This window comes from Rathayibacter sp. YIM 133350, from assembly GCF_037404875.1.
Taxonomy (GTDB): domain Bacteria; phylum Actinomycetota; class Actinomycetes; order Actinomycetales; family Microbacteriaceae; genus Orlajensenia.
In genome coordinates this window covers 56,208-112,916 of sequence record NZ_JBBELO010000011.1, presented here as the reverse complement: position 1 = coordinate 112,916, position 56,709 = coordinate 56,208, and the positions used below count along the sequence as shown (strand labels likewise).

Sequence of the window (56,709 nt, the reverse complement as noted above, 5' to 3'; positions counted from 1 at the left end):
GGCGCGGACCGGCCGGTGGTGCTGCGCGACGTACCGCGGGCCGGCCTCATCCAGCGAGCACTGCACGACCTGACGGATGCCGCGCACGGCACGACGACGCAGGTGCACTGGCAGAACGCGCCGTCAGCTCTCACCGACCAGACGGTCGCCTGGGGCGGGCGCTAGCGGCTTCGCGGGCTCATCCTCGTCGATGCTCGGCCCGGCGAAGACCCCGTAGCGGTAGGCGATGAACCGGAATGCGGTTCCCAGGGCCAGGCCGATCACGTTCGAGGAGATGTTGTCGGCGAGTACCGAGGTCATCCCGAGCAGGTAGTGCGAGACCCACAGGCAGAGCAGGCCGATCAGCATGCCGACGACGCTCGCAGTGAAGAACTGGACGCCCTCACGCAGGGTGCGGTTGGAGCGCTTGTCGCCGAAGGTCCAGTAACGATTGCCCATCCAGTTGACGATGATGGCGGCCGTTGTGGAGATGACCTTGGCGATCAACGGGCCGGTGTGCAACTGCTCGGGAGAGAGCACCGTCGTGCGCAGCAGGTTGAACAGGCCGATGTCGACGATGAAGCCCACGGCGCCGACCGCGCCGAAGCGCAGCAGCTGACCCGCCAGGGCACGCCAAGCCGGCGTCGAGGTCGTCGTCACGGAGTGCCTTCCCGATAGGGCGGATGGGCGAAGATAGAGAGCGTGCTCGGCAGTCTAATGACGGCGGGCGAACGCATCCTGAACAGAGCCTGCGCATCGCGGGCCCGAGCTGAGAGTCTCACCATGATCGTTGGCGTGATCGGCGCAGGGCAGCTTGCCCGCATGATGATTCCCCCCGCCGTCGAGCTCGGAATCGAGCTGCGCGTACTGGCCGAGGCCGACGGAATGGCCGCGGCGCTCGCCGCGACCGCGGTCGGCGACTACCGCGAGCGAGAGCGCGTGCTCGAGTTCGCCGAGGGTGTCGACGTCGTCACGTTCGACCATGAGCACGTGCCGCAGGACATCCTGCGCGAACTGGTCGAGCGGGGCGTCGCGGTGCATCCCGGCCCGGATGCGCTGCTCTATGCCCAGGACAAGCTGCTCATGCGGCAGAAGCTCTCAGAGTTGGGACTGCCCGTTCCCGACTGGGCGCGGGTCGAGAGCCCGGATGACCTGGCCGCGTTCTTGGACGCGCACGGCGGCCGCGCTGTCGTCAAGACGCCCCGTGGCGGCTACGACGGCAAGGGAGTGCGCGTGGTGAGCGCGCCCCACGAGGTCGACGACTGGTTCACCGCGCTCGCTGAAGACGGCCAGGGTGGCGGCCTGCTTGCAGAGGAACTCGTCGACTTCTCGCGCGAGCTCGCCCAGCAGGTCGCCCGGAGTTCTTCGGGCGAGGTGGTCGCCTGGCCCCTGGTGGAGACGGTTCAGCAGGGCGGCGTGTGCGCGGAGGTCATCGCGCCTGCTCCGCACTCGGCCGGACGGATCGCCGATCTCGCCGCCGACATCGCGATCGCGGTGGCCGAGGGCATCGGCGTGACCGGAGTGCTTGCCGTCGAACTCTTCCAGACGGTGGATGGCCGGGTGCTCGTGAACGAACTCGCCATGCGGCCGCACAACAGCGGGCACTGGTCGATCGACGGCTCCACGACGAGCCAGTTCGAGCAGCATCTGCGTGCCGTGCTCGACCTGCCGCTGGGAGCCACCGGCACCCACGAGCCGTGGGCGGTGATGGTGAACCTTCTGGGCGGGCCGGAACGTGGCTCGCTCGCCGACCGCTTCCCGGCGGCGATGGCGGCGCATCCGACGGCCAAGATCCACACGTATGGCAAGGACTCGCGCCCCGGCCGCAAGGTCGGCCACGTCACCGTCATCGGAGCGGACCTCGACGACGTGACCTACGAGTCGCGCGCCGTGGCGGCGATCTTGCTCGATTGAGGCTCGCTGCCGAGCGGGCCATGGGTGGGCATCGCGAGAGCAACTTCGTCGCAGCATCCGCCGGTTTGCGTGTGCCCTCCGGGGTTTCCCAGCAGCCGGGCCCTACGATCGACGGGTGACTGAGAGCAACCCGACGGTCGGCATCGTCATGGGCAGCGACTCCGACTGGCCCGTGATGAGCGACGCAGCGCAGACCCTCCGCGACTTCGGCATCCCCTTCGAGGTGGAGGTCGTCTCGGCGCACCGGACTCCGCGCAAGATGATCGACTACGGTACCGACGCCCGCGACCGCGGCCTGAAGGTCATCATCGCCGGCGCCGGCGGCGCCGCCCACCTCCCGGGAATGCTCGCATCGGTGACCACCCTGCCCGTGATCGGCGTGCCCGTGCCGCTCGGCAAGCTCGACGGCCTGGACTCGCTCCTTTCCATCGTGCAGATGCCGGCCGGCATTCCGGTTGCCACGGTCGCCATCGGGAACTCGAAGAACGCCGCCTTGCTCGCCCTGCGCATCCTCGGTGCCGCAAATCCGGCGATCGGCGATCAGCTGGCCGCCTACGCCGCAGACCTCGAGCAGCTCGTCGAGAAGAAGAACACGGACCTGCAATCGCGCCTATGAGCTCCCTGACTGCCACCGCCAGCCCCATCCGCTATCCGGATGCCGGCTCCCGGACCTTGATGACCCGACGTGCCTGGTGGCTCGTCGTTCTGAACTTCCTCATCCCCGGCTCTCCCCAGGTCCTGGCGGGCAATCGACGCCTCGGCCGGTTCGGCCTCGGAACGACCCTCGTGCTGTGGGGCATGCTCGTTGTTCTCGCCGCGCTCTGGTTCTTCGCCAAGACGATGCTCTACTCGCTCTTCAGCACCTCCGCGAGTCTCTGGGCGATCGCGGCGATCCTGCTGTTCTACGGCATCGTCTGGGTCGTTCTCACGCTCGACACCCTGCGGCTGGTGCGCATCGTGCGCACTGCGCCGTCGGCACGGGTGTGGATCGCCGGGCTCACGACCGTCGTCATGGTGGTGCTCAGCGGATCGGCTGCGTACGGGGCGTATCTCGCGACGACCGCCAGCGGCTTCCTGTCGAGCGTGTTCCAAGCCGGCCCGAGCGTTCCGCCGATTGACGGGAAGTACAACATCCTGCTCCTGGGAGGCGATGCCGGTCCCGACCGGGACGGCCTGCGCCCCGACAGCATCTCCGTCGTCAGCGTCGACTCGACGACGGGCCGTTCGGTGGTCATCGGACTTCCCCGCGACCTCGAGAATGTGCCATTCTCGCCGGGACCGATGGCCGACAAGTACCCGAATGGCTACGGCTACGACGACGAGTGCGACGTGGACGTGTGCCAGCTGAACTCCATCTACACGGAGGTGGAGCTGAAGAGCCCGGAGATGTACCCGGATGCGCAGGCGAAGGGCTCGGAGCCGGGCATCGAGGCGATGCGCGACGCCGCGGAAGGCATCACCGGATTGCCCATCCAGTACTACGCCCTTATCGACATGCAGGGCTTCTCCGACCTCATCGATGCTCTGGGAGGCGTCACCGTCGACGTCAAGGACCGTGTGCCCATGGGCGCCGGTCACGACGAGGATGGGAATCCCGTTGAGATCACGGACTGGATCGAGGCTGGGGTGCAAAAGCTGGATGGTTTCCACGCGCTCTGGTATGCGCGATCACGGTATGGCACCAGCGATTATGACCGCATGCAGCGCCAGGGCCAATTGCAGGATGCGATCCTGCAGCAATTCAATCCGGCGAACGTGCTCACCAAATTCCAGTCGATCGCCGCGGCCGGCGCTCAAGTCGTGAAGACGGACATCCCCCAGTCGATGCTCGGCTACTTCGTAGACCTAGCGCCGAAGGCGAAAGGCCAGCCCGTCACCCGCTTGGCCATGGTTCCACCGGACGTGGATCCTACCGCTCCCGATTACGACTGGATCCACCAGACTGTGCACGCGGCGGTGTTCCCGCCGACCTCGTCTCCTACGCCGAAGGGCTGAGGCTCTCACAGTTCGGCGTGGAGCTGCCAGACACGATCCGCAGAATCTCGCCAGCTGTAAGCGCGCGCGCGATCTCGAGCGAGCACGCCCAATCGTGCTCTTCGTGCTTCGTCGCCGACGAGTTCCGTGATGGCAACCGACAACCGCTGAGCGTACGTCGCAGAGTCATCGCGTTCGACGACTGTCCCTGCTCCGCCAGCGACTTCCACCAGGGCTGGCGCATCGGAGTGCACGACCGGACGACCGAAGTACATCGCCTCGAGCAGCGGCAGCCCGAATCCTTCGGCCAGACTCGGCATGACGAAGAGGGTAGAGCGGGAGAGGACTACGGCCAGATCGGCATCGTCCAGGTATCCGAGTGCGCGCACTCGACCCTCTGGAAGGCCCACCTCTGCCGCCAGTGCGTCGATGTCGACGCCGCCCCAACCCTTCGGTCCTACGACGAGTAGCGGGAGATCCGTTGCCTCAGGTAAGGAAAGCGCCTTGATGAGTGAGCGGATGCCCTTCCGAGGTTCGAGGGTGCCGACGCTGAGAAGATAGCTGTCGGGCAACTGGAGGCGGACAGCACGAGCGTCTTCGTCGGCGGGCAAACTCAACCGTGGACTGACAGCACCGCCGACGACGCGCACCCGGTCGCCGAAGTCGACGTGCTCATTCAGCTCGAGCGCGACGGCGTGAGTGGGCACAATGATCGCGTCGGCATGGCGATGTGCCCGCTCAGCCATCGCTCGATGCCATGCGACGCCATGGGGAGTGAGTGTCTCGGGATGAGTCCACGGCACTGCATCGTGGATCGTCACCGCGACTTGCCCGTGCGACGAACGCTCGTGGCGACTGAGCGGCGCGAGGAGGCTCGGTGCATGCACAATCGACCCCTTGAGACCGGTCAAGACCCCATAACGCCAGGCGATCGCCAACTCACGTCTGCGCAGGGAAAGGGTCTCCACTGCGGCGAGGCCTGTCACTCGTCCACGGAGGCCGGCAATCGTGCCCTCGTCCACTGCTGACACGATTCCGACAACGTCGCAGCCTGGGGGAGCCTGCGCAATCAACGCTGTCGTGAGGTCGTCGGTGTATCGCCCGATGCCACCGGGAACGGGAGCGAGCAACTGCTCGAGGACAACTTTGAGCGTGGTCACTGTGGCCCTATCCGTATGGATCGAACGGCCCGCAACGGACGAGTGAGTCGCCACGACCAGGTGCTTCTCAGTCGTTGAAGTTCCGCCTCGGCTCTCTCCGTCCGCGCCGCTCGCGATGCGAGCGCTTCCACCTTGCGTTCGAGGTCGTGCTTGGAGCGCTCCAGCCCGGCGATACGCTCTTCTTCGCCGAGCCTTCCGACGGTAACGAATGAGTCGAACATTCCTGCCGGATAGCTCAGCGCTGCGCCTATGCTTTCGAACTGTTCCTCAGCGACGTAGAAGCGCGAGAGTCCGTCGAACATGCAGTAGCGGTAACCTCGGTCCATAACCAGATGCTCCCACTCACGATGGGTGGGCTCGGTCGTAAGAGGAGCGGTCGCTTCGATAACGAGTACCCATGGCCGATACTTGCTCAGATCGATCGACCTCAACACAGATCCTTCGGCGCCTTCTGTGTCGATCGTCATGAAGTGAATGGGTGTCTCCGCCAGGCCGGCTTCGACGATTATGTCGTCGAGCCGCCGTGCGGAGACCGTGAGCTCGTCGATCGACCAGCCGTTGCTCGCATGTCTGGCGCCGATTTCATCGACCAGTGTCGACAGGCCGGTGTCACCGATCGCGTGGAGTGTGACCACTTCCATTTCGGAGTCTGTCGCCGCCGCCTGAACGACGAGGTCCCTGGGTCTCTCCGCTCTGAAACGGTCCGCCAGAATCGGGTTCGGCTCGACCGCGATACCCCGCCAGCCGCGATCGTAGAACGCCCGCGTGATCGAGAATTCGGTCGGATCGTTGGCCCCGACATCGATGTAGACGCCTCGTTCGATAGACGATAACGCCCTGTTGAGGACGACGTCTTCGCCATTCTGCGCAAAGGAAATGAACCGCCCCAAGTTGTTCAAGACGCTGGTTCCCCGGCCGTCGCGATAACGCTATGCGCCGGCCCCGTTCGAGCGAACCTGCGCAGCCCAACCCGCCACGATGGCTCTGCGGTCCAGTGCAAGGCCGCGCTCGCGTTCAGGCGGTGGGCCGAGACCGGACCCGTGGGGATTGGATCTACCACGCTGACCGCATCGCCAGGATCGATGGTGCGTTCGACTCCTCGACTTCGGCGGGACTGAATACGACCAAGTTCACGGTGATCCTTGCTTCTCGAGATGGTGAGCGGCCCCGCCGTCACGACTGCGTGAGACGCGTCATCATCCTAACGAACTGAGTGAGGGCGAAGTCGTGAACGGCTGCGCGGAATTCAACCTCCAACGTCGCACTAGGGGATGAAACCGTGAGCCCTTCGGACCTTGTCAACGCTTGCGTGTACCACCGCATTCAGCTCGGTCTGGCCGGGAGTACCGGCATAGTCGTAGATCCGGTAGCCGCTGCATTCGGTGATGGAATTCGGCTCTCCCAACGGTTTGACGGAATCTTCGGTAACGAATCCCCAGGGATCTACAACAACGAAGGTGAACTCCTGATGGAGATAACTCGCCATATTGATCATGGCTGGGAACACTGTCAGATCACCATTCACTTGGAGGATTGGGTATCGGTGAGAACCGTACACCTCCCAATTTCGGGTGAGCCAGAAAGTGCCCACACCGGCCTTCGCGTCTGCCGGAAGTTTCGCAGTGCATTCGGCGCCTCCCCGGCTGGAGGAGGTCGCCATGTCGACGGCGTTCGGTGCCGCGATGGCGGCGCCGATCAAGATCGTGCAGGCGATCGCGCTCACGAGAGCTGTCCCGAAGCGAGAGAGACTCGCGCGAAGCTCGGCTCGCTGCACCGAGGACAAGAGGTATCGGAAGAAACGCACCGTCTCGTACGATGCGCTCAGGAGGGGAAAGACGAACAATGGCTCGAGATATCGGGTCGTCAGCGAGCCGGTGGCGATCGCACCTGATAGCAGGGAGACGACCGAGACCCACGAGAATACGGCGAGCACGAATTCCGCGTCGGTGACATGCCATCGAGCTAGAAACCTCTGTGAGCCCAGGAAGGAACGGACTATTGGAAGCAGCGTGATGAGGAGGACACCTACCGCGAGGATGAGCTTCAGCGTTCCGTATGGTGTGGAAACCGTGTCCCTGAGAACGTGTTTCAGGAATTGGAAGGCAACCGCCAGGTTGTCGAAATTCACGTACGAAGAAACCGAGAGTGAGGTGAACCGTCCCCACAGCTGGTGTAGGACGGCACCCGCCAGCGTCGCAGCGCCAATCGTTCCGACGGTGATGAGCAACCAACGCCAACGCAGACGCCGAGCGGCTCCGGCGATGACCAACGTGGCTATCAACGGTGCACTGACCTGGAAATTGAAGAGAGGATCCGAACCGGCACTGAGAGCGACGACCAGGCCGGTGAGTATGACATAGAACACGGTGCGCCATGTGCGCACCGGCGGATCCGTGAAAGCACGGGTGACCCAGAGCGTCAGCCCGACACAGGCGAGTCCGCAAATGATTACGCCGGAGTAGTAAGCGACCAGAAGGTAGAGGCTTGCCACAGCGGTGCCGTTGATGTCAGAAACGGGCTCCAGGAGGACATAAACCACGTACATCGCCGTAGCGCCGAGAGCGACCGAAACTTCGATGATCCTGTGCCGCGAGTGTCGAAAGAGCAGACGGCTGCACCAACGCAGAAGAACATAAAGAAGAATCAGGTTGAGTATCGCCACCCCGCACAGAGCGGCTCGCGGAGAAGGGACGAACAACGTCACGAAGAAATAGAGCGGTGCTTCGGGAAAGAAGAAGAGCTGCGATGAAAAGATCCACTCGAAGGGCTCCCGCGCAATGACAGATCCATGCAACAGAGGGAGCACGAGAGAGTCGCCGCTGTAGAGAAGATTTATCTCCCAGGCAGTGCCGTACCACTTGGAGAGAGTGATCACTCCCGCCGAGAAGACAATCAGCACGGCGACGAATTCAGCACCGAATCGCATCCACAGCGGTCGTGGAGAACGGATCGTCGTCACGCTTTGACCCGCGTCAAACCTCTCCACGACGCGCCTTGATGCGGGGAACCAGCACGAAGTTCCTCAACAGGGTGTTGCTCGGAATCTTCGACTCGCCGTTTGTCCTGTCGAAGAAGACGATAGGGAGTTCGATGACGCGGCCGGCCTTCAGAAGGGCCCGATACTTCAGAACGAGGATGAATCCGTATCCGGTCGCGGTGATGCTGGCAGGTGCAATGCTGCGAAGGAGCTCGGCGGAGAACATGTTGAACCCTCCCGTGTAGTCGCTGATCTCCCGGCTCAGAACGGTGCGGGCGTAGAGGTTCCCCCCACGGCTTAGGAACTTCCTGTTGAGGCTCCAATCTGGGGTGCCGCCGCCGGGGATGTAGCGCGACGCGACCACGAACGGCGTGCCTGCGAGCGCCTGGTGAATGAAGCCGGAAATATACTTGGGGTCGTGGGAGAGATCTGCGTCCATCTGGAGGACGTAGTCGAAGTCCTCTCGCAGGATGATCTCGAACCCATGAATGTATGCTGCTCCCAGTCCGTCCTTCGTCGGCTTGACGATGGTGCGGACCCTGAAGTTCTCGAGTTCGTACTGCGCAGCGATGTGCTCGACGAACGATGCGGTTCCGTCCGGCGACGAGTCGTCGAGAATGAACAGCTCCGTGTCCATGTCAGGATGCTGACCGCAGACAACAGAGATCGATTGAATCAGAGCTTCAACGTTCTTGACCTCGTTGTAGGTGGGCACGGCGATTGCAAGCTTGAGCATTTTTACGAAAGTCACCTCGAATAAGTGAAGAAACTCATCTCCAACGAGAAGATTCGTTTCCTGATAGCAGGATGCGCGAACACGGCACTGGACTTCATCCTACTGAACGTGCTCACGCTGGCCTTTTCTGCGCCGGTGCTCCTCGCGAACGTCTTCTCGGTGTCTGTTGGCATCTGTGTCTCGTACTTGCTGAATCACTTCTTCGTCTTTCGATATGAGGAGCCGATCTCCCTCAGACGGTTCGGCATCTTCTTCGGAGTAACAGGCTTCAGTTCCCTCATCATCCAGAACGTCGTCATCTACCTTTTCGAACTGCTTTTCGGGACGGCGTTCGGTCGGTCGCTGTTGTTCTTGCCAGGCGAGGATGGGAAGCAGTTCCTTGCGATAAATATCGCGAAGGCGTGCGCCGTCTTGCTCGGCTTGGTGTGGAATTTCATCATGTACAAGCTCGTCGTCTTCCGAGGATCTCGGAATCAGCAAAGTTCGACGGACATAGAAACCGCGGCCGAGGCGATTTCCGTCCGCGCGCCGCGCACACCCGTGAACGATTGACCGGCATGACATCCACCGAAACTGCAGTCGACCGCAGCCGCGGCGAAGCGGCGCCCTCTCTGCATCCCGCCGATGCTGAAGCTGGTTCCGCGAGAGAAGAGCGTCCGCGTCCTCGAGGGATATCGGCGCGCTCGCTGGGGGAGGCCGCATTCGCAGTTTTCACCGGCATCGCGGCTATGGCAGCGGCGTGGTGGGCGCTCGGGCTCAACGCCGACATGCTTCGGATGCGGTGGACGTCTGGAGCTACCGGCGACCAGATGTTGCACTACATGGTGAGCGCCAGTGCCACCGACTGGTCCCTCTTCACACCCAATGAGCGCTTGGGCTTTCCTTTCAACCAGAACCTGTTTTTCGCGCCAATGTATGATCCCGCCTCAGCAGTGGCGCTATCAGTGGGAGCAGTCTTCGTCCACGACCCGGTGCTACTCCTGAATCTGTACCAGCTCGTTGGCTTCTTCGTCACCGGCGTCGCCGGATACCTCCTTTTCCGTGGACTACGAACCGGGACCGCCGTGGCGGTTGTGTTCGGGCTCATCTTCGCTCTGGCCCCATATCACTTCCAACGGGTGGCTCTAGGCCACGCGTTCGTTGGCAACTATTGGGGAGTGGCCGTGCTGGTGCTTCTCCTGCTCGTCGTAGGCGGCGAGCGCACTGACCCATTCGCAAGATGGGCCGCGGGAGCCGCAACGTCCACCCGCGCCCGGGTGCGTCACGGCGGGGTCATCATTGGTCTGGCGCTGCTGCTGTCTCTTACGAACTCCTACTATTACGTCTTTGGAGCCCTCCTCATGGGGATACTCCTCGCCGTTCGCGGGGGTCTCGCCCTCGGTACCAGGAAGTGGCGACGGCTCATCTGGCCTGCGGTTGCATTCGTCGCCCTTGTCGCCTTCGTAGCCGCCCAGTTGGCGGTACTCTCTCTCAATTTCGGCGACCGATATGCCAAGTATTTCTCGGAAAGGTCCGCGGCGGAGTCGGAGTTTCATGCAGGAAAGATTGCAACTCTTCTCCTTCCGTGGCCTGGTTCGGGCCTGCCCAGACTGGGTGCCATCGCCGACCGTTATGCCGCGACGACGACCGTGTCGCCTTACGCAGAACCGACCGGGATGTCTGTCATCGCGATCATCGGCATCCTCCTTGCGATCCTTTTCTGGCTTGCACGCCTGGCATCGCCGCTCGAGGGGGCAACCGGATGGGTCAGTAGGGCGCTTCGTGACAGCCGGCTTGCTGTGCTCGCCTCCGCGATGCTCGCGGGCGTTCTTTTCTTCGTCGTCGGCGGCTTTGGGTATATCTTCGCCGCCGTCGTCACCGGTGAAATACGGTCGTGGGTGCGACTCTCGATCGTCTTGGCGACGCTTGGACTCGGGTTCGTGGCGGTGATCGTCAATGGCATCGCGAAAAAACGCGGGACAATCATTCTCGTCCTGACCATCGTCGCAGCAGTGGCGTTCGTCGACCAGCTCGCAGGCGTCCGGGCCCACGTGCAGCTTCTCCCGACGCGGGACTCAGATTTGCGCGCGCTCGTCCAGGAAGCCGATCAACGGTTGCCAAGCGGATGCGGAATCGCCGAGCTCCCGGTGAAGGCATTTCCGGAGTCTGGTCCCATCTTGGGTCTGGGCGACTACGAGGAGGCTCTGCCGTATGTCGTGGGCGGCGACTCCGCGCTGAAATGGAGTTACGGAGCGGTGAGCGGCACGCGTTCGGCGGACTTCTGGAAGGGCGTTTCCACGCCGAGCGGATTCGCCGCCGCCGTCAGAGACTCCGACGCCTGCGCGATCTATGTCGACCGTGCGGCGTACGACGACGACACTCAGTGGCAGAGTTACGTTTCCGCGGTTCTCGGATCTGATTGGCGCACTCATCAGCTGAAGTCTCCCGACACTCGTCAGTTGATCTTCACTATCGAGTAATCCTTCAGCGGTCGATTGCGCGGCGGTACGCGCTCACGTGGGCGTTCGCCGATCGAGCCCATGTGAACATACGAGATCGGACGAGCGCCCGTTCCCGCAAGAGCTGTCGCCGCTCGGGGTTGCCGAGGAGTTCCTCGATTCCGCGCGCGATAGCGGATGAAGAAGTACCTGAGTAGGCGACAGCGTCCCCTCCGACCTCCGGGATGGCAAGCTCTCTCGTTGTGAGGACGCACGCTCCGGTGGTCATCGCCTCGAGAACGGGCAGACCGAAGCCTTCACCGAGGCTCGGATACACGACCAAGGTCGCACCCCCGAGAAATGCCGGCAAGTCGTCCAACGGAAGATACCCAAGTCGCCGTACATCCCAGCCTGCGTGAGAAGCTTCAGCGACCGCGGGTTCGATGGATGGGCCCCAGCCGTCCCCGCCCGCGAGAAGGAGCGATGGACCCTCTTTCGTCCCCGCGACGCTGCGGTATGCCGCGATGAGGGCCGCCGTGTTCTTGCGCGGCTCGACCGTGCCGAGAAAAGCAATCCACCCCTCGGCGCGCGGGCTGTAGGAGGCGCGGAACGCGGTCACTTCCGCCTCTGACGGGACACGGAACACGCCAGGGTCAACGCCGTGCATCGCGATCATCACATCGTCGTCCCGACCACCAGCGAGCCGGACGAACTCCTTCGCCGTGGCCTCCGAAGGCACAACCACCTCCACCCGCCGGCGGGCCGCCAACTTTATCCACCTCCTGAAGAAGACCCTCTTGAGTTTCGAGTGAGCATCCGGATGCGAGAAGAAGGTGAGATCGTGAACACTCACGACCTGTGGGAGCGAATTGAATAGGGGGAAGGTGTAGTGGACTGAATGGATGATGTCCGCCCCAAGCCGGCGAGCAGCGCGCTGCACGCCGAACTGCTCCCAGAGCAACCGTAGGGGTCGAAAGCGAACAATTCGCGGCGCCGGGTGCACCCGAACTCCAAAAGAGGAGAATTCGTCTCGGTCGCGGCGTTGGCTGAGGACGATGACATCGAGCCCTGGGCGGGGGAGGGATTCGATGAGATGCTCCACGTAGCGCCCGACACCGCCTCGGTTGGAGGGGATCGACGTGGCATCGATCAGTACGCGGATGCTACGTTCCTCTGGCACTAGCGCTTCCGCTGCTCAAGTCCAGCGAGATCGGCGTCGACCATGGCGGCGACGATGTCCTTGAAGGTCTTCGTCGGTTTCCAATCCAAGGAGGTGCGGGCCTTCGTAGCATCGCCCCTCAATTCCAACGGGTCGGCCGGGCGGCTGAGCGAGGAGTCCACCGACACGCGGCTCCGCCAGTCAGAGATGCCAACGCGCGCGAAAGCGGCCTCGACAAAATCGGCGATGGAGTGGGTTTCGCCCGTTGCGATCACGAAGTCGTCGCCCGTTTGCCCCCGAGCGGTTCTGCGCAGTGCGTCAACGTAATCGGGAGCCCAGCCCCAGTCCCGTCGAGTCTCCAGAGTGCCGAGCGTGAGCGTTTCTTGTTCACCGTACGCGATCGCTGCCGCTGCCTGGGTGATCTTGCGCGTGACGAACGACGGCGGACGGCGCGTGGATTCGTGATTGTAGAGGATGCAGTTGGACGCGCGTACACCTTCCGCCCGAAAGACCTGGACCATCTGGTGTGCAAAAGCCTTCGCCGCACCGTAGGGCGAAACGGGCGCGATCGGCGTCGACTCGCTCTGAGGACTAGCGCTCGGGTTTCCGAAGATCTCCGCACTCGAGGCATGCACGAAGTGGGGGGACGATCCCGTCGCGCGCTGAAGCGCACGAATGGAACTGAGCAATTGGACCACGGTTAGACCGTTCACACGAGCCGTGTCCACGGGCGCCTGCCATGACTGAAAGACGGAACTAATCGAGGCCAAGCTGTAGACCTCGTCCGGTGCAACGTCTATCACCACGCCGTTGACTTCGTCGAGGTCGGTCAGGTCCACTTCATGCAGAATCGCACCGCGCTGCTTGAGCTCCTCCAAACTTCCCGCGTCGGCGGAGCGGACCAGCCCATGAACCTCATATCCGTCCGCGCGAAGGCTTTCGGAAAGAATCGAGCCGTCCTGGCCGGAGATCCCGGTGACGAGGGCGACGGCCATCCGTCAGAGTCCGGCCAGCTTCTTCTGCTCCGCCACGTCTGATTGAACCATCATGGCGACGAGCTGCGGGAAGTCTACCTGAGGGGCCCAGCCGAGCCGCTCACGAGCCTTCGAGGAGTCCCCGATCAGCAGATCTACTTCGGCGGGACGCATGAAGGCGGGATCCTGCTTGACATACCGTTGCCAGTCGGAGATACCGACCTCAGCAAAGGCGAGCTCAAGCAATTCGCGAATGGGATGGGTCTCATTCGTTGAGATGACGTAGTCGTCTGCTTCATCCTGCTGAAGCATCCTCCACATCGCCTCCACATAGTCGCCGGCGAAGCCCCAGTCACGCCGCGCGTCCAGATTCCCGAGGGTCAGGGAGTCCTGCAACCCGAGGGAGATACGGGCGACCGCTTGGCTGACCTTGCGAGTGACGAACTCCGGGCCCCGCCGGGGCGACTCGTGATTGAACAAGATGCCCGAAGAGGCATGCATACCATACGACTCGCGGTAGTTGATCGTCATGTAGTGACCGAAGACCTTGGCGACGCCATAGGGTGAACGCGGCCACAGCAGCGTGCTTTCCGACTGAGGAACCTGCTGAACCTTGCCGAACATCTCCGAACTCGACGCTTGGTAGAAGCGCACCTTCGCCGGGTCATCGTGGCTGTAAAGCCTGACTGCCTCGAGCGCGTTCAGGACGCCCCGGCCTGTGACGTCTGAGGTCAGAGCGGCATTTTCCCATGAGTACGCGACGAATGAAATCGCGCCGAGGTTGTAGAACTCGTCTGGCTGGGCGACGTCGAGGGCGCGAATCAAACTGGAGAGATCGGTGAGGTCACCGGTGAGGATCTTCACGCCGGGAACGATTGATTCCACGAGCTGGCGCTTCGGGTTGTTCTGCCCTCGCATGAGGCCGTAAACCTCGTACCCCTTTGAAAGCAGAAGTTCGGACAAATACAGTCCGTCCTGGCCAGTGACTCCTGTGATTAGTGCGCGCGCCATGTTCTCCGATGATCCTTTTCGTGGTCGATTGCAGTTGTCGAGTCTATCGGTTCGGTCCACTGCGGCTCGACACGCGCTACTTCGACCTCAATAGAGGTTGGCGCCGTCGAAGAACAGGGTGGAAGAAGGAGTATCGAGGTAAACCTCGAATCTCATCGTTCCGTGATCCGAGGTGGTGACCTGTACCGGCATCGTTATCTTCTTCCAGGTGCCGTCTGCGACAAAGGAGCTCGATGCCACCTCGGTCGTGCCGCCCAGGCCCCAGACCGCGAGCCGTCCAGTGAAGGGCCCCGCCCCGGATCGAACCCATAGCTCGGCCTGGTAGGTGTCACCGCCACGGGGCCGAATCGATACGTCTTGATAGATGGAAGCACCGGCCTTCGAGGCATTTGTGGCCCCGAACCACGTTCCAGCTGGGGGAACTATCCCGGAGGTCTGTGTGCTGTACACAGCGACATTCACGCCGGCCGCCGTAGCTGACCAAGGAAATGCGCCGCCTTCCATCGAGCCGGCGGTCAATACATTCCGTGCGAGTGTGCCTGCGTCGAGCCAGAGAGTACTTCCGACCGAATCCATGTAGATCTCGACCTTGATGGCGCTTGGGGCCAGGCTGCCGATATCGATGCTCACGCTGACCGTCGACCATGTGCCACCAGCTGTGAAGTCTGCGACGCTGTTCATCGGCGCTGACCGCCCCAGAGCCCAGATCGCAACCCGTCCCTTCATGGGTGCACTCGGAGTCTCCGATCGCAGAGCTATCGAGAAGTTGTAAACGTCTCCAGAACGTGGCGAAACAGGGAACTCCTGGGCGAAGGAACGGCCGGCCTGCGATGTGTTCGCGGCGGCCAACCAAGCACCGTCGTACGCGTTCTTGTCCTGCCAGACCTGCTGATTGATGGCGCCGTTCCCCGGCCCCCAACCGGCGAACGAGCCTTCGAACGACGGGTTGGAAAGGAGATTCCGCTTGGCAGGAGCTTTCCCGAACGACATGCTCACGTTGTCCACCCAGAGCGTGCCTAGCGTCTGCTGGAGGTAGAGATCCAGCCTGATTACGTCATGAGACGAGGCGTACACGGGTAGCTCGGTGGTGACTTGCTGCCATTTCGTGGTCGCGGTGAAATCGGTGCGGGACCCCTCTTGCGTCCCGCCCAATCCCCATACCGCAAGCGTCCCCTTGTACGGCGTTGAGTCTGCCGAGCGGACCCACATGGTGACTGTTGCAGATTCACCAATCGAGACGTTTCTCCGAGCATCCTGGGTGAGCGCGCGGCCCGCCGCCGGAGTGTTGGTGGCGAAGAACCATTCGCCGTCCTGCGAGATTGAACTGTCCCGGTACACCTGCGTATTGATGAACCCGTTGCTCGCGGTCCACCCAGCCACGGAGCCACCCTCGAAAGACGCCGATCGCACCCAGTTGGATGGATTGCCGAACCAATCGTTGTAGTAGCGCCAGAAGTTCCGGTTGCCGTAGGACGAACAGCCATCTCCAGTCCCATAGAGGTTACCCAGCGCGGCGGCGTTGGGCTGGTACGGCGTGTAGATGTAGAGGTTGGCGGTGGCCTGATTGACGATCCAGACTTGACTGGTCCCGCACGCCGCATTCGGATGCCATTGAATCGCGTTCCACCGCCCGGGCTGATAGCTCCACGAGGCACTCGTCTTGGTGTACCGCTGGAACTGATGGGCTGCGTTGTACACCTGGTTGTAGAAGCCGTAGTACTCGGTGTCGCATGCGGCCGTATCCGGGCAGCCGTAACCCATGGCACTGCGATACATCGTGGACGTCGGGGAGGGCGAGGTGATGAGCCCTTGCTCTTTCTGGAGCATGACGATCAACACTTGGGGGTTGATTCCGCAGGCAGCGCCGACTTTGGCGATGATCGACGCCGCTGTCTCGCTTCCAGCGCCCGAGTAGGCCTGGCAATACGCGTCAGCGCCTTGGGAATAGGTTGCCTGGCGGTAGTCCTTCAGACACGGCTGGCCGCTGGATGCAGCGCAGGTCACGACCCGAGCGTTGAGGAAGGATTGGACGTCATCGGCGTTCATCGTGCTCGAGTTGAAGAAGTTCTCGTCGCTGATGATGTTGCCGGCGTCGAACTGCGACCCGTCGAGTGCCTGCGCGGACTCGGGCGCGAGTTGCGCGAACGACAGCAGGCTGGCAACTGCGGCAATGCATAACGCAACTGCATGGATGCGCCTTAGTCGTCGCTGACGTGCGTGCAGGATCAATCCCATACCTCTCGCTGCGGTCGTCGGACAGTAGGGTGTCCTCGCCGCGGAGCCAGGAGTGTCGCGACGACCTCCTCGGAATCATATTGTCACGGAGGCGACCCTGGCGGTAGGCGCGACCGTAGATCGATCGTCCCGCCCACAAGCTGCGGGTGCCCTGAGGCCCTCCGTCGGGTGCCGAATCTGCCATCGGGGGCGCCGATAGGATGATCTGCATGCCTGTCCCACCGATCGAGGCGTCGCATTTATGAGTCACGTTCCCACGGTCGCCGTTGTCACGGTCAGTTTTCATTCGGAGGGAGTATTGCCCGCCTTTCTGGAATCGGTGACTGGAGCCTGCTCTCGTCCAGTGCTATCGATCGTTGTCGACAATTCCGGGGGCACATCCCCAACCATCGGCGAACTCTGCGCACGCTATGGGGCCCGACTTCTCGTCCCCGGCGAGAACCTCGGCTATGGCGGAGCGATCAATCACGCGGTCGCGACACTGCCTAGTGAGATCGAATGGATACTGGTCAGCAATCCGGACGTCGAACTCGCTCCTGCGTCGATGGACGTCCTCCTTGATGCGGTTGCCAGCAGGCCAACGATAGGCGCGGCTGGACCGACAGTGCTCAATCGCGACAATTCCGTCTATCCGTCCGCTCGGGCCTTGCCGTCGCTTGGTACCGGAATCGGTCACGCCCTTTTTGCGAATCTTTGGCCTCGAAACCCGTGGACGGAGCGGTACCACCGCGGGGTCGACAGTCAGGGGGTTACAGGGTGGCTCTCCGGGTCATGCTTTCTCGTGCGGCGCAGTGTATTCGACGAGGTAGCAGGATTCGATGAGGGCTACTTCATGTACTTCGAGGATGTCGACCTTGGATACCGGATCTCTCAAGCGGGGTACGAGAACATCTACGTTCCGGCGGCGAGCGTGCGCCATTCGGGTGCGCATTCGACTGCTTCACGGGCAGATGCGATGCGCCGCGCCCATCACACGAGCGCGCGGCGTTTCCTGGCCAAGCGATACGCCGGACCTCGCTACGCGTTGGTCAGGTGGACCTTGAACGCGGGATTATCCGCAAGGGCGGCGCTGACTCGGTCACGCCGCCTGGGCTGACGGGCTGGCGGCGCGGGCGGCCCGCTTATACTTGGGCAATGCCTGACAGCACTGAAAGCCCGGCAGTCGACGGAGGCGCCTCGGCCCAAACGTCCACCGAACAACATCTGCGTGCCGAGATCGTCCGCCTCCAATCCGAACTCGATCAGCGGGCAGGCGCGGAGCTCTCCACCTGGCTGAAGATCGTTCGCGACGAGAGTCGGCTCTTGCGCGATATTCGGAACACCTTATCGTGGCGGGTCACCAAGCCGCTTCGGGCTGCGCGCGTAGTGCAGTTGAAAGTCGCCGAGGTCGGTCTTGTGCGCACCTCGCAACTGGCCGTCGCCGATCTGCGCCGACGCTATCGTGGACGACGCCGGTGAGCTCCCTGGAGATCCGGCCGACTAGTCAGAACTCCAACGGACTGAACATCCACGGTAGTGAGGGACTACGGCAGCGTTTGCTGGCGGTCGCCCCGCACCTGGCTCCCGAAGTTGACGCAACGCGGCTAGCCGAGGCTCGAGGAATCGGAGCGCTACTGGACCGCATTGTACGAGCCGTCAAGAGCTCGGGCGAAGCACGGCATGTGTGGCTGCTGACTGTGGCCGTTACGGGGGCCTTCCCTTCTTCAGACCGGGTCGAGATGCTGACTCGGGCGCTTCGCTTCGCGGCTGACGAGCTCGCATATGCCGCGGTGCTTGAGGTGTGCTTTGACGACGCTGCCCGATTTGGCTCGATGGACGCCCATATGGAAATCGTCGTCGGTGGAGTGGTGGTCGACGTCGACTTCTGTGCGAATCATCGACACAACACCGGCATCCAGCGCGTGGTGCGACAAACCATGTCCCGATGGTCCGGAAGTCGGGACATCCGATTGGTTGCATGGACGGCGGGCGGGGGCGCCATGCGCACCATGTCCCGCTTGGAGACTGACCGGGTGGTCTCCTGGAACCGATATTCCGAGCCTTCAGAGGCTGAGACACCCGTTGATCCAGATCACTTCCGACTGGTCGTCCCCTACGAGTCCGTGGTCGTACTTCCGGAGGTGCCTCAGGCGCAGCTGGTGAACCCCTTGGCCGCGCTCGCCCAATATTCCGGAAATCGCATCGGTTTGATCGGTTACGACGCGATTCCGGTCGTGAGCGCCGATATGGTTCCTGACGAGGAGACGGAGCGTTTCGTCCGCTACCTTACGATCGTCAAGCATGCGGATCGGGTCGCGGGAATCAGCGACGCCGCCTCGAAGGAATTCGCCGGGTTCTGCGCGACTTTAGCCACTCAGGGCGTTCGCGGACCGGTGACCGTCTCCGTGTCGCTGCCGGTGGATAGTCCCGATGCGGTCGAGAAGGTAACCGGCAACTCGGACGAGCCGTCGGTGATCTGCGTTGGCAGCCAAGAGCCTAGGAAGAACCAGATCGCCGTTCTTGCGGCTGCGGAGGTGCTTTGGAGAGAAGGTTTGTCATTCTCTTTGACATTCATTGGAGGGGGAAGCTCAGGGTTCGTGCGGGGCTTCGATCGCAGGATTCGCCAGCTTGCTCGGAAAGGTCGGCATGTGGTCGTGCGGCGTGGCGTGAATGACGCCGTTCTGAGCGCAGCCTATTCGACCGCTCGTTTCTCCGTTTTTCCCTCCCTTCACGAGGGATATGGTTTGCCCGTCGCGGAATCCTTGAGTTTCGGCACGCCATCCATAACGACGGAGTATGGCAGTACTGCTGAGATCGCCCGCGGCGGCGGTTGTCTGGTCGTCAACCCTCGCGACGACGTCCAGCTCGCAGAGGCGCTCAGACGAATGATCGTCGACGACGACCTGATTGACCGGTTGCGCTCCCAGATCGCAAGCCGCACAGACGAGACCTGGGACGACTATTCGTCGGCCCTTTGGGAACAACTCGTGGCCCCCCTTCTGAGGAGTCTCCATGATGCATGACCCCATCCGGGACCGGCTCGTCACCCTTCTCTCGGTCTTGGACCCGCTCGCTGATACGCGAGGCGACATCGGAGACTTGGTCGAACGGTTGGACCACTGCTACTCCCCGTTAACCGCCGATCGTGTATGGCTCGCGCTGAGCGTGATCGATGCCCGACTCCCGCTGCACCAAGAAGTAGTCGACACAGTCAGGACTATGCGGTCCGAGGGCGCCAAGGTTGTCCTGAAGGCTCTTGCTCGGCGCGCGCGTCTTCGGGTAGCCGCTGGCCGAGGCGCCACTCAGGCCGTGCGGGTCATCGAGGAGGGCGTGATCGTTGACGTCGAGCACACCGCTCGCACGAAGCTTGCCACAGGGATACAACGTGTCGTGAGGATGTCCCTCCGTCATTGGGCTCAGAGGCACGACATCGAGCTCGCCGGATGGACGAAACGTCTGGATGCCCTGCGAACACTGGGCGAGGCCGAACGCATCAATGCCGTTGCTGGAGGGCGTTCGCCTGAGGCGGAATATCGTCATGCGACGATTCTTGTCCCGTGGCGATCGGTGTACCTCTTGCCCGAGCTCGCAATCGAATCTGAGCGCACCGCCCGTCTGCTCGCCATGGCGGAGCATTCTGGTAATCGCACCGTGGCGATCGGCTTCGATTGCGTGCCACTGACGACGGCAGAGACGGTCGGTCTCGGCATGGGAGGAGCGTTCGGTAAGAACCTCGCCGCGCTAGCCCGTTTCGACGAGATCGTCACGATCTCCGAGTCGGCGGCAGTGGAGTATCGCGGGTGGAAGCGGATGCTGGCAGGTGCAGGACTGTCGGGACCTCGCATCACCTCCGTCCTGCTACCGTCAGAAGCCGGTGTGGCCGACGAAGTTGGTATGAATCTCGCACGAGAAGAACTTTTGACCGAGGGGCTTCCGCTCCTGCTCTGTGTCGGGAGCCACGAACCGCGTAAGAACCATCTCGCCGTCCTTACCGCCGCCGAAATCCTATGGAGGAGCGGACGCCGCTTTTGCCTCGCTTTCGTCGGAGGCAACTCGTGGGGAAGCGAAGCATTCACAGCTCAGCTGGAGCAGCTTGCCGACCGTGGTCGGCCCGTCAGGGCTGTTTCCGCGGTTTCAGATGGGCTGCTGTGGGGCGGTTACACGCTCGCGCGCGCAACTGTCTTCCCCTCTCTCAACGAGGGATTCGGTTTGCCGGTTTCCGAGTCGCTGGCGGTCGGGACTCCTGTTGTGACGTCGAATTTCGGCAGCATGCGGGAGATCTCTGTCGGCGGTGGCGCTCTACTGGTCGACCCTCGAAATGACGACGCCCTGGCTGCCGCACTCGACGACGTGCTTTTCGACGAAGACGTCAACTCCCGACTCAGAGAAGAAGCTCGACGTCGCGTAGATCGCACCTGGGCCGATTACTCGCACGAACTGTGGTCGATCGTGTCATCGTCTGAAGAACGAACTCGAGAATGAACCCTCGAGGATCGACGAACGAGGCGATCAAGAGTTTTCACTCGGCCAGCGCCGAGCCGCTGGACCCGTTTTCCAACCGGACCCTCGGCATCCATGTGATGCTCTTCAACCGGCCAGAATACGCCGAGCAGACTTTAACTTCGCTGCGTGACCAAGTGCCTCCCGTGGCTGTCGGAGACGTCGTCATCTCCATCGACGGATATCAGGGTTCGAAAGATGAATTCGAAGGTCGGCCGGATCGCACGGGCGATGTGCGCGCCGTAGCGGAAGCCGTACTGCCTGGTGCACGGGTCCAGACCCACCGGCGCAACATCGGCATCGCCAGACATTTCGCCGAGGTCGAGGAGCGTGCCTTCGCCGGTGGAGACCCGTGGGCGCTATTTCTCGAAGAGGACTTCGTGCTCGAGGCCCGTTACGTGTCGACAATCAGGACGCTTATCCGGCATGTGCACAGCGAGCAGATGATCGTGGCTGTCTCGGCAACTGGGGATACCCGCTCACCTCGTATTCGGGCAGAGCCGACCCTCTATCCGATGGATCACGCGTGGGCGTTCGCCCTCCGCCGGGAGCATTACCTCGGCCGGCGGGCAATCGTGGACGCTTACCTCGAAATCATGGAGGGTGACAGTTACTTTCGCAGGCCCGCGGACCTGCGCAACCGCCTGCCGCTCATTTCCGAGCCGCCGCTGGGGACGAGTCAGGACGCTGTGAAGCAGGCCATTCGCCGAAGCGATCGGAAATTGGCTGTCACGACGGGATATGCGCTCGGCCGATATGTGGGCCGAGAGGGAGAACACTTCACGGAGGAGTTGTTCGCCAGTATGGGCTACGGTGAGCCTGCAGTCGCTCCCGACTCGGCGAAAGTGCCAGTGGTCGATTCGAGACTCGTCGACACCTTGATCTGGGACGAAGCTCAGGTGATGTCGGAACAGAGCCGTTCGATCGCTCAGGGCCAGATTGACGAAGTTCAGGCTCGATGCGAGGACGCTCAGAATGAATCCACTCGGTTACGGCGAGAGAATGCCCAGCTGATTGACAGTTGCGATTCCCTACGCGAGGAGTTGCGTCAATCGCAGCTAAAGTACCGAGAGCGAACTAGCGAGATAGGTGCGCTCACGGCAAGTCGGTCGTGGCGGATGACGCGTCCTCTGCGAGCTTTCTCATCTTGGGCTCGGCGCACGGGATGGGCCCGCCAAGGCGGCAGCTGAGAGCGCCCGGTCCTCTTCGCTGCTCGACATTGCATAGAATCGAGCGCGGTAAGGCACCTGCAACCGGAGACATATGACCAGCAATGCACAGCAGCGAGCGGATCGCATCGCAGCCCTTCCTTTCGAGCGCTCCACAGCACATGAGGGATCCTCATTTCGAGGAAGTTGGAAGGCGCTTCGCGATATTGCCAGTCATCGGGAGCTGTTAGGCCTGCTCGTTCGCCGCGAGCTCAAGTCGAGGTATAAAGACAGCAGTCTTGGCTTCGTATGGAGCCTCATCCGACCGTTGACGATGCTTCTGATTTACTTCGTCGCGATCGGTCAGTTCCTGGGCGCCGCACGTGGGATTCCGGATTTTGCAATCTTCGTGTTCTCGGGTCTGACCATCTGGGGTCTCTACAACGAGATCATCTCGAGTGGTACTTCGTCGATCATCGGCAACGCGGGCCTGATCAAGAAGGTTTACCTACCCCGCGAAATCTTCCCGTTGGCAGCGACCGGCTCCGCGTTGTTCAACTTCGTCGTCCAGATGATCGTGCTCATCATCGCCACGATCGTCATGGGAGCAGTTCCCGCAGCAGGGAACGCGTTGTACGCGCTGGGCGCCGTATTGATCGTTCTGCTGTTTGGTGTGGCGCTTGCTCTGCTCCTGTCCGCCTTGAACGTCTACCTGCGCGACGTGCAGTATCTCGTTGAGGTCGGCATGCTTATTCTCTTCTGGGCCTCGCCGATCGTCTACGCGTGGTCCTACGTCTTGGATGCTGCAAACCGCACAGGGCTGGCCTGGCTTCCTGACGTCTATCTCCTCAACCCGATGACCGTCGCCGTCCTGGCGTTCCAGAAAGCGATGTGGAGAGCCGGATCTGAAACCACAGTGATCGGTGCTGCACACGTTCCGCCGCAGCCGTGGCCAGCGGATCTCGACGTCCGCGTCGCCGCCACCATCGGCGTCGGTGTAATCGTTGTTCTTCTCTGCCAGCGCGCCTTCCAGCGCTTGCAGGGCAACTTCGCGCAGGAGATCTGATGACAGGCGAATTCCAAACACCGATCATCGATGCACCGGTGGTCATTCGCGCAGAGAGCGTCTCCAAACGATTCACATTGCGCAAGGACAAAGCGCTGAAGGAGCGCATCGTGAACTTCGGTCGCTCCCAGAAGTTTCGCGAGGACTTCTGGGCGCTGAGGGAAGTGGACTTCGAGATCGCGGCCGGCACGAGCGTTGGTCTGGTGGGTGCCAACGGTTCAGGAAAAAGCACCCTTCTGAAAGTGATCGGCGGGATCATCCAGACCGACTCCGGGTTCATAGAGAGGCGCGGTCGGTTGGCGGCGCTTCTCGAGTTAGGAGCGGGTTTCCACCCCGACCTGACTGGGCGCGAAAACGTCTTTCTGAACGGTGCAATTCTTGGATTAAGCCAAAAACAGACCGCGGAGTACTTCGACTCGATCGTTGACTTCGCCGAGATTGGCGAGTTCATCGATACTCAGGTGAAGTTCTATTCATCCGGGATGTATGTGCGGCTGGCCTTCGCAATCGCCGTCCATGTGGATCCGGACATACTCCTTGTCGACGAGGTGCTGGCCGTCGGCGACGAGCCGTTCCAGAAGAAGTGCATGGACAAGATTCGTGAGTTCCAACGCGATGGCCGTACGATCGTCTTTGTTTCACATAGCGCCGGACAAATCGAAGACCTGTGTCAGCGAGTGATCGTTTTGTCGCACGGTTCCGTCGTATTCGACGGGGACACAGACGCCGGGCTTGCTGCGCTGCGCAAGACCTTCGAGAAGTAGTCGGACGTCTCGGTACAGCAACCGAAGCATCAGCGAACTCGCTGATCGATTAATTCGACGCGAATGTAAGGAGCAATCATGCCGTCGACCCCTACCCTCATCGCATTCGACCTCGACGACACGCTCGCGCCGTCGAAGACCGCTATTCCGAACCGGATCGCCGACCTGCTTGGACGGCTCTTGGACGTCGTGGACGTCTGCGTCATCTCCGGCGGACAGATCGCGCAGTTCATGACGCAGGTCGTCGACAACCTGCCGCCACTCCCGGTGGAACAGCTCTCCCGTCTGCACCTGATGCCGACCTGTGGCACCCAGTACTTCCGATTCGTCGACGGCGAGTGGACGCAGATCTACGCCCAGAACCTCACTGCCCAGCAGCGCGACCTCGCGCTCCAGGTCACCGAACGCCAGGCGAAGCGGCTCGGATACTGGGAGAGCGAAACCTGGGGTCCGATCCTCGAAGACCGGGGTTCACAGGTGACCTTCTCCGCTCTCGGTCAGTCCGCACCGGTGGATGCCAAGCGCGCGTGGGATCCCACCGGCGAGAAGAAGGTTGCGCTCCGAGACGCTGTGCAGGCGGAGCTCCCTGAACTGGAGGTACGTGGAGGCGGGTCGACATCGATCGATATCACCCGCCGCGGCATCGACAAGGCGTACGGGATGAACAAGCTGGCGGAGGTCACCGGCATCGCGCTTGACGACATGCTTTTCGTCGGCGACAGGCTGGATCCTGACGGAAACGATTACCCCGTCAAGGTTCTCGGAGTGCCCTGCCACGCCGTCGAGGGATGGGAAGAGACGGCGGACTTCCTCGAATCGTTCCTCGCCGAGCCGGTCCAGTCGACGTGAGTGTCGACCTGGTGCAACCGGTCTGATCACTCCACCGGCACCGGATCGGGATGCCGCCTCAGGGCGTCGCGCCAGCTCATGTTGCGTGAGGCCTTCACCGCGCAGATGACCAGCAGCATCCAGCCGCCCTCGAAGAGCACGGTCGACTCCGCGAGCGAGACGGAGGCAAGGGCGACGAGGATGAGGGCCGGCCAGACATAGATGATGCTGCGCTTCTCGCTCGCGAGCAGCCAGGAGCGCACGAGGGCCAGGCCGAACAGTGCCAGGAAGGCGATGAAGCCCACGAGCCCGAGCTGGAAGAACACGTCGATGAACGCGTCGAGGCCGGTGCCGTTGAGGCGGTGCGTGGCGAGATTCAGCCAGGCGTACGGGGGCGTACGCGGCCACGCGCCCACCCATCCCCAGCCCTGCAGGGGATTGGTCGCAAGGTAGCGTGCCATCTCGCGCCAGAGGGTGAGCCGGGTCTCGAACTCGCTGCCGGCGTTCAGCACGTCGATGATGCGGGCGCGGGCGATCCACGCGATGGCGCCGCCCACGATGAGCACACCCAGCAGACCCAGCTGCAGCGCCCAGCGGTTGTGCGGCTTCGCGCGCCGAACCGCTGCCAGGGCCAGGGCGGCGACCACGACCGCCGTGAGCACGCCGATGATGACGGGGGAGCGCGACATCAGCAGGCACACTGCGGCGACGACGAGGGAGTACCGGGCGAGCTGGCGCGGGACCGAACGCGTCAGGTACTCGATGCCGAAGCTGATCAGCGCGATGAGCGAGATGAAGCCCAGTTGGTTGCGGCTGCCGAAGATGCCCTGCAGGGGGCCGAGGCGTGCCAGGTTGCCCTCGATGCCGAGGAACCGGATGGGCATGTCGATGAGCAGGCCCGAGAGCACCTCGAGAACGAGGGATGCGCCGAGCAGCACCCGGAAGGCGTCACCGGCCGCCCGCACGATCTGGATGGTGTCGCGGACGGTGGCCGCGTAGAACCCGAGGAATCCGAAGCCGAGCAGGTAGAGGATGCGCACCCCCGAGACCGGCACGTTGTTCGTCCAGAACACGGACGCGATCGCCCATCCGACGAACACGATGACCGAGATGGGAATGGCGCCATGCCAGCCGATGTGCTCGCGACGGAACCATAGGGACGCGGCGGCGGCGAGCATGAGGCCGCCGACGATGGCGACGAGACCCGGCCACTCGATCACGCTCCGGATGGCGAACGTCGAGAACGCGGTGAGGAAGACGGCCGTCGTGATCGCGGACGCGAGGCCGGCCGAACCGAGGAACGCCTGGGCGGCGCTCGGGATGAGAGGAGGACGCGGTTTCTCGGCCACGGCTCAGGGCATCGGCTCGGCGGAGGACTGGGAACGCTTGGTGAGCAGGCAGAGGGTCACAAGGGTAATCCAGCCGCCCTCGATGAGGATGCGGCTCTCGGCGAGACTCTGCGCGAGCAGCGCCGCCATCAGCAGCAGCGGCAGCAGCGCGGACGCCGTGTACGGCTCGGTCGATGCCAGACCGTGCCGGGGCCGGTCGATCGCCGTGAACCAGGAGCGCCAGAGCGTGGAGAGCACGAGAGCCAGGAAGAGCACGACCCCGATCACGCCGAGCTGCATCCACACGTCGAGCCAGGCGTTGTGCGCCTGCAGGTAGACGACGCCCTTGCGCTCGGCGAGGTGCGCGAAGGGCTCCACCCAGGGCGCCCAGTAGCTGATCCACCCCCACCCGACGACCGGCCGCTGCTGGGCGAGTCCGATCACCGTGTTCCAGATGTCGGTGCGTCCGGTGAGGTCTTCGCTCTTGCCGAACAGGGCGAGCAGGCGCGAGGAGAACACGGCGAAGCTCACGCCGAGCACGACCACGAGACCGACCGCGCTCAGGTAGACGGGGCGCCGGCGGTCGGGATGAGCGGCTCGGGCCCAGAGCGCGAAGCCGAGCACGACCGCGACGGCGATCGCGGCGAGGATGACCGTGGTCGAACGCGTGAGCACGAAGACGAGCGCCGCGATCGCCAGCCCGAAGATGCTCCAGAAGGGGCGGCGGCCCTCCCGGGACACGACCTGGATGGCGAACACGATGAGCGCCATGAGCGCAACGAACGCGAGCAGGTTGCGGTTGCCGACGATCCCCTCGATGGGCCCGCCGTGCAGCAGGAGCCCCCGGGACCAGTAGAACGCCTTCGGGTAGGGGGGATCGCCGAGGTCCATGAAGTTCGGCAGTACCGGCTGGCGGATGATGACGGCGACCCAGAACTCGAACAGCAGCGAGAGCCCGAGGATCCAGCGCAGCGCGACACCGAAGGTGCGCACCAGTTCACGCCAGGTGAGGCACAGGCCGAGGAAAACGCCGCCGAGCGTGCTCACGAACAGGATGCCCACAGCGGCCGCGGATGCGCCGGGGTAGTACGACCACGCGATCGAGGCAGCGGCGAACAGCAGGAAGGCAACGAGCGACTTCGGCACGCGTCGCGCGCGCATCCGTGGCTTCAGCACGAGCAGGGCGATGACAACGGCGACGATCGTGATGGCGCCGACGATGCCGTATCCCCACCAGCCGATGAGGTTGCGCAGGAACTGTCCGGCGAAGCCGAAGAACATGCTCCACGAGGCGAGCAGTCGCACGAGCAGGCGGCTGCGCTGTGGATTCATGGGTCCAAGAGTATCCGGCGGGAGGATGACCGCCCTGCATGCCGGCCGATCAGACGAAGGCGGCCTTACCGGTGATCGCGCGGCCCACGATGAGCGTGTTCATCTCCTGGGTGCCCTCGTAGGAGTAGATGGCCTCGGCATCCGCGAAGAAGCGGGCGACCTCGTACTCGAGCACGATGCCGTTGCCGCCGAGCGCCTCGCGCGCCCATGCGACCGTCTCGCGCATGCGCGCCGTGGCATATGCCTTCGCGAGGGCGGAGTGCTCGTCGCGCTGCTCACCGCGGTCGAGCATCTCGGACACGCGCACGCACAGGGCCAGCGATGCGGTGATGTTGCCGAGGCTCTTCACGAGCAGGTCCTGGATGAGCTGGTGCTGCGCGATCGGCTTGCCGAACTGCACCCGCTCCTGGGTGTACTTGACGGCAGCCTCGTAGGCGCCGATCGCGACGCCGACGGCCGACCAGGCGACCTCGGCGCGCGTGAGGCGCAGAACCTGCGCGGTATTCTTGAAGGAGTTCGCGTTCTGCAGGCGCAGGCTCTCGGGAACGACGACGTCCTCGAGCGTGATGTCGGCGTTCTGCACGGCGCGCAGGCTCGTCTTGCCCTCGATCTTGGTGGCCCGGTAGCCGGGCGTCGAGGTCGGGACGATGAAGCCCTTCACCTGGCCGTCCTCCGCATCCTTGGCCCAGATGATGGTGATGTCGCTGAAGGTGGCGTTGCCGATCCAGCGCTTGGATCCGTTCAGAACCCAGTTGTCGCCGTCGCGTCGGGCGACGGTGCGCAGGCCCTGCGCGCTGTCGGAACCCGACAGCGGCTCGGTGAGGCCGAAGGCGCCGATGACCTCGCCGCTCGCGAGCTTGGGGATCCACTCGGCGCGCTGCTCGGGCGATCCGCACACCGAGATCGACCCGGTGGCCAGTCCGTTCTGCACACCGACGAAGGTGCTGATGGATGCGTCGACGCGCGAGAGCTCGAGGGCCACGAATCCGCGGAAGACGGCCGAGTTCTCGAACGGCTTCACCTCGTCCCAGGCGTAGCTGAGGATGCCGAGCTCGGCGAGCTTGGGGATGACCTGCGCGGGGAAGTCGCCGCGGTCCCAGTAACCGTTGATGATGGGCCGGACCTCGGTCTCGAGGTAACTCCGCAGCTGCGCCAGTGCAGCCTTCTCCTCATCCGTCAATGACGAAGAGAAGTTGTAGAAGTCGCTCGCGAGGGTCTCGAAGGTCATGTCTGCTCCACTGCATACGGCGACCCCCGCCGCGCGAGGGTCTCGGAAAACCTCCGTCAGGCTACGCCTCGGGAGAGGGGCGCCCAAGCCGTTGGTAGTTTGGACGCAATCTCCCGCCGAACAGGACGGTTCATGTTTGTAGCGATCAGCAACACGCCCCGCGATTACGCCTGGGGCTCCACGACCGGCATCGCCGAGTTGCTCGGACGCGAGGCATCCGGCAAGCCCGAGGCCGAACTGTGGCTCGGCGGCAATGCCGGTTCTCCCAGCCGCATCGAGCATCCGGAGCAGGCCGACGGCGCCACGGATGTCGCGGCCTGGGTGCAGCGTGATCCCGAGAAGGCGCTGGGCTCGGCATCCGTGGCCGCCTACGGCGAGCGGCTCCCGTTCCTGCTGAAGGTGCTCGCGGCGGGCGGCCCGCTGTCGTTGCAGGCGCATCCGTCACCGGAGCAGGCGCGGGCAGGCTTCGAGCGCGAGAACGCCGCCGGCGTGCCGCTGGAGGCCCCCGACCGCAACTACAAGGACGCGTTCCACAAGCCGGAGCTCATCGTGGCCGTGAGCGCGACCTTCGATGCGCTGTGCGGCTTCCGCTCCATCGCGTCGGCGCGCGACATCGTGAAGGAACTCACGGTGCTCGGGCGCTCGGGGGAGCCCGACCCCACCGTCTTCGACCCGTTCTGGGCGCGGCTGTCGGGGGAGGATCCGTTCCGCTCTGCGGTGGAGTGGCTTCTGCGCTCCGGTCGCGAGAGCGGCGAGGTCGACGCGCTCGTGTCCCAGGTCGTGCGCGCTGCAGCGCTCGCCGGAAGCGAGAGCCGATTCGCCCGCGAGTTCGCGACGGTGGGGGAGCTCGCGCGGGCCTATCCGGGAGACCCGGGCATCGTGCTCTCGCTCCTGCTGAACCGGGTCACCCTGCGCGCGGGCGAGGCACTCTACCTGCCTGCCGGCAACATCCACGCGTACCTTTCGGGCGTCGGCATCGAACTCATGGCGGCATCCGACAACGTGCTGCGGGGTGGACTGACGCCCAAGCACATCGACGTCGACGAACTGCTCGCGGTGCTCGACTTCACCCCGGTGACGCAGCCCGTGCTCGCGCCAGAACAGCCCGAGCCCGGCGTGCACGTGTTCCGGCCCGACGTGCCCGACTTCGTGCTCTACGAGATCCAGGCGACGGATGCCGGCGCGAGCGTTCCGCTCTCGGGCGCGGCGATCGCGCTCTGCACGGCAGGCGAGGTGACGCTGGAGGGTGCCACGGCATCCGTGCCGCTGGCGCGTGGCGGCGCGTACTACGTGACGCCCGAGGAGGGCGAGCTGCGCGTGAGCGGAGCGGGCACGGTGTTCGTGGCGACGGTCGGCGCGTAGCGAGGCCTTACCCAAAAGCGAGGACATTCCGAAAAGCGAGGCGATTCCGAGCGGCAGGCGGCGTTTCGGGCGACGGATGCGGCGTGTCGCGGGCGATCGCCTCGCTTTCTGGTTCGACGCGACTCCTGCACAGGCCGCAGGGCTGACCGCCGGAGCGCACCGCGCTCGATCGGCCGTCGCCGCGTGCCGCCAGTGGGGCGAGGATGCGGTGGTGCAGCAGTCACTTCTTCGCACCGGGACGGACGTCGCAGAGTTCCTGAGGGAGAACGGCCTATTCCTCTCGCGGCGACGACTGCGTTCGCTCGGTGTGAGCGACTTCGAGATCGAGCAGGCCCTGAGCGATCGCACCATCTTCCGCGTCCGTCAAGGTTGGTACTCGCTCCCGGACGCGTCGCCCGTCGCGATCGAGGCGGTGCGCATCGGTGGCCGTCTCACGGGTGAGTCGGCGCTTGCCTCGTATGGGATCTGGGTTCGGCCGAAGCGGCAGGAAGAGGTTCTCGTGCGGGGAAACGCGAACGAACTGCGCCGGCCGGCCGACTCGCGGCGCCGTCTCGCCCATCCGGATGCCGAGCGATGGCGCGTCTTCTGGAGCCGAGCCACTCCGATGGGCGGGGACACCTGGCGGGTTTCACTCATGGATGCGCTGGGTCACCTCCTCGCGACGAGCACGCGCGAGGTCGCGGTCGCCTGCATCGACTCCGCGCTGAATCGCAGCATGCGGGGTCATGACGGCGTCTCCGTGGCCGACCTCGACACCCTCTTCGACCGGGCGCCGAAGCGAGTCGCTCGATGGAGGTCCGATGTCGACGGGCGGGCGGAGGCCGGCGGCGAGACGCTGCTGCGCCTTCTGTGCCGGGACAACGGCATACCGTTCGAACCTCAGGTCACGCTGCCCGGCGTCGGGCGTCTCGACGGACGGATCGGGCCCAGCACCTTCGTCGAAGCAGATGGGGCGGTGTGGCATGACTCGGAATCGAGCTTCCACGTGGATCGCGACCGAGATCTGGTGGCGACGATCTGGGGTGGTCGCGTCTTGCGATTCGGCTACTCGCAGATCTTGTACGAGCCGGAGTACTGCCTCACGGCGATGGAGGCCGCCTTGTCTCGAGACGGGGTTCTCTCGGGTGCGTCGCGACGTCGCTCTCCGCTTTGATGCCGCCCAAAAGCGAGGCGATCTGCGACGCCACTCCGGTTCGCGCCGCATCCGCCCCGCGTGTCGCGCAACATCGCCTCGCTTTTCGGAATGTCCTCGCTTTTCGGTCAGGTGGGAGGGGGTCTGACCGACGCGTCAGGCGAGCTGGCGCGCTCCGAAGGTACGTCGGTACGCGGTCGGCGTCGTCTGCAGCACCTTCAAGAAGTGGTGGCGCATCACGGCCGCTCCGCCGAATCCGCAGTCGGCCGCGATCGCGTCCAGCGTCAGGTCGCTCTCCTCGAGCAGCTGCTGGGCTCGCAGCAGCCGCTGCCGGTTGAGCCACGCGGTCGGCGTGGTGCCGAGCTCGGCGCGGAAGCGGCGGGCGAAGGTGCGCGACGACATGAGCGCCTTGCGCGCGAGCATGTCGACCGAGAGGTCGCGGTCGAGGTTCTCGAGCATCCACTCCGTCACGAGGGCGAAGGAGTCGCTGGTGCACTCCGCCACCGGGTTCTGGATGAACTGCGACTGCCCGCCGTCGCGCTGGGGCGGAACCACCATGCGCCGGGCGATGATGTTGGCGGCGGATGCGCCGAGCTCCTTGCGCACGATGTGCAGCGCCGCGTCGATCCCGGCCGCCGTTCCGGCACCCGTCACCACGTGGTCGTCCTCGACGAAGAGCACGTCGGGGTCGACCTCGGTGCGCGGGTAGAGACGGGCGAGCTTGTCGGTGTACATCCAGTGCGTGGTGGCCCGCCGGTCGTCGAGGATGCCGGCCGCGGCGAGCATGAAGGCGCCACTGCAGACGCTCAGCACCCAGGCGCCGCGCTCCTCCGCATCGCGGATGACCTCCAGCAGGCGGTCATCGACCTCGTGCAGGTCGTCGAACGCCGGAACGGCGATGAGGTCGGCGTCGGCGGCGGCACTGAGGTCGTCTTTGACGACGATGTCGAAGCCGAGCTTCATCGGAATCGGTCCCGGCTCCGCCGCCACGATGTGGAAGTCGAACGTCGGCCCGCCCTGCGCGCTGCGATCGATGCCGAAGACCTCGCAGATCACGCCGAACTCGAACGGAGCCATGCCCGGAATGGTGAGGCAGACGATCTTCTTCAGCATGCGCGCTCCTTTGGCAGGAAAGTGTCGAACAATGTCCACTCTGCCACTGGAGGCAGGTAATCGCAATCCGTAGATTTACTGCCATGCAAACCCTCGTACTCCTGGCACTGGCCGCTCTGGTCCTGTGGGGCGTGCTGGCATCGATCCTGGCTCTGGACAACGACGGCTACGGCCGCCCCGAGATTCGCGACCGCACCCGCCACATCGAGCGCCGCCCCACCATCGACGCCCGCTGACACCCGACGCGCATCCCGCGCCGCGGTCCTCCTCGGTGCCGAACCGCCCGCTCGTCGCACGTCGGCCTCGTTAGGCTGGCAAGGGCCGCCGCCTCGGCGGCCTCGAGCTGAGGAGGCGGCGCATGGCGTGGTTGGTCACCGGGGGAGCGGGCTATATCGGAGCGCACGTCGTGCGGGCGTTCCAGGAGGCGGGAACCGACGTCGTCGTCATCGACGACCTCTCCAGCGGCCACCGCGACTTCGTCCCGCAGGACGTGCCGTTCTACGAGGGATCCATCCTCGACCGCCGGTTGCTCGATCGCATCGTCGATGAGCAGCGCCTCAGCGGTGTCATGCACATCGCCGGCTTCAAGTACGCGGGCGTGTCGGTGCAGCGCCCCCTGCACACCTACGAGCAGAACGTGACAGGAACGGCCACGCTGCTCGCCGCGATGGCGGATGCCGGGGTCGGGCGCATCGTGTTCAGCTCGAGCGCCGCGGTGTACGGCACCCCGGACACCGACCTCGTCACAGAGTCCACGCCCAAGGCCCCCGAGTCGCCCTACGGCGAGTCCAAGCTCATCGGCGAGTGGCTGCTGCGTGACCAGGGCATCGCCGCCGGCTTGGCCCACACCTCGCTGCGCTACTTCAACGTGGTCGGATCGGGTCACCGCGACCTCTACGACTCGAGCCCGCACAACCTTTTCCCGCTCGTCTTCGAGGCCCTGCTCGAGGGACGCACCCCGCGCATCAACGGCACCGACTACCCGACGCCCGACGGAACCTGCGTGCGCGACTACATCCACGTCGCCGACCTCGCGGCAGCCCACCTCGCGGCGGCGGAGCGCCTCGAGTCGGGGGCGGGCATCGAGCCGGTCTACAACCTCGGCAGCGGCGACGGCGTCTCGGTCGGCCAGATCATGGCGACCATAGCCCGCGTGACCGGAATCGACTTCACGCCGGAGCGGGCGCCTCGCCGGCCCGGCGACCCCGCACGCATCGTGGCGTCGGGCGAACTCGCCGCCCGCGACCTCGGCTGGCGGATGCGGCACTCCCTCGAGCAGATGGTCGAGAGCGCGTGGGTGGCACGCTCCGCTACCGCCGAGTAGGAAATGCCCCCCGAACAGGAATAACCCCAACTGGGGAATTGCGCAGCCGACGAAGATTGGCGCTTCGACCCGGCGCGTCGCAACTCTCGAGGCATCGTTGAGGGTTTACGATTTGCGACTTGACTCGCCGGAGTTACACGGGTGTAATTACATCAAGACACGCGCTTCTCGTGTCGGGAACATTCGGGCGGGAGACGGTATGACGGCGAACGAGAATCGCGCGGGGGTACCAGAGGACTGGTTCGTCGACCCGGTCAAGCTCGGCGTGCCGGGCGTGCGGCAGAACATCGACGACGACAACCCGCTCTCCTGGCAGACCGACGCGCTCTGCGCCCAGACCGACCCCGAGGCGTTCTTCCCCGAGAAGGGCGGTTCGACGCGCGACGCGAAGAAGATCTGCGGTTCGTGCGAGGTGCGCTCGCAGTGCCTGGAGTACGCGCTCTCGAACGACGAGCGCTTCGGTATCTGGGGCGGGCTGTCCGAGCGTGAACGGCGCAAGCTGCGCCGTCGGGCCGTCTGAGACCTTCCCATCAGGGCCGACGACCGTCGTCCCCGAAGTGGGCACGGGTCACGATCGTGAATATCGGCCACGCCCGGTCGCACTGAACGACCCGGCAGGCACCGCAACTTAGGCTTTCAGCGATGTCTCCGCGAGTTACCGCCATTCTCGTCGCGCGCAACGGCGCCGACCACCTCCCACGGACGCTCGAGGCCCTCGCAGCCCAGACGCTGCCGCCCGATGCGCTCATCGCGGTGGACTGCGCGTCGACGGATGCGACGCAGCAGTTGCTCGCCGACGCGGGGCCCACGCACCTCGTGACCGTCGGCGAGGCGCTCTCCTTCGGCGATGCCATCGCCACGGCCGTGCGGGTGACGGCGCCGCCGACCGGGCCCGGGGAACTGCTCTGGCTCCTCGCCCAGGACAGCGCGCCCGAGCCCGGCGCCCTGGCCGCGCTGGTCGCGGCCCTTGAAACCGCTCCCTCTGTCGCCGTCGCCGGCCCCAAGCTCGTGGACTGGGAGCACGGCCACATCATCCGCCGCTTCGGTGAGTCGATCACGACCTACGGCGCGAGCGTTCCGATCGTCGCCTCGGAGCTCGACCAGGGCCAGCACGACACGCTCAACGACGTGCTCGGCGTCAGCCCTGCCGGCATGCTGGTGCGCCACCAGGTGTGGGAGTCGCTCGGCGGGTTCGATCCCGGCCTGCCGGTCGTCGACGACTCGCTCGATTTCAGCGTGCGTGCGCGACTGGCCGGTCACCGGGTCTCGGTGGCACCGGCCGCTCACGTGGCCATCGCCGGCGATGGCGTGGCCGGACCCAACCTCGGGCAGAAGGGCCGCGTGCGGCGTCGACGCGCTCGGCTCATCCGCACGGCGCAGTTGCATCGCCGCCTCGTCTACGCCCCCGCTGGGGTGATCGTGCTGCACTGGCTGAGCCTGGTGCCGCTCGCGGTCGTGCGATCGCTCACCGCGCTGCTGCGCAAGCAGCCCGGTGTGATCGGCGGCGAGTTCGCCGCCGCCTTCGTGGCCGCCTTCTCGGGAATCCGCACGAGCGCGGCGCGGCGCCGGCTGAAGCAGAACCGATCACTCGGCTGGGCGGCCATCGCGCCCCTGCGCATACCGCCGGCGGAGATGCGGCGGCGACGGGCTCTTGCGCGCGAGGCGCGCATCGCCCACGCCCGCGGTGCCCGCGATGAAGTCGGCTTCCTCATCACCGGAGGCGCCTGGACCCTTCTGGCCGCCATCGTCGTCGCGGTCATTGTCGTCTCGCCCCTTCTCGGCGCCGGGCGCATCGGCGGGGGAGGGCTGCTTCCCCTGAGCACGGTGCCCGAACTGTGGCGCAACATCGGCTACGGCTGGCGCGACATCGGAACCGGATTCGTCGGCGCGGCGGATCCGTTCACCGCTGTGCTCGCCATCCTGGGCTCGCTCACCTTCTGGGCGCCTTCGCTCGCCCTCACCGTGCTCTGGTTCGCGGCCATTCCCCTCGCGGCCCTCGGGGCCTGGTTCGCCGCGAGCCGCATGACGGAGCGCGGCGGCCTGCGTGCCGTGGCGGCCGTGCTCTGGATGCTGGCGCCCACCCTGCTCAGCGCCCTCGCCGAGGGACGCCCCGCTGGGGTTCTCGTGCACATCCTGCTGCCCTGGCTGGTGTTCTCCCTCTTCGTGGCGGCGCGGTCGTGGTCGGCATCCGCGGCCAGCGCGCTGCTGCTCGCGGCCATCGTGGCGTGCGCGCCCGGGCTCGCGCCCGCGCTCGTCATCGCCTGGGTCGTGGTGCTCGTCACGAGCGGTCGCGGCTTCTTCCGCATCATCGGCATCCCGATCCCCGCGGCCGTACTGCTGGCCCCGCTGGTCTGGAACCAGGGTGCGCGCGAGAACTGGCTCGCCCTTCTCGCCGACCCCGGTGTGCCCCAGCCGGGCCAGACGCCCTCGGTGTGGCAGCTGCTGCTCGGATTCCCGGCCGGTGGTTTCGGCGGCTGGAATCCGGTGCTCGCCGACCTCGCCGTCAGCGGGGTGCGCGTCGACCTGATCGTGCCGATCCTGCTGGCACCGCTCGCCGTACTCGCACTGCTCGGGCTGTTCTTCCGACGGTCGGTGCGCGCGAGCGCCTTCTCCCTCGGGCTCGCGCTGCTCGGCTTCGCCACCGCGGTGATCACGACGCTCATCGTCGTGGCGAGCACGGGATCCCACCTCGTCCCGCTGTGGGCGGGAGCCGGGCTGAGTCTCTATTGGCTGGGCATCGTCGGCGCCGTCATCGCCGCGCTCAACGTCATCCCGCGGTTCTCGATGCTGCCGGCCGTCGCGGCGACCGCCCTGGTCGTGATCGTGGCCGGCCCCCTCGCCCTCGCCCTGCCGCTCGACACCGCGCAGGTGCACGCAGCCACCGATCGGGTGCTTCCCGCGTTCGTCACGGCGGCAGCCGAGGCCGACCCGCGTGCCGGCACCCTCGTCATCGCCCCGCAGTCCGACGGCGGCATCCGCGCCGACCTGCAGCGCGGATCGGGCACCACGCTCGATGACCAATCCACCCTGTCATCCACCGATCCGTCGCTGGACGAGAATCAACGAGACCTCGCCCGGCTCGCGGGCAACCTCGCCTCCCGCAGCGGCCTCGACGCGGCCGACGACCTGAACGACCGGCGCATCCGGTTCATACTGCTGGCTCCGGTGAACCCCGACCTGCCGGCGGACGAGAGCCGCGAGGCCGCGGCCACCGAGCGGCGGGCCACCTCCTCCCTCGACGGCAACCCCGTGCTCGTCTCGGTGGGCAAGACGAACTTCGGAACGCTCTGGCGGGTGGGGACCGACGTGGCGGATGCCGCACCGACCGCGATCCCCGTCGGCGCCGGGGGGTGGCTGGGCCAGGCCACGCTCATCGCCCTTCTCGTGGTGTTCGGCATCACGGTGCTGCTCTCGATCCCGACCGGGGTCGGCCGCGAAGTGCAGCCCGATGCCGATGACCGCAGCCGACCCGACGCCGACGAGCAGACACCGCCCGTGGACGACTGGGAGGAGCCCACCGGCGACGCGCTGACCCCCGAGGCCGGCGAGGACGCCGGGGAAGGCCCGGATGCCGAGGCTCGGCCCGACCCCGAGCCCGACGAACCGGCCCCCTCGCCGGAGGAGCCGGAGTCGGAATCGGAGTCCTCACCCGAACCGGATGCCGCGGAGCGACACGCGCCCCCTGTCGAAAACCGACCGATCCCCGACGATGAGCCGGAACACGCTGAGACGGGAGCCCGCGATGCGTAAGCGCACGGCACTTCTGGTGGCCCGGATCGCGGGCGCCCTGCTGGCCATCGCGATCGCCCTCGTGGCCGTCGCGACCGCGGCGTGGGCGCCGCTGCCCACGGCGACCGCGCGTCCCGTCGCTGCGACGGTCGCGCCCGTTCCCACGGTCGCCGAGCGGGTGTGCCCGGGTCCGCTGCTGAGCGTGGGCGAAGAAGCCGAGAGCGCGACCGCCGTCTCGTCCATCGGAGAGGCAGACATCGTCGCAGCCGGCGCCGACGCCGATCCCGACGAGCAACCGCTCGCCTCACCCGATGACCGGAACGGCGATGCGAACGGTGCCGGCGTGGTGCTCACCATTCCCGCAGACGAGGGCTCAGACGCGCCGCCGCTCCTCGCCGGCGTTCAGTCCCAAGTGGCCGATGACGAGACGCATTCCGGTCTCGCCGTCGCCGGCTGCACCGAGGCCGGCCCCGACTCCTGGCTCGTCGGGGGATCGACGGATGTCGGTCGAACGACGCTCGTCGTGCTCAGCAATCCCTCCACCGTCTCCGCCACCGTCGACCTCGGAGTCTGGGGCGAGAACGGCCCGGTAGCCGCTCCCGGCGCCACCGGCATCCTCGTGCAGCCCCGATCACAGCGCGTCATCTCGCTCGCGGGGCTCGCGCCCGACCTGCTCGCGCCGGTCGTGCACGTGGAGGCCCACGGCGGCGAGATCGCCGCGGCGCTGCAGCAGAGCATCGTTCGGGGGCTGGAGCCGGGCGGAGTCGACATCGTCGGGCCCGCTCCGGCGCCCGCGACGGTGGTGACCATCGGCGGGGTCGTCGTTCCGGCGGCCACAGATGGCGCGGCCACCGACACCGACGCCGCACCGACCGACGAGCAGCCGGGGCTGCGACTGCTGGCGCCCGGGTCGCAGGCGGCCGACGCGACCGTGAGCGTCATCGGCGAGGGCGACGCTCCCGGCACGTCCTTCAGCGTGCACCTCGAGCCGGGTGTCGCAACGGATGCACCGCTGGCCGGGCTCGCGGCCGGCGTCTATGCGGTGCGCATCGATTCCCAGCAGCCCATCGTCGCGGCTGCCCGAACCGCGGTCGCGGGCGGCGTCGCCGGCCGCGACGTCGCGTGGTTCACCGCAGCGCCACCGCTCGGCGATGACCCCGTGATGATCGCCGTCGCATCCGCCAACCAGCCCACCTTCCATGCCTGGAACCAGCGGGCGACCGATGCGACGCTCACGCTCACACCGCAGTCGGGGACACCCGTGACGGTGACCGTGCCGGCCGCTGCCGCGGTCGCCGTGCCGCTGACCGGGTCGGGCGGCTACACGGTCTCGGATGCGGAGGGGGTCGTCGCGACGGTGAGCTATGGCGGTGCCGACGCGGTCGCATCCGTTCCCGTGCTGGCCGGCAGCGCGCTCGCCTCGCCGATCGTGGTCTACACCAGGTAGGGATGCGAGGCGCCCGGGACCGCCTCGGCGTTTGTGGGATTACTCAGAAGTCGCGGAAGCGATCGGGGTCGAGGTCCCACGGGTCTTTTCCGACAAGCTCGGCCACCGCGCGGAAGACGCAGCTCTCGACCATCATCCGCTGGTGCAGTTCGTCGTTGCGGTGCAGCTTGCTCATGCGCTGGATGGGGATGCGGAAGAAGATGATGCGACGCTCCTCGAGCAGCACCTTCCAGCGGTCGACGTGGTCGCCGTGCAGTGCCTCGTCGGGGGCCGCGGCGACCTCGAATCGGACACCGTCGAGCTCGGGCCAGATGCCGCGCAGGTACTCGGCGGTCGAGGCGATCGTGATGTCGAACTGCTCGATCCGATCCCGCAGCGGGGGCAGGTACGGGCCGAGGATGGGGGAGCGCATGCCGCGCCCGTGCCGGTCCATGATGCCGCGTCGCCGCGAGGGCGCGGGGCGGGCGGTGCGGCGGGAACGGGGCATGTCGACATCCTATTCGCCCCGCGCGCGGCTACTCTGGGGATCGATATGAACAGGCCGTGCTCCCGGGTCGCGTGCGCCGATGAGGCGATCGCGACGCTCACCTACGTGTATGCCGATTCCATGGCGGTGCTCGGTCCGCTCTCCCTCACCCATGAGCCGCACACCTACGATCTCTGCGTGCGGCATGCGGAGAAGCTCTCCGCGCCGGTCGGATGGCAGGTGATCCGGCACGCCGTCATGGGTGAGATAGGTTTTAGCGCGTGACCGCCACACCTTCGCCCGCACAGTTGCTCGCCCAGATCGTCAAGACCTACGACGTGCGGGGACTGGTGGGATCGCAGCTCACCGCCGAGATCGTTGAGGCCGTCGGAGCCTCCTTCGCCGACGAAGTGCAGGCGGCAGGCCACGACCTCGTGGTCGGTCACGACATGCGCGACTCCTCACCCGAGTTCGCCGCCGCCTTCTCCCGTGGCGCCACAGCCCGCGGTGCGAACGTCGTCGCGCTCGGCCTGTGCTCCACCGACGAGAGCTACTTCGCCTCCGGATGGCTCGACGCTCCGGCGGCCATGTTCACCGCGAGCCACAACCCCGCCAGCTACAACGGCATCAAGCTCTCCCGGGCGGGTGCGCGCGGCATCTCGCTCGACACCGGGCTCGCGAACATCCGTGACCGCGCCATGGGGTACCTCGACGACGACATCCCGCAGGCGGCGGAGCAGGGCACGATCCGCCAGCTCGACGTGCTCGCCGACTACGCCGGCTACCTGCGCCGGCTCGTCGACCTCTCCGGCATCCGTCCGCTGAAGGTCGTCGTGGACGCCGCCAACGGCATGGGCGGCCTCACCGTTCCGGCCGTGCTCGGAACGGCGGCGGCCCTGGCGCAGCTGCCGCTGGAGATCGTGCCGCTCTACTTCGAGCTCGACGGCACGTTCCCGAACCACGAGGCGAACCCGCTCGAGCCGGCCAACCTCGTCGACCTTCAGAAGGCCGTCGTGGAGCACGGAGCCGACATCGGGCTCGCCTTCGACGGCGACGCCGACCGTTGCTTCGTCGTCGACGAGCGGGGCGACGCCGTCACGCCCTCGGCTGTGGCGGCCATCGTGGCACTGCGCGAGATCGCCCGGGTGCGCGCCGAGGGGGAGCAGGGCGACATCCACGTCATCCACAACCTCATCGTCTCGCGCATCGTGCCCGAGACGATCGAGGCCGCCGGTGCCATCCCGGTGCGCACCCGCGTGGGTCATTCCCTCATCAAGGACGAGATGGCAGCCACCGGGGCCATCTTCGGCGGCGAGCACTCCGGGCATTACTACTTCCGCGACTTCTGGGGCGCCGACAACGGCATGCTGGCCGCGATGCACGTGCTCGCCGAGCTCGGCGGAGCGGACTCCTCGCTCTCCGGCCTGGCCGCGGAGTTCTCGCCCTACGCGATGTCGGGCGAGATCAACTCGACCGTCGATGACGTGCCCGGCGCCTATACGCGCATCGTGGACGCCTTCAGCGGCATCGCGGACTTCGACGAGTTCGACGGGCTCACGGTCACCGGCATCACGGCAGAGGACGAGCCGTTCTGGTGGTTCAGCGTACGTCCCTCGAACACGGAGCCGCTGCTGCGCCTGAACGTGGAGGCCGCCACGCGCGGGCAGATGGAGCGGGTGCGCGACCAGGTGCTCGGCCTCATCCGTGGCGGCGAGGCGGAGGCATCCGCCTGAGTCGGGCCGGCCTGACAGAATAGAGGGCATGACTGCAACGACCACCGCCCTGCCGTTCAAGGTTCGCGATCTCTCGCTCGCCGAGGCCGGTCGCCACCAACTCCGGCTGGCCGAGAACGAGATGCCGGGCCTGATGGCCCTGCGCGCCGAGTTCGGCGAGAGCCAGCCGCTCGCGGGGGCGCGCATCGCGGGTTCCCTGCACATGACCGTGCAGACGGCGGTGCTCATCGAGACGCTCGTCGCCCTCGGCGCGCAGGTGCGTTGGGCCAGCTGCAACATCTTCTCCACCCAGGACGAGGCCGCCGCCGCGATCGCCGTCGGCCCCACAGGCACTCCCGAGAAGCCGGCCGGCATCCCGGTGTTCGCCTGGAAGGGCGAGAGCCTCGAGGAGTACTGGTGGTGCACCGACCGCATCTTCGACTGGAGCGCCGAGGCCGAGGCCGCCAGTGCGGAATGGGTCGGACCCAACCTCATCCTCGACGACGGCGGTGACGCCACCCTGCTCGTGCACAAGGGGCGCGAGTACGAGGCCCTCGGCGCCGTTCCGGATGCGGCCGCCGGCGACCCGCACGAGTTCCGGGTGATCCTCGACACCCTCGCCCGCTCGCTCGAGGCGTCGCCCGACCGTTGGACCCGGATTGCGACCGAGCTGCAGGGCGTGACCGAGGAGACGACCACGGGGGTGCATCGCCTCTACGAGCTCGCTGCCGCGGGGGAGCTGCTCTTCCCGGCCATCAACGTCAACGACTCCGTCACCAAGAGCAAGTTCGACAACAAGTACGGCATCCGGCACTCGCTTCCCGATGGCCTGAATCGCGCCACCGACGTGCTCATGGGCGGCAAGGTCGCGCTCGTCTGCGGCTACGGCGACGTGGGCAAGGGCGCAGCGGAGGCCCTGCGCGGCCAAGGCGCCCGGGTGATCGTGACCGAGGTCGACCCGATCTGCGCGCTGCAGGCGGCCATGGACGGCTTCCAGGTCGCGCGCCTGGAGAGCGTGGTCGGCGAGGTCGACATCTTCGTATCGGGAACCGGCAACCGCGACGTCATCCGCGTCGAGCACATGCTCGCCATGAAGCACCTGGCCGTCGTCGCGAACGTGGGCCACTTCGACAACGAGATCGACATGGCCGCGCTCGAATCGCTCGAGGGTGCCGAGCGCGTCGAGATCAAGCCGCAGGTGCACGAGTGGCGCCTGCCCACCGGCCGCTCCATCCTCGTGCTGAGCGAGGGCCGCCTGATGAACCTCGGCAACGCCACGGGGCATCCGTCGTTCGTCATGAGCAATTCCTTCACCAACCAGGTGCTCGCCCAGATCGAGTTGTGGACGAAGCCCGAGGCCTACCCGATCGGCGTCTACGTTCTTCCAAAGCACCTCGATGAGAAGGTCGCGCGCCTGCACCTGGACGCGCTCGGGGTGGAGCTGACGGAGCTCTCACCGGAGCAGGCCGCCTACATCGGTGTGAAGGTGGAAGGCCCCTACAAGGTCGACCACTACCGCTACTGAGTTCTCGCGCTCGGCTTTCCCGGCCGTTCAGCGGTCGGGAAAGCGGTGCGGGTTCCCCGCGAGGATGGGCTGCAGCGCGTCGAGGTGCTCGCGCTCCAGGGCCAGGCCCGTCAGTTCCCGCTGGCGCCGCACGGCCGTGACGGCCACGAGGAAGACCTCCGCCGGTACCGGGGGCACGGGCGCGGCGTAGGCGGCGGCCTCGGTCGCCAGCTCGGCGGCGGTGCGCTGCCGGCTCGCCGCTGTCAGCCCCGACGCGTTCGTCAGGAACTGGGAGATGCGCCGGCCCAGTGCATCCGGCATCCGTGCGACGTCGACGATGAGCGCCCATTGCTCCAGTCCGGCCGGAACGCCCCACTTCGGCGGCGTGTAGGCCGGCACGCGCTCGAGCTGGCTGTGTGTGCCCGCGAGCAGGTCGCCCAGCCGCTTGGCACGGTCGTTGAGCAGCCCGACGAGTGCCGCCAGGCCCCCGAAGGTCATGTAGATCTCGACGACGCCCATGAGGGCGCGCACGAAGGAGTGGCGCAGCTGGATGGCGCCTCCGTCGTCGCGCACGATCCGGGCGCCGATGGCGAGCTTGCCGAGCGAGCGTCCGTGTGATGCGACCTCGACGACCATGGGCACGACGAGCAGGAAGAACACCAGGCCCGCGACCCCCAACGCACGCAGCAGCGCAGGGTCCACTGCGCCGCCGGCCGTCGACGTGACGAGCCACGCGCTCAGGGCGAGCGCGCCGACGTAGGCCACGGCATCGATGGCCGTTCCCGCGCCGCGCAGCAGCACGCTGGCTGGCTTCACGCTCAGGGCGACCGCCTCGCCCGTGAGCAATCCATCGACGGATGCCGCGGCGACGGTCTGCGAGGGCTCGGCCATGCCAGTATCTAAGCAGATGGATCTCGACGCGTATTCGATCGCCCACGGCGAGGAGTGGAAGCGTCTCGGCGAGCTCGGCCGACGACGTTCCCTCGACGGCGCCTCGGCCGACGAGCTGATCGGCCTCTACCAGTCCGGGGCCACGCAGCTCTCGGCGATCGCGACCACTGCGGGCTCGAGCCTTCAGGGCGACGGACTCTCGGTCAGCCTCTCGCGGGCCCGGCTGCGCTTCACTGCGGCGCGCGGCAACCTGTTCTCCGTCATCCCGCGCTTCTTCGTGCTGCAGTTGCCGGCGGCACTGTACCGGCTGCGCTGGCTCACGCTCGCCGTCGCCCTCGCGACCGTGATCATCGCCGCGCTCTATGCGGTCTGGGCGCTCGCGGACCCGCAGGTGCTCGCGTCCTTCGGCACCGAGGCGCAGCGCAAGGCGCTCGTGGAGCACAAATTCGTGGACTACTACTCCGAGAACCCCGCCGCATCCTTCGCCGGCGCCGTCTGGACGAACAACGCCTGGATCGCCGCCCAGTGCATCGCGCTGGGCATCACGGGCTTCTTCGTTCCCTCCGCCATCATCTCCAACGCGCAGAACGTCGGGGTCTCGGCAGGGATCATGTTCGCCTACGACCGCGGCGACGTCTTCTTCCAGTACGTCCTTCCGCACGGACTGCTCGAGCTCAGCTGCGTCTTCGTCGCGGCGGCTGCCGGGCTGCGCATCTTCTGGGCGTGGATCGCGCCGGGTGCGCGCACGCGCGGGCAGGCGCTCGCGGAGGACGGCCGGGCGCTGTTCAGCGTCGCCATCGGCCTGGCCATCTGGCTGTTCATCTCGGGCATCATCGAGGGCTTCGTCACCCCTGCCCCGTGGCCGTGGCCGGTGAAGCTGGGCATCGGGGTCGTGGCTGCGGCAGCCTTCTACACGTACATGCTCGTGCTGGGTCGGCGGGCCGTGCGCGCGGGAGAGACGGGTGACCTCACCGAGCAGGATGCCGGCGCACGCCGGCTCATCGCCGGCTGACGCCGCCGGCGGCCGGCCAAGCGCCGGAAGTCTGGTCCCTGAGCCTGTCGAAGGGCCGAGAGCAGCGCTGGAATCGATGCTTCGACAGGGGAACCCGGGGTTCGACAGGGAACTTAGGGTTCAACAGGCGTTCGAGGCTCCAACAGGGCGAATTCTCGAGATCCGTCCTGTCGGAGGTCGAACCCCCTGTTGAATGCACTGGATGGCGCCCCGAGGTTGGTTGCGACGCTTCGACAGGCTCAGCGAGCGAGTGGTGGGCTGAGCCTCGGGAGTCCGGTCGCTGAGGCGCGTCCGAAGCTCGGTCCTGAGCCTGTCGAAGGGCCCGGCCTGAGCCTGTCGAAGCCGCGTCGCCGAGCCTGCCGAAGGGCTACGCGGCGAGCTTGTTCGTGCGGTCGAAGAGCAGTTTGAACGTTGCGCCCGCGATGAGCGCTCCCACGATCGGCGCGAGGATCGAGAGCCAGACCTGGCCGAGGGCGACCGGTCCGCCGTACAGGGCCGTCGCGATCGAGCGGGCCGGGTTGAACGAGCCGTTCGAGACGGGGATGGCCACGAGCGCGAGCAGCGTCAGCGTGAAGCCGATGGCCAGCGGCGCGAAGCCCAGGGCAGCCCGTGAGCTCGTCACGCCGAGGATGACGTAGAGGAACAGGGCGGTGGCGACGACCTCGATCACGAGGGCGGAGACCAGGCCATAGCCGCCGGGGGAGAGCTCGTCGTAACCCGTGGAGACGGCGCGGAACCAGAGCACGTCGAAGCTCTTGCTGCTGGCGAGCACCACGAGCAGCACGCTCGACGCGGCGATGGCGCCGACGAGCTGCGCGACGATGTAGCCGACGACCTCGCGCCACGGGAAGCGGCCCGCCGTCGCGAGGCCGAGCGTGACGGCCGGGTTGAAGTGACCGCCCGAGATGGGGCCGAAGGCGTAGGCGCTGACGATCACCGAGAGTCCGAGGGCCAGCGCGACCCCGAGGAAGCCGACGTTCAGGCCGCCCTTGCCGGCCGCGAAGCCGGCCGCGTAGAGGGCGGTTCCGATGACGCCGAACACGAGCACGAAGGTTCCGGCCACTTCGGCCGCCCAGCGGGCGCTCGTGCTGGGTGAAGCCTCGATGGGAACGACGGCGGGTGCGTCGGTGGTGGATGACATGGGTGTCCTTCTGTGAGGGGGAGGGATGCTGCGCCGACGGGCGCGAGCCCGAGGCTAGCGGCAGGCCCGGCGACGCGCCCGCGCGAGATCGCGGTATGTCGCAAACCGGTGACGGCTTCGCAGTCGCACAGGCCCGTAGCCCTGAACCGCGTGCCGATGCCGGCCCTTGCCCGCACCCGCGGCCGGCCCGGCCGGGCAGCGCCGCGCTGGTCAGAGCCGCCCGGCGGCCTTCAGCGCGAGGTAGCGGTCGGCGAGGGCCGGAGGCAGGTCTGCGGGCGAACCGGTCACGACGTCGCCACCGAGGAGCCGTATGGCGGCCGACACCCGGGCCACGTCGAGCAGCGCGCGCTCGGCCGCCGCCGCCTCGTAGACGCGCTCGAGCGTCGAGCGGTCGGTGATCGCTGCTGCAGCATCCGGGTCGGTCACGGCCGCGACGAGGACGGTATGGCGGCGGGTGAGCTGGGGGAGCATGGCGAGCAGCGCGGTCGAGGCGCCAGGGGCGTCGATGCTCGTGAGCAGCACGACGAGTGCGCGCTGATTGCTCACGCTGCGCACGAGTGCAGGCACGCCGGCCCAGTCGGCCTCGATCAACTCCGCATCGATCGGGGCCATGGCATCCACCATGCGGCTGAGCAGTTCCGCCCCCGCCGCACCCTGCACGCGGCCGCGCACCCGTCGGTCCCACGCCAGGAAGTCCACCCGGTCGCCGGCGTGCGAGGCGAGCGCGGCGAGCAGCAGGGCCGATTCGAAAGCGGTGTCCAGGCGCGGTTCGTCGCGTACGCGGGCCGCCGAGGTGCGTGCCGTATCGACCACGATGATGACGCGCCGATCGCGTTCCGGTCGCCAGGTGCGCACCATCAGCCGCTGGCCCGCACCGGCGCTCTCGCCCTGTCGGGCCGTGGCCCGCCAGTCGATCGAGCGCACGTCGTCGCCGCGCACGTACTCGCGCAGGCTGTCGAACTCGGTGCCCTGACCGCGCACCATGACGGCGGTGCGGCCGTCGAGCTCGCGCAGGCGGGCCAGGCGCGAGGGCAGGTGCTTGCGCGCGTTGAACGGAGGCAGCACCCGGATGCGACCGGCAGCGATCGTGGTCAGCTGCCGGGCGGCCAAACCCAGCGGCCCGAGCGAGCGCACGGCGACGAACTCGGTGCGCCGCTCACCGCGGCGGGTCGGCGTGAGCGGAACCCGCACAGCGCGCCGCTCGCCGGCCGGGATCCTCAGTCGCGCGCGGCTGAAGGCAGCCCCGGCTGAGGGTTGCCAGCCGTCGCGAACCGTCGCCGCGATCGTGCGCCGGCCGGCGTTGGCGAGCCGGAGCTCCGTCACGGCGGTCTCACCGAGCCGCACGCGGCCGGGAACCTCACGGCTGACGGTGAGCGCGCGTGCTGACGGCGCCAGCGCGAGGTCGATCACCGCAGCCGCGGCGCACACGAGCACCCACACGAGAAGCGTGAGCCACGCCGAGCCGGGGGCGAGGGCGCCGAACACGACGACCGGCACGATCCCGAGCAGCAGGAGCGCCACGAACCGGCCGGTGAGGCTCACAGCGGAACCTGCACCTGCTGCAGGATCGAGCGCAGGATCGCATCCACGGAGACGCCTTCCAGCTCCGCCTCGGGCCGCAGCGTGATGCGGTGGCGCCAGACGGGCGTCGCCATGGCCTGCACGTGGTCGGGGGTGATCGAGTCGTACCCGTTCAGCCAGGCCCACGCCTTCGACGCGGCGAGCAGCGCTGTGGTACCGCGCGGGCTGACGCCGAGGCGCACCGAGGGGCTGCGCCGGGTCGCCCGGGCGAGGTCGACGACGTACCCCAGCACGTCGGTGCTCACGCCGACCGCGTCCACCGCACGTTGCGCCGCCGCGAGCTCGGCGGGTCCCAGGACGGGTGTGACACCCGCCGCGGCGAGGTCACGCGGGTTGAAGCCGTCGGCGTGGCGGCGCAGCACCTCGACCTCGCTGTCGCGCTCCGGCACGTCGAGCACGAGCTTCAGCAGGAACCGGTCCAGCTGCGCCTCGGGCAGCGTGTAGGTGCCCTCGTACTCGATCGGGTTCTGGGTCGCCGCCACGAGGAAGGGTTCCGGTAGCGGGCGGGAGACGCCGTCGGCGCTCACCTGGCGCTCCTCCATGGCCTCGAGCAGCGCGGACTGCGTCTTCGGCGGGGTGCGGTTGATCTCGTCGGCGAGCAGGATGTTCGTGAACACGGGCCCTTCGCGGAACTCGAAGTCGCCGCGCTTCTGGTCGTAGACGATGGATCCCGTCACGTCGCCCGGCATGAGGTCGGGCGTGAACTGAACACGGTGGGTCTGCAGCGACAACGACTGGCTGAGCGCACGCACCATGAGGGTCTTCGCCACGCCGGGAACGCCCTCGAGCAGCACGTGCCCCCGCGCGAGCAGGGCGATGAGCAGGCCGGTGACGGCCCCGTCCTGGCCGACGACGGCCTTGCCGACCTCGGCGCGCACCTTCTCGAGTGCGGAACGGGCGTCGGTGTCCAGTGCGGTCATGCGTTCATTCTCCCGGTCGGTGCGGCGGTATCTGGTGGGGGGTCACTGCGGGCGGGCGGCGTCGCGCACCCGGGCCTCGAGCTCGTCGAGGGCGGCGGCGAGGTCGACGAGGTCGCGATCGCTCGCGGGCACCTGGTCGATGAGCAGTCCCCGAACGGATGCCGCGGGCCTGCCCGTGAGCACGGCGACCGCTGCGGCCACGTCGTCCGCTGAAGAGGACGTGGGCAGTCGCAGGGCCGACCCGAGACGCCCGATCGCGCCGATGCGCAGGGCATCGAGTGCGCGCAGGCGCGCGTTCGTGCGGGCGTAGAGCCGCGCCCGACCCTGCATGGTCTCGGCCGCGGGCACGGTGACTGGCAGGTTCTCGATGACGAGCGGCCCGAGCCTGCGGCCACGCCAGACGCCGGCGGCGATCGTGACGACCACGAGCAGCGCGAGCACCGGGGTGACCCAGTCCGGAGTGAGCTCGGCGATGGTGGGGCTGCGCTCGCCGGCCACGACATCCGGGAGCGAGGGCAGGTACCAGACCAGGTGATCGCGGGAACCGAGCAGACCCAGGGCAAGGGCGGCGTTGCCCTGCTGGCCGATCGTGTCGTTGCGCAGCGGCGCGCCGCTCGCCAGGAGGGTGAGCTGGGCGCCCTGCCGATCGCCCTGCACCAGGGAGAAACGGTGCTTTCCCGCCGGGAAGCAGCCGGTCCAGTCGGCCGAGGTCGCGCCGAGCGTTGCCTCGCTCGTGGAGATCCGGCCGGCACGGGTCGCCGCCGGCACATCGCACTGCGCAGTCGCCGTCTGGCCGGACGGTCGCCCGCCGTGCCGCACGGCGGGCGCGAGCGCCTTCAAGGCATCGAACGACGGTTCCGCCATCACGATCGCCTCCGCGCTCGCGGCGAGGCGCCGCAGTTGGCCCGCGGACAACAGCCCCTGCGGGTCGGTGAGGAAGAGAGTGGAATCGGTGTCGAGGGCCTGCTCCGCCGCCCCGAGACTGTGCGCGACGGTCACGGCGACGCCCTGCTGCTTCAGCACATCCACGAGCGCCTGGCTGCCGGCTGGACCAGGGTTGTCGGCGGCGAGCGGGGTTCCGCCGACGGCGCCGGAACCGCGGATGATAACGAGACAGACGACGACGGCGAGCGTGATGAGGGCGGCGAGCACCCAGAAGCGCGAGCGCCGCAACGATTCGCGCACCAGGGGAGTCTGGAGGGTGGCCGCGCTCACGCCGGAACCTCCGCCGCGCGGGCGGCCTCGAGCGCCGCATCCAGGGCGACGATGGCGCGGTAGTCCGGCTCGGTGCCCTGCCGCCCCAGGTATCTCACGGCGTCGAAGGCGGATGCGGCAGCCGCCAGGGGGAGCGCGGAGTCGGGAAAGGAGATGCCCGCCTGTCGCGCCACCTCGTCGGCGGTCGTACCGGGATAGACGCTCAGGATCGTGCGCTCACCGAGCCGCCGCGCGAGCGCCCGGAAGGCGTCGAGCACGGCCGTCGACCAGTCGCCGGCGTCGGCGGCATCCCGGGCCGAGCGGCGCAGGGCCTGAGCCGAGCGATCATCGTCCTCCCCGAACACGCCCGCCGCGGCGGCACGGCGGTTGAGCCGGGGAAGTCCGAACACGATCAGGGCCACGGCGATGAGCACGACCGCGATGACCGTGAGGACGAGGGGAAGTACCGCGCCCGCGTCGCCGCGGCCGGAGAAGAGCGAGCCCAGCCAGTCGAGCACGGCCTTGGAGAGCTGGTCGAACCAGTTGGGCCGGCTCTCCTGGTATTGCGGCTTGGCGAGCTCGTCGTTCAGCCACTGTCTCGCCTCGGGCCCGTCGGGATCGACGGGCACGTCGAGAGGAAGCCTCATGCGACCGGCGTGAGATAGGGGTCGGCGCCGGGCACCTGGGCCGCACGCTGCTCCACGAAGCGCTGGAGCTCGAGGTCGAGGCCCTCGCGGCGCATCCTCTGGTCGATGTAGAGCAGCGCGATCGTGGCCGACTGCACCACGGAGGCGATGGATCCGACGATGATGCTGATGATGAGGCTGAGGAACGTCGCGCCGATCGAGATGAAGATGCCCTGGCCGGTTCCGTTGGGGTCCAGGGCGGCCGAGGCGAAGCCCACGATGAGGCTGAGCGGGGCGGTGACGATATTGGCGGCGACGTTGACCATGACCAGCACGAGCAGGTTGGTTCCGAAGATCTTCCAGAACGCGCCGCGCGTGAGCGACCAGGAGCGTGCGACGGATGCGCCGATGCCGCGACGCTCGAGCACGATCGCGCAGGGTACGAAGACGGTCTTCGTATACAGCCAGGCGAACAGCACGATCAGTCCGAGCACGCCCAGGATGCTGAACACGACGCCCGCCGCGAGAAAGCCCTGGCCCGCGGAGAACAGCGCGACGGCGATCGCGACGATGATGGCTGCGGCCAGCAGGAACGCCGCGCCTAGCAGCAGCACCCATGCGCTGAGGGGCAGCAGCCTGCGCAGCACCTGCTTCCACAGTGCGCCGAGGCTCAGCTTCTCGCCGAGGCTCGCGCGCGCCACCTCGAGCACGATCACGCCCTGCAGCATCGCGGTGGAGAGAACCGAGAGCACGACGAGCACGAGCATCCCGAGGATGACCCAGCCGATGGTGCCGGCCATGATGGTTCCCACCTCGGCCGCACGGGCGTTCTGAAGCCTGGTGGCCGCGACGAAGGCGAGCGGAAGCACGATCACCGTCGATGCGACGGCGACGATGAGCTGGATGAGCAGCGCGCTGCCGAACGTGGCCTTCGGGTTGCGTCTAAGCAGTTGGTAGGGGGCTCCGAGGATGGTGGCGAAGCTCAGGGGACGCAGCGGGATCAGGCCGGGCTTCGGCGGAGGCGTCCACCCCGGTGCGCTGCCGGGGAGCGCAGCACCGTAGGCACCCCACTGCGGCTGTTGCTGTCCCCACTGAGGTTGCGGCGGCTGCGGCGGTCCCCACTGTGGCTGTTGAGCCTGCTGCTGGCCCCACGCGGGCTGCGGCGGTAGCGGAGGAGCGATCAGCGGCGCCGCCGGAGGCGCGGGCGGGGGCGTCGGCCCGGTGGGCGGAAGAGCGTCCTCGTGTGCGTCCGTCACGCCTCCATGCTCGCACAGCGGGCACTGGCTCGGACGGTGGCCGGCGCATCCGCGTGACCCGCGTTCGGGAGCAGCATCGCTGCCGGAAAACGGGTCTTGCCGGTCGGCGGTCGCAGTGCGGCGGGTACTCAGGCGCCAGCCACTACTCTGGTGCTCAGGAATCGCGCGGCGCAGGTGCCGTGCCTTCGCAGAAAACGGACGTATGAGCGCACGCATTCTGGTTGTCGACGATGACACCGCCCTGGCAGAGATGATCGGCATCGTTCTGCGCAGTGAGGGCTTCGAGCCCTACTTCTGCGCCGACGGATCGCTGGCGCTGGAGGCCTTCCGTGCGTCCTCGCCCGATCTGGTGCTGCTCGACCTCATGCTGCCCGGCCTGGACGGCATCGAGGTGTGCACCCAGATCCGCGCGGAGTCGGGAACGCCCGTCATCATGCTGACCGCGAAGACCGATACCGCCGACGTGGTGAAGGGACTGGAGTCGGGCGCCGATGACTACATCGTGAAGCCGTTCAATCCCAAGGAGCTCATCGCGCGCATCCGCACCCGCCTGCGCCCCGCGCAGAACGGCGAGAGTCCCCGCATCCAGATCGGCGACCTCAGCGTCGACCCCGCCGCGCACGAGGTGCGTCGCGGCGACCGGCGCATCAACCTGACCCCGCTCGAATTCGACCTGCTGCTCGCCCTTGCCTCCAAGCCGCAGCAGGTCTTCACCCGCGAGATGCTGCTCGAGCAGGTGTGGGGCTACCACTACAAGGCCGACACCCGCCTGGTGAACGTGCACGTGCAGCGGCTGCGCGCCAAGATCGAGGACGATCCCGACAACCCGCGCATCGTCACGACCGTGCGCGGCGTGGGGTACCGGGCCGGCGGGTCGGCCTGAGGAGTGCCATGACCGCCGACGCGGTGCGCCCGCGCGCAGCCATCCACTGGTCGGAGTGGCGTGACTGGCCACCCCAGGTCGCGCGGCTGTGGCGGCGTTCGCTGCAGTTCCGCACGGTGATGGTCACGCTCGGGCTGGCGAGCATCGCGATCCTGCTCACCGGCATCTACCTCTCGGTGAGCGTGAGCAACAACCTGTTCCAGTCGCGCCTCGACCAGGTGCTCGTGGATTCCTCGCGCGCCACCGAGGCGGCACAGGGGGTGCTCGACGCGTCGGATGCCTCCGACCGGGCGGCCGTGCAGAACGTGCTGTTCTCAGCACAGGCCGCCATGAAGGCCGCGTCCTCGAGCAAGACCATCGCGCTGTTCCGCGTTCCCGGCCAGGCCACCTCGTCCGCCGCGCCTCCGGATTTCACGAGCCCGGAACTTCGGGGCGAGATCATCACGCCCGAGCTGCGCCAGCAGGTGCAGAAGCACAAGAACGGCCAGTACTGGCAGTCCGTGAGCCTGACGGACGCCGACGGCCGCTCCGAGCCGGGCATCGTCGTGGGATCGCAGTTGCTCCTGCCCGCCGCGGGCTACTACGAGGTCTACATCGGCTACAGCCTCGCCGATGTGCAGCAGACCCTGGGCTTCGTGCAGAGCACGACGGCGGTCGCTGCTCTCGCGCTTCTCGCTCTGATCGGGGCCGTCGCGTGGGTCGTCGTGCGCCTGGTCGTCAACCCCATCCGCGTGGCCGCCGAGACGAGCGCGCAGCTCGCCGCCGGCGACCTCGAGGTGCGCATCCCGCAGAAGGGCGAGGATGTCATCGCGACCCTCGCCCGCTCGTTCAACGGCATGGCCGACAGCCTGCAATCCCAGATCCGGGAGCTTGCCGACCTCTCCGAGGTGCAGCAGCGCTTCGTGAGCGACGTCTCGCACGAACTGCGCACGCCCTTGACCACCATCCGCCTGGCCGGCGACATGCTCTACGACCAGCGCGGGTCGTTCTCGCCGACGGCGGGTCGCACGGCAGAGCTCCTGCACGCGCAGGTGGAACGGTTCGAGGTGCTCCTGACCGACCTGCTCGAGATCAGCCGGTACGACGCGGGCTCGGCGGAGCTCATCCGCGAGCCGACGAACCTCGTGCACCTGGCTCGCGACGCAGTGGAGAGCATGGCCTCGCTCGCGGAGAGCAACGGCTGCGTGCTCACGCTGGACGCCCCGGGCGGGCACCTCGATGCCGAGGTCGACCCACGCCGGGTGCGGCGCGTGCTGCGCAACCTCATCGGCAACGCCATCGAGCACGGCGAGCGCCGGCCGATCATCGTCTCTGTCGACTCGAACGGCGGTGCGGTCGCCATCGGCGTGCGGGACTACGGTGTCGGCATGTCGGCATGTCGGCGGAGGACGCGTCGCACGTCTTCGACCGGTTCTGGCGCGCCGACCCGTCGCGCCAGCGCACCATCGGCGGAACCGGACTCGGCCTGGCGATCGCCCTCGAAGACGCCCGCGCCCACGGTGGCAGGCTCGAGGTCTGGAGCGAGCTCGGACTCGGCTCCAACTTCCGGCTCACCGTGCCGCGCGTGGTCGGCGGCACCATCCAGGAGTCGCCATTGCCGCTCGTTCCCGCCGATACGGAGCACCCCGAGCTGCTGGATGCGAGCCGACTGCGGGAGGTGCCCCGTGCCTAGCCGACGCCGATTGCGCCTCGCGGTCGCCGCGGCGACCCTGCTGGCCCTGCTCACGGGATGCGCGTCCATCCCGCAGTCGGGGTCCGTGCACGCCGCGCCGCCGCAGAACGCCGATGACGGGCTCGAGCTCGACATCCTCGCGCGCGACCCCCAGGCGGGAGCCTCGCAGGCGGAGATCCTGCTGGGCTTCATCGATGCCGCGGCGAGTCCCCAGAGCGACTGGGAGACGGCGCGCAAGTACCTCACCAGCGCGTGGTCGGACCAGTGGAACCCGCGCGAGGGCGCCACCGTGGATCGCAGCGCCGACCGGATCTACGCCTCCACGGGCGAACTCTCCATGTCGCTGCAGGTGACACCCCTTGCCGATGTCTCGACGCACGGTCAGTACGCCGAGTCTGACTCCTCGGCGCCGAGCACGCTGGACTACGAGTTCCAGAAGGTCAAGGGGCAGTGGCGCATCAGCAAGGCCCCGCAGGGCATCGTCATCGACCGGCCCACCTTCCAGCTGGTCTTCGGCGCGTATCCGCTGTACTTCTTCGACCCGTCGTTCAGCTACCTCGTGCCCGACCTGCGCTACTTCCCGCGCACGCTCTCGACGCCGGCGCAGGTGACCAGGGAACTGCTCGCCGGACCGAGCCCGTGGCTTGCGGGAGCGGTGGTCTCCGCGTTCCCCGAGGGCACCTCGCTCACCTCCGACAGCGTGCAGGTGGTCTCCCGCACCGCGAGGGTCGACCTGAACGCCGAGGCGTTGAAGGCGGATGCGGGCACGCTCGTGCGCATGAAGCAGCAACTCACCGAGAGCCTCGTCGGCAGCGTCTCCACGGTCGGATCGGTGGCCATCTCGGTCAACCAGATCGACCAGGAGGTGCCCGACTCCTCGGTCAACGCGGCCACGACCGATCCGGCCATCGATTCGCGCGCGCTCGTGCTGCGCGCGGGCGCCTTCGGCTTCCTCGCCCCGACCGGCGACACGATCGACCCCATTGCGGGCATCTCCGAGACGGTTGCCGCCCTTGCACCGAGTGCCGTCACCCTGGGTCCAGGGCAGTCGGCCGCCGCGGTGCTCTCCCCGGCAGGGGTCGCACTCGTGCGGGCGGGCAATCCGGCCGTGCCCCTCGATGACCGGCCGAACCTCATCGCCCCGTCCGTCGACGGCTTCGGCGTGGTCTGGAGCGTGCCTGCCGATGCTCCGGGCGCCATGAAGGCCTACGCGCCCGACGGATCCGCGAACGCCGTCGCGACGAGCTGGCCGGATGCCACGCGCATCATCGCGTTCCGCCTCTCGCGCGACGGCACCCGGTTGATCGCCCTGATCGACACGGGCGCCGGCAGCCGTCTGGTCGCCGCCGCCATCGTGCGCGGCGACGGGGACAAGCGGCAGGTCCCGCTGAAGCTCGGGCCGCCCCTCACCCTCGCCAACGTCGCCGGCAGCCCGCGCGACATCGCATGGGTCGACGAGTCGACCGTGGTGTCGCTGACCGCGGTGGGCGATGGATCCACGACCATCGTCACCCAGCAGGTGGGGGGCCCCAGCGACCTGCTCGACGGCAATTCCGGTGCGACGGCGATCGGCAGTGGCACCTCGGTTCGCGACCTGCGACTGCTTGGCGGCGACGGCTGGCTGCAACAGCGTCGCGGCATCGGCTGGCAGCCGCGTATCGACGGCGTCGTGCTGCTGGCCACGCAGCAGGGCCTCTGAGCGCTCCTTCACATCCCGTCCGCCTCGCGCATTAGTTCATGCCGGCGTCGCCGTTGCCGTTGTCACAGCGCCTGCTCGCCGAGGCTGGGGCGATGCGGTTCTCGTTCGACCTTGCCGGCGCGCTCGCCGATGCCGGTGCGCTGCTGCTTCCCGTGCGCTGCGCCGGATGCGGCCGAGCCGGCCGTTCGCTCTGTCGCGCCTGCCGTTCCACACTGGCGGATGCCGTGCACCGCGCCCGTCGCGGGGAGCTCGAGGTGTGGTGCGCGCTGGACTACGCGGGCGCCGCGCGCAACGCCATCGCGGCGTTCAAGGACGGCGGCCGCGTCGACCTGGCCCGTCCGCTCGCCCGGGCGCTGCGCGACGCCATCCTGGCGGCGCTCGCCGACACCGCCTCCACCGGGGTGGAGCTCGTGAGCATCCCCTCGTCGGCGCGCTCCTGGCGCCGCCGTGGTTACCGGCCCGTGGACATGCTGGTGCGGCGTGCCGGCTTCCGGGCACCGCGAGTGCTGCGTCATCGGGTGCGGCGGCGCGATCAGGTCGGCCTCGGACGAGCCCAGCGCATGCGCAACGTCGCCGGAACGCTCGGGATGCGCCGCGGCATCCGGAGCCTGGAGGGGCGCAGGTTCCTTCTCGTCGACGACATCGTGACCACCGGCTCGACGCTGCTCGAGGCCGCTCGAGTACTGCGCGAGGCGGGAGCGGAGGTGATCGGGGCAGCCGTCGTCGCCGACACGCGGCGGTGGAGTGAACGCTCAGCAGACGCATGAGGACCCCGAAGCAAACAACAGGTGACATCTCACCGAGGCCGGTCTACGGTGGCAGGAAAGGCGTCGAAGACCACCCTGACTCTCTCGACGGGTGGCACGTTCGGAATCGGGAGGTCGACATGGAGTTGAACATCGTCGGACGGAACGCGGGCATCACGGATCGTTTCCGCGAGTACGCGACCGAGAAGGCCGATAAGGTCTCCCAGCTGGCCGACAAGGCACTCGCCCTGGAGGTCAAGGTCTGCCGTCACCACGACACGAACGGTGCGAACGGCAACGACCGCGTGGAGCTCACGCTCATCGGCAAAGGGCCGGTGGTGCGGGCGGAGGCCGATGGGTCGGACAAGTACGCCGCGTTCGACATCGCGTTCGGAAAGCTGATCGAGCGGGTGCGCCGGGCGAAGGACAAGCGCAAGCTGCACCGGGGCGGAAGTCACCGGCCGTCGTCGGTGCGCGAGGAGGGATCGAACGCCTTCGCGGGCGTCGGCATCCAGCCGGCCGACGTCGAGGTGATCGAGCGGGTGCGCACCGGTTCCATCCCCGTGGTGGAGCCCGAGCCCGACGACGCC

The 56,709-nt window shown here is 66.8% G+C and carries 50 protein-coding genes and 2 pseudogenes (2 of these 52 running past the window's edge); 31 read left to right on the top strand and 21 right to left on the bottom strand.

Going from position 1 to position 56,709, the window contains the following annotated elements:
• Positions 1 to 165: the end of a PH domain-containing protein gene (locus tag WDJ51_RS02250; RefSeq protein ID WP_337850793.1), read on the top strand. The gene continues 405 nt to the left of window position 1, outside the view; the window shows 165 of its 570 coding nt (coding positions 406-570); the start codon falls outside the window, past its left edge; its stop codon occupies positions 163 to 165.
• Here WDJ51_RS02250 and WDJ51_RS02245 read toward each other — a convergent pair.
• Entirely contained in the window at positions 124 to 639 is a 516-nt protein-coding gene (locus tag WDJ51_RS02245) for a GtrA family protein (RefSeq protein ID WP_337850792.1), read from the bottom strand. The two genes, WDJ51_RS02250 and WDJ51_RS02245, sit on opposite strands and share 42 nt — an antisense overlap.
• A 57-nt stretch (positions 640 to 696) precedes the next feature.
• Here WDJ51_RS02245 and WDJ51_RS02240 point away from each other — a divergent pair, with 57 nt between their 5' ends.
• The 3 genes from WDJ51_RS02240 (at position 697) to WDJ51_RS02230 (ending at position 3,888) form a co-directional block, all read left to right on the top strand.
• On the top strand, positions 697 to 1,893 hold the full coding sequence (locus WDJ51_RS02240; RefSeq protein WP_337850877.1) for a 5-(carboxyamino)imidazole ribonucleotide synthase: 1,197 nt from the start codon (positions 697 to 699) through the stop codon (positions 1,891 to 1,893).
• 148 nt (positions 1,894 to 2,041) lie between these two features.
• Positions 2,042 to 2,509 (top strand): 5-(carboxyamino)imidazole ribonucleotide mutase, encoded by a 468-nt coding sequence (purE, locus tag WDJ51_RS02235; RefSeq protein WP_337850876.1) that lies wholly within the window; start codon positions 2,042 to 2,044, stop codon positions 2,507 to 2,509.
• Entirely contained in the window at positions 2,506 to 3,888 is a 1,383-nt protein-coding gene (locus WDJ51_RS02230; RefSeq protein WP_337850791.1) for an LCP family glycopolymer transferase, read from the top strand. Before purE ends, WDJ51_RS02230 begins: the two co-directional genes overlap by 4 nt.
• 5 nt (positions 3,889 to 3,893) lie before the next feature.
• Here the strand turns inward: WDJ51_RS02230 and WDJ51_RS02225 are convergent, their stop codons facing one another.
• From WDJ51_RS02225 to WDJ51_RS02210, 4 genes are all read right to left on the bottom strand, one after another.
• Positions 3,894 to 5,027, bottom strand: coding sequence for a glycosyltransferase family 4 protein (locus tag WDJ51_RS02225; protein ID WP_337850790.1), 1,134 nt, complete (start codon positions 5,025 to 5,027; stop codon positions 3,894 to 3,896).
• The gene (locus WDJ51_RS02220) at positions 5,024 to 5,926 is read right to left on the bottom strand and encodes an FkbM family methyltransferase (RefSeq protein WP_337850789.1); all 903 of its coding nucleotides are present in this window, start codon (positions 5,924 to 5,926) and stop codon (positions 5,024 to 5,026) included. Before WDJ51_RS02220 ends, WDJ51_RS02225 begins: the two co-directional genes overlap by 4 nt.
• Positions 5,927 to 6,291: 365 nt before the next feature.
• A complete protein-coding gene (locus WDJ51_RS02215; protein WP_337850788.1) occupies positions 6,292 to 7,986 on the bottom strand; it encodes a hypothetical protein in 1,695 nt (564 codons plus the stop codon).
• Positions 7,987 to 7,999: 13 nt separating this feature from the next.
• A complete protein-coding gene (locus WDJ51_RS02210) occupies positions 8,000 to 8,740 on the bottom strand; it encodes a polyprenol monophosphomannose synthase (protein WP_337850787.1) in 741 nt (246 codons plus the stop codon).
• 24 nt (positions 8,741 to 8,764) lie between these two features.
• Here WDJ51_RS02210 and WDJ51_RS02205 point away from each other — a divergent pair, with 24 nt between their 5' ends.
• On the top strand, positions 8,765 to 9,292 hold the full coding sequence (locus WDJ51_RS02205) for a GtrA family protein (protein WP_337850786.1): 528 nt from the start codon (positions 8,765 to 8,767) through the stop codon (positions 9,290 to 9,292).
• 5 nt (positions 9,293 to 9,297) lie between these two features.
• Complete coding sequence (locus WDJ51_RS02200; RefSeq protein WP_337850785.1) at positions 9,298 to 11,199, top strand: hypothetical protein; 1,902 nt, start codon at positions 9,298 to 9,300, stop codon at positions 11,197 to 11,199.
• A 4-nt stretch (positions 11,200 to 11,203) separates the two neighbouring features.
• Here WDJ51_RS02200 and WDJ51_RS02195 read toward each other — a convergent pair whose 3' ends face one another.
• From WDJ51_RS02195 to WDJ51_RS02180, 4 genes are all read right to left on the bottom strand, one after another.
• Positions 11,204 to 12,337, bottom strand: a complete 1,134-nt coding sequence (locus tag WDJ51_RS02195) for a glycosyltransferase family 4 protein (RefSeq protein WP_337850784.1) — start codon at positions 12,335 to 12,337, stop codon at positions 11,204 to 11,206.
• Positions 12,337 to 13,311, bottom strand: coding sequence for a GDP-mannose 4,6-dehydratase (locus WDJ51_RS02190; RefSeq protein WP_337850783.1), 975 nt, complete (start codon positions 13,309 to 13,311; stop codon positions 12,337 to 12,339). The genes WDJ51_RS02195 and WDJ51_RS02190 overlap by 1 nt, the downstream gene beginning before the upstream one ends.
• 3 nt (positions 13,312 to 13,314) lie before the next feature.
• Positions 13,315 to 14,301, bottom strand: coding sequence for a GDP-mannose 4,6-dehydratase (locus WDJ51_RS02185; RefSeq protein WP_337850782.1), 987 nt, complete (start codon positions 14,299 to 14,301; stop codon positions 13,315 to 13,317).
• A gap of 87 nt (positions 14,302 to 14,388) precedes the next feature.
• The gene (locus WDJ51_RS02180; protein ID WP_337850781.1) at positions 14,389 to 16,536 is read right to left on the bottom strand and encodes a hypothetical protein; all 2,148 of its coding nucleotides are present in this window, start codon (positions 16,534 to 16,536) and stop codon (positions 14,389 to 14,391) included.
• A gap of 241 nt (positions 16,537 to 16,777) precedes the next feature.
• On the opposite strand from WDJ51_RS02180, the gene WDJ51_RS02175 reads away from it, so the two are divergent.
• The 8 genes and pseudogenes from WDJ51_RS02175 to WDJ51_RS02140 all read left to right on the top strand — a co-directional run bounded on the left by WDJ51_RS02175 (position 16,778) and on the right by WDJ51_RS02140 (position 24,842).
• Positions 16,778 to 17,632, top strand: a complete 855-nt coding sequence (locus tag WDJ51_RS02175) for a glycosyltransferase family 2 protein (RefSeq protein ID WP_337850780.1) — start codon at positions 16,778 to 16,780, stop codon at positions 17,630 to 17,632.
• Positions 17,633 to 17,670: 38 nt separating this feature from the next.
• Positions 17,671 to 17,994: a hypothetical protein gene (locus tag WDJ51_RS02170; protein ID WP_337850779.1), complete on the top strand. Its 324-nt coding sequence runs from the start codon at positions 17,671 to 17,673 to the stop codon at positions 17,992 to 17,994.
• Positions 17,995 to 18,197: 203 nt separating this feature from the next.
• A complete protein-coding gene (locus tag WDJ51_RS02165; RefSeq protein ID WP_337850778.1) occupies positions 18,198 to 19,538 on the top strand; it encodes a glycosyltransferase in 1,341 nt (446 codons plus the stop codon).
• Positions 19,528 to 20,997, top strand: a complete 1,470-nt coding sequence (locus WDJ51_RS02160) for a glycosyltransferase (protein WP_337850777.1) — start codon at positions 19,528 to 19,530, stop codon at positions 20,995 to 20,997. Before WDJ51_RS02165 ends, WDJ51_RS02160 begins: the two co-directional genes overlap by 11 nt.
• Positions 20,994 to 22,205: a hypothetical protein gene (locus tag WDJ51_RS02155; protein WP_337850776.1), complete on the top strand. Its 1,212-nt coding sequence runs from the start codon at positions 20,994 to 20,996 to the stop codon at positions 22,203 to 22,205. The genes WDJ51_RS02160 and WDJ51_RS02155 overlap by 4 nt, the downstream gene beginning before the upstream one ends.
• 73 nt (positions 22,206 to 22,278) lie before the next feature.
• Positions 22,279 to 23,229 carry an ABC transporter permease gene (locus tag WDJ51_RS02150; RefSeq protein WP_337850775.1) on the top strand — a complete coding sequence of 317 codons (951 nt, stop codon included), beginning with the start codon at positions 22,279 to 22,281 and terminating at the stop codon, positions 23,227 to 23,229.
• Positions 23,229 to 23,990 (top strand): annotated as a pseudogene (locus WDJ51_RS02145) (ABC transporter ATP-binding protein); the annotation flags it as partial. The gene WDJ51_RS02150 and the pseudogene WDJ51_RS02145, both read left to right, overlap by 1 nt.
• Before the next feature lie 81 nt (positions 23,991 to 24,071).
• Positions 24,072 to 24,842 carry an HAD-IIB family hydrolase gene (locus WDJ51_RS02140; protein ID WP_337850773.1) on the top strand — a complete coding sequence of 257 codons (771 nt, stop codon included), beginning with the start codon at positions 24,072 to 24,074 and terminating at the stop codon, positions 24,840 to 24,842.
• Between the two features lie 26 nt (positions 24,843 to 24,868).
• Here the strand turns inward: WDJ51_RS02140 and WDJ51_RS02135 are convergent, their stop codons facing one another.
• Genes WDJ51_RS02135 through WDJ51_RS02125 form a run of 3 tightly spaced genes read right to left on the bottom strand, consistent with a single transcriptional unit; the run spans position 24,869 to position 28,709 of the window.
• Positions 24,869 to 26,170 (bottom strand): O-antigen ligase family protein, encoded by a 1,302-nt coding sequence (locus WDJ51_RS02135; RefSeq protein WP_337850772.1) that lies wholly within the window; start codon positions 26,168 to 26,170, stop codon positions 24,869 to 24,871.
• A 3-nt stretch (positions 26,171 to 26,173) separates the two neighbouring features.
• Positions 26,174 to 27,481: an O-antigen ligase family protein gene (locus tag WDJ51_RS02130; RefSeq protein ID WP_337850771.1), complete on the bottom strand. Its 1,308-nt coding sequence runs from the start codon at positions 27,479 to 27,481 to the stop codon at positions 26,174 to 26,176.
• A gap of 49 nt (positions 27,482 to 27,530) precedes the next feature.
• On the bottom strand, positions 27,531 to 28,709 hold the full coding sequence (locus WDJ51_RS02125) for an acyl-CoA dehydrogenase family protein (RefSeq protein ID WP_337850770.1): 1,179 nt from the start codon (positions 28,707 to 28,709) through the stop codon (positions 27,531 to 27,533).
• 132 nt (positions 28,710 to 28,841) lie between these two features.
• Here WDJ51_RS02125 and manA point away from each other — a divergent pair, with 132 nt between their 5' ends.
• Positions 28,842 to 30,071: a mannose-6-phosphate isomerase, class I gene (gene manA, locus WDJ51_RS02120; protein ID WP_337850769.1), complete on the top strand. Its 1,230-nt coding sequence runs from the start codon at positions 28,842 to 28,844 to the stop codon at positions 30,069 to 30,071.
• 211 nt (positions 30,072 to 30,282) lie between these two features.
• Positions 30,283 to 31,224, top strand: coding sequence for a hypothetical protein (locus WDJ51_RS02115; protein ID WP_337850768.1), 942 nt, complete (start codon positions 30,283 to 30,285; stop codon positions 31,222 to 31,224).
• 135 nt (positions 31,225 to 31,359) lie between these two features.
• Here the strand turns inward: WDJ51_RS02115 and WDJ51_RS02110 are convergent, their stop codons facing one another.
• A complete protein-coding gene (locus tag WDJ51_RS02110; protein WP_337850767.1) occupies positions 31,360 to 32,316 on the bottom strand; it encodes a GlxA family transcriptional regulator in 957 nt (318 codons plus the stop codon).
• 83 nt (positions 32,317 to 32,399) lie between these two features.
• Here WDJ51_RS02110 and WDJ51_RS02105 point away from each other — a divergent pair, with 83 nt between their 5' ends.
• The 5 genes from WDJ51_RS02105 to WDJ51_RS02085 all read left to right on the top strand — a co-directional run bounded on the left by WDJ51_RS02105 (position 32,400) and on the right by WDJ51_RS02085 (position 38,816).
• Positions 32,400 to 32,552: a hypothetical protein gene (locus WDJ51_RS02105; protein WP_337850766.1), complete on the top strand. Its 153-nt coding sequence runs from the start codon at positions 32,400 to 32,402 to the stop codon at positions 32,550 to 32,552.
• A gap of 122 nt (positions 32,553 to 32,674) precedes the next feature.
• Complete coding sequence (gene galE, locus WDJ51_RS02100) at positions 32,675 to 33,640, top strand: UDP-glucose 4-epimerase GalE (protein ID WP_337850765.1); 966 nt, start codon at positions 32,675 to 32,677, stop codon at positions 33,638 to 33,640.
• 199 nt (positions 33,641 to 33,839) lie between these two features.
• Positions 33,840 to 34,160, top strand: coding sequence for a WhiB family transcriptional regulator (locus WDJ51_RS02095; RefSeq protein ID WP_337850764.1), 321 nt, complete (start codon positions 33,840 to 33,842; stop codon positions 34,158 to 34,160).
• A gap of 122 nt (positions 34,161 to 34,282) precedes the next feature.
• Positions 34,283 to 37,390: a glycosyltransferase gene (locus WDJ51_RS02090; protein ID WP_337850763.1), complete on the top strand. Its 3,108-nt coding sequence runs from the start codon at positions 34,283 to 34,285 to the stop codon at positions 37,388 to 37,390.
• A complete protein-coding gene (locus WDJ51_RS02085; RefSeq protein ID WP_337850762.1) occupies positions 37,383 to 38,816 on the top strand; it encodes a DUF5719 family protein in 1,434 nt (477 codons plus the stop codon). The genes WDJ51_RS02090 and WDJ51_RS02085 overlap by 8 nt, the downstream gene beginning before the upstream one ends.
• A gap of 43 nt (positions 38,817 to 38,859) precedes the next feature.
• On the opposite strand, the gene WDJ51_RS02080 is transcribed toward WDJ51_RS02085, so the two are convergent.
• Complete coding sequence (locus WDJ51_RS02080; protein ID WP_337850761.1) at positions 38,860 to 39,303, bottom strand: metallopeptidase family protein; 444 nt, start codon at positions 39,301 to 39,303, stop codon at positions 38,860 to 38,862.
• A gap of 45 nt (positions 39,304 to 39,348) precedes the next feature.
• On the opposite strand from WDJ51_RS02080, the gene WDJ51_RS02075 reads away from it, so the two are divergent.
• From WDJ51_RS02075 to ahcY, 3 genes are read left to right on the top strand one after another with little or no spacing between them, the layout of a single operon-like run.
• Positions 39,349 to 39,567, top strand: a complete 219-nt coding sequence (locus WDJ51_RS02075; protein ID WP_337850760.1) for a DUF3499 family protein — start codon at positions 39,349 to 39,351, stop codon at positions 39,565 to 39,567.
• The gene (locus WDJ51_RS02070) at positions 39,564 to 41,015 is read left to right on the top strand and encodes a phosphomannomutase/phosphoglucomutase (protein WP_337850759.1); all 1,452 of its coding nucleotides are present in this window, start codon (positions 39,564 to 39,566) and stop codon (positions 41,013 to 41,015) included. The genes WDJ51_RS02075 and WDJ51_RS02070 overlap by 4 nt, the downstream gene beginning before the upstream one ends.
• A gap of 28 nt (positions 41,016 to 41,043) precedes the next feature.
• Complete coding sequence (gene ahcY, locus WDJ51_RS02065) at positions 41,044 to 42,519, top strand: adenosylhomocysteinase (RefSeq protein WP_337850758.1); 1,476 nt, start codon at positions 41,044 to 41,046, stop codon at positions 42,517 to 42,519.
• 27 nt (positions 42,520 to 42,546) lie between these two features.
• Here the strand turns inward: ahcY and WDJ51_RS02060 are convergent, their stop codons facing one another.
• Positions 42,547 to 43,389: an RDD family protein gene (locus WDJ51_RS02060; protein ID WP_337850757.1), complete on the bottom strand. Its 843-nt coding sequence runs from the start codon at positions 43,387 to 43,389 to the stop codon at positions 42,547 to 42,549.
• Between the two features lie 16 nt (positions 43,390 to 43,405).
• Here WDJ51_RS02060 and WDJ51_RS02055 point away from each other — a divergent pair, with 16 nt between their 5' ends.
• Positions 43,406 to 44,401: a stage II sporulation protein M gene (locus tag WDJ51_RS02055; protein WP_337850875.1), complete on the top strand. Its 996-nt coding sequence runs from the start codon at positions 43,406 to 43,408 to the stop codon at positions 44,399 to 44,401.
• Between the two features lie 367 nt (positions 44,402 to 44,768).
• Here WDJ51_RS02055 and aqpZ read toward each other — a convergent pair whose 3' ends face one another.
• From aqpZ to WDJ51_RS02025, 6 genes are all read right to left on the bottom strand, one after another.
• Complete coding sequence (gene aqpZ / locus WDJ51_RS02050; protein WP_337850756.1) at positions 44,769 to 45,542, bottom strand: aquaporin Z; 774 nt, start codon at positions 45,540 to 45,542, stop codon at positions 44,769 to 44,771.
• Positions 45,543 to 45,752: 210 nt separating this feature from the next.
• Entirely contained in the window at positions 45,753 to 47,084 is a 1,332-nt protein-coding gene (locus WDJ51_RS02045) for a DUF58 domain-containing protein (protein WP_337850755.1), read from the bottom strand.
• On the bottom strand, positions 47,081 to 48,043 hold the full coding sequence (locus WDJ51_RS02040) for an AAA family ATPase (RefSeq protein WP_337850754.1): 963 nt from the start codon (positions 48,041 to 48,043) through the stop codon (positions 47,081 to 47,083). Before WDJ51_RS02040 ends, WDJ51_RS02045 begins: the two co-directional genes overlap by 4 nt.
• A 42-nt stretch (positions 48,044 to 48,085) precedes the next feature.
• Complete coding sequence (locus WDJ51_RS02035) at positions 48,086 to 49,258, bottom strand: DUF4350 domain-containing protein (protein ID WP_337850753.1); 1,173 nt, start codon at positions 49,256 to 49,258, stop codon at positions 48,086 to 48,088.
• On the bottom strand, positions 49,255 to 49,884 hold the full coding sequence (locus WDJ51_RS02030) for a DUF4129 domain-containing protein (RefSeq protein WP_337850752.1): 630 nt from the start codon (positions 49,882 to 49,884) through the stop codon (positions 49,255 to 49,257). Before WDJ51_RS02030 ends, WDJ51_RS02035 begins: the two co-directional genes overlap by 4 nt.
• Positions 49,881 to 51,119 (bottom strand): hypothetical protein, encoded by a 1,239-nt coding sequence (locus tag WDJ51_RS02025; RefSeq protein ID WP_337850751.1) that lies wholly within the window; start codon positions 51,117 to 51,119, stop codon positions 49,881 to 49,883. Before WDJ51_RS02025 ends, WDJ51_RS02030 begins: the two co-directional genes overlap by 4 nt.
• A gap of 202 nt (positions 51,120 to 51,321) precedes the next feature.
• Here WDJ51_RS02025 and mtrA point away from each other — a divergent pair, with 202 nt between their 5' ends.
• From mtrA to hpf, 6 genes and pseudogenes are all read left to right on the top strand, one after another.
• Positions 51,322 to 52,002: an MtrAB system response regulator MtrA gene (gene mtrA / locus WDJ51_RS02020; RefSeq protein WP_337850750.1), complete on the top strand. Its 681-nt coding sequence runs from the start codon at positions 51,322 to 51,324 to the stop codon at positions 52,000 to 52,002.
• Between the two features lie 8 nt (positions 52,003 to 52,010).
• Positions 52,011 to 53,330 (top strand): annotated as a pseudogene (gene mtrB, locus WDJ51_RS02015) (MtrAB system histidine kinase MtrB); the annotation flags it as partial.
• 47 nt (positions 53,331 to 53,377) lie between these two features.
• Positions 53,378 to 53,674, top strand: coding sequence for an ATP-binding protein (locus WDJ51_RS02010; RefSeq protein WP_337850874.1), 297 nt, complete (start codon positions 53,378 to 53,380; stop codon positions 53,672 to 53,674).
• Complete coding sequence (locus WDJ51_RS02005) at positions 53,640 to 55,373, top strand: LpqB family beta-propeller domain-containing protein (RefSeq protein ID WP_337850873.1); 1,734 nt, start codon at positions 53,640 to 53,642, stop codon at positions 55,371 to 55,373. The genes WDJ51_RS02010 and WDJ51_RS02005 overlap by 35 nt, the downstream gene beginning before the upstream one ends.
• Before the next feature lie 92 nt (positions 55,374 to 55,465).
• A complete protein-coding gene (locus tag WDJ51_RS02000) occupies positions 55,466 to 56,140 on the top strand; it encodes a ComF family protein (RefSeq protein ID WP_337850749.1) in 675 nt (224 codons plus the stop codon).
• A 119-nt stretch (positions 56,141 to 56,259) separates the two neighbouring features.
• A protein-coding gene (hpf, locus tag WDJ51_RS01995) for a ribosome hibernation-promoting factor, HPF/YfiA family (RefSeq protein WP_337850748.1) crosses the window boundary here: on the top strand, positions 56,260 to 56,709 show its 5' portion. The gene runs 231 nt beyond the window's last position; only the first 450 of its 681 coding nucleotides appear in the window; the start codon lies at positions 56,260 to 56,262; the stop codon falls past the right edge of the window.

Coding starts and splice junctions, on each gene's coding strand:
- WDJ51_RS02240 (WP_337850877.1), top strand. CDS start 697: ATGACGGCGGGCGAACGCATCCTGAACAGAGCCTGCGCATCGCGGGCC.
- purE (WP_337850876.1), top strand. CDS start 2,042: ATGGGCAGCGACTCCGACTGGCCCGTGATGAGCGACGCAGCGCAGACC.
- WDJ51_RS02230 (WP_337850791.1), top strand. CDS start 2,506: ATGAGCTCCCTGACTGCCACCGCCAGCCCCATCCGCTATCCGGATGCC.
- WDJ51_RS02210 (WP_337850787.1), bottom strand. CDS start 8,740: ATGCTCAAGCTTGCAATCGCCGTGCCCACCTACAACGAGGTCAAGAAC.
- WDJ51_RS02200 (WP_337850785.1), top strand. CDS start 9,298: ATGACATCCACCGAAACTGCAGTCGACCGCAGCCGCGGCGAAGCGGCG.
- WDJ51_RS02190 (WP_337850783.1), bottom strand. CDS start 13,311: ATGGCCGTCGCCCTCGTCACCGGGATCTCCGGCCAGGACGGCTCGATT.
- WDJ51_RS02185 (WP_337850782.1), bottom strand. CDS start 14,301: ATGGCGCGCGCACTAATCACAGGAGTCACTGGCCAGGACGGACTGTAT.
- WDJ51_RS02180 (WP_337850781.1), bottom strand. CDS start 16,536: ATGGGATTGATCCTGCACGCACGTCAGCGACGACTAAGGCGCATCCAT.
- WDJ51_RS02175 (WP_337850780.1), top strand. CDS start 16,778: ATGAGTCACGTTCCCACGGTCGCCGTTGTCACGGTCAGTTTTCATTCG.
- WDJ51_RS02170 (WP_337850779.1), top strand. CDS start 17,671: ATGCCTGACAGCACTGAAAGCCCGGCAGTCGACGGAGGCGCCTCGGCC.
- WDJ51_RS02160 (WP_337850777.1), top strand. CDS start 19,528: ATGATGCATGACCCCATCCGGGACCGGCTCGTCACCCTTCTCTCGGTC.
- WDJ51_RS02155 (WP_337850776.1), top strand. CDS start 20,994: ATGAACCCTCGAGGATCGACGAACGAGGCGATCAAGAGTTTTCACTCG.
- WDJ51_RS02150 (WP_337850775.1), top strand. CDS start 22,279: ATGACCAGCAATGCACAGCAGCGAGCGGATCGCATCGCAGCCCTTCCT.
- WDJ51_RS02140 (WP_337850773.1), top strand. CDS start 24,072: ATGCCGTCGACCCCTACCCTCATCGCATTCGACCTCGACGACACGCTC.
- WDJ51_RS02130 (WP_337850771.1), bottom strand. CDS start 27,481: ATGAATCCACAGCGCAGCCGCCTGCTCGTGCGACTGCTCGCCTCGTGG.
- WDJ51_RS02125 (WP_337850770.1), bottom strand. CDS start 28,709: ATGACCTTCGAGACCCTCGCGAGCGACTTCTACAACTTCTCTTCGTCA.
- manA (WP_337850769.1), top strand. CDS start 28,842: ATGTTTGTAGCGATCAGCAACACGCCCCGCGATTACGCCTGGGGCTCC.
- WDJ51_RS02110 (WP_337850767.1), bottom strand. CDS start 32,316: ATGCTGAAGAAGATCGTCTGCCTCACCATTCCGGGCATGGCTCCGTTC.
- WDJ51_RS02105 (WP_337850766.1), top strand. CDS start 32,400: ATGCAAACCCTCGTACTCCTGGCACTGGCCGCTCTGGTCCTGTGGGGC.
- galE (WP_337850765.1), top strand. CDS start 32,675: ATGGCGTGGTTGGTCACCGGGGGAGCGGGCTATATCGGAGCGCACGTC.
- WDJ51_RS02095 (WP_337850764.1), top strand. CDS start 33,840: ATGACGGCGAACGAGAATCGCGCGGGGGTACCAGAGGACTGGTTCGTC.
- WDJ51_RS02090 (WP_337850763.1), top strand. CDS start 34,283: ATGTCTCCGCGAGTTACCGCCATTCTCGTCGCGCGCAACGGCGCCGAC.
- WDJ51_RS02085 (WP_337850762.1), top strand. CDS start 37,383: ATGCGTAAGCGCACGGCACTTCTGGTGGCCCGGATCGCGGGCGCCCTG.
- WDJ51_RS02080 (WP_337850761.1), bottom strand. CDS start 39,303: ATGCCCCGTTCCCGCCGCACCGCCCGCCCCGCGCCCTCGCGGCGACGC.
- WDJ51_RS02075 (WP_337850760.1), top strand. CDS start 39,349: ATGAACAGGCCGTGCTCCCGGGTCGCGTGCGCCGATGAGGCGATCGCG.
- ahcY (WP_337850758.1), top strand. CDS start 41,044: ATGACTGCAACGACCACCGCCCTGCCGTTCAAGGTTCGCGATCTCTCG.
- WDJ51_RS02060 (WP_337850757.1), bottom strand. CDS start 43,389: ATGGCCGAGCCCTCGCAGACCGTCGCCGCGGCATCCGTCGATGGATTG.
- WDJ51_RS02055 (WP_337850875.1), top strand. CDS start 43,406: ATGGATCTCGACGCGTATTCGATCGCCCACGGCGAGGAGTGGAAGCGT.
- aqpZ (WP_337850756.1), bottom strand. CDS start 45,542: ATGTCATCCACCACCGACGCACCCGCCGTCGTTCCCATCGAGGCTTCA.
- WDJ51_RS02040 (WP_337850754.1), bottom strand. CDS start 48,043: ATGACCGCACTGGACACCGACGCCCGTTCCGCACTCGAGAAGGTGCGC.
- WDJ51_RS02030 (WP_337850752.1), bottom strand. CDS start 49,884: ATGAGGCTTCCTCTCGACGTGCCCGTCGATCCCGACGGGCCCGAGGCG.
- mtrA (WP_337850750.1), top strand. CDS start 51,322: ATGAGCGCACGCATTCTGGTTGTCGACGATGACACCGCCCTGGCAGAG.
- WDJ51_RS02010 (WP_337850874.1), top strand. CDS start 53,378: ATGTCGGCGGAGGACGCGTCGCACGTCTTCGACCGGTTCTGGCGCGCC.
- WDJ51_RS02005 (WP_337850873.1), top strand. CDS start 53,640: ATGCGAGCCGACTGCGGGAGGTGCCCCGTGCCTAGCCGACGCCGATTG.
- WDJ51_RS02000 (WP_337850749.1), top strand. CDS start 55,466: ATGCGGTTCTCGTTCGACCTTGCCGGCGCGCTCGCCGATGCCGGTGCG.